The 56,561-nt window shown below is 67.1% G+C and carries 56 protein-coding genes and 1 tRNA gene (2 of these 57 running past the window's edge); 35 read left to right on the forward strand and 22 right to left on the reverse strand.

The genetic code is table 11. The features are described 5' to 3' along the window. Positions 1-303 carry the 3' portion of an acyltransferase family protein gene (locus AU192_RS21255; RefSeq protein WP_416171896.1) on the forward strand. 1,698 nt of this gene lie to the left of the window's left edge, so only the last 303 of its 2,001 coding nucleotides appear in the window; its start codon lies off the left edge, out of view; the stop codon is at positions 301-303. Between the two features lie 60 nt (positions 304-363). On the opposite strand, the gene AU192_RS21260 is transcribed toward AU192_RS21255, so the two are convergent. Beyond that, positions 364-639 (reverse strand): chorismate mutase, encoded by a 276-nt coding sequence (locus AU192_RS21260; RefSeq protein WP_269845533.1) that lies wholly within the window; start codon positions 637-639, stop codon positions 364-366. A gap of 222 nt (positions 640-861) precedes the next feature. Between AU192_RS21260 and pcrA the strand changes: the two genes are divergently transcribed. Then, positions 862-3,180 (forward strand): DNA helicase PcrA, encoded by a 2,319-nt coding sequence (pcrA, locus tag AU192_RS21265; protein ID WP_064399613.1) that lies wholly within the window; start codon positions 862-864, stop codon positions 3,178-3,180. Here the strand turns inward: pcrA and AU192_RS21270 are convergent. Continuing rightward, entirely contained in the window at positions 3,177-3,830 is a 654-nt protein-coding gene (locus tag AU192_RS21270; protein WP_416171895.1) for a hypothetical protein, read from the reverse strand. The genes pcrA and AU192_RS21270 overlap by 4 nt on opposite strands. Positions 3,831-3,839: 9 nt before the next feature. Then, positions 3,840-4,904, reverse strand: a complete 1,065-nt coding sequence (locus AU192_RS21275) for a M23 family metallopeptidase (protein ID WP_064399495.1) — start codon at positions 4,902-4,904, stop codon at positions 3,840-3,842. Between the two features lie 282 nt (positions 4,905-5,186). On the opposite strand from AU192_RS21275, the gene sucC reads away from it, so the two are divergent. From sucC to modA, 4 genes are all read left to right on the forward strand, one after another. Next, on the forward strand, positions 5,187-6,350 hold the full coding sequence (gene sucC / locus AU192_RS21280; protein WP_064399496.1) for an ADP-forming succinate--CoA ligase subunit beta: 1,164 nt from the start codon (positions 5,187-5,189) through the stop codon (positions 6,348-6,350). A gap of 12 nt (positions 6,351-6,362) precedes the next feature. After that, the gene (gene sucD, locus AU192_RS21285) at positions 6,363-7,265 is read left to right on the forward strand and encodes a succinate--CoA ligase subunit alpha (RefSeq protein WP_064399497.1); all 903 of its coding nucleotides are present in this window, start codon (positions 6,363-6,365) and stop codon (positions 7,263-7,265) included. Between the two features lie 186 nt (positions 7,266-7,451). Then, positions 7,452-8,990 (forward strand): acetyl-CoA acetyltransferase, encoded by a 1,539-nt coding sequence (locus AU192_RS21290; RefSeq protein WP_064399498.1) that lies wholly within the window; start codon positions 7,452-7,454, stop codon positions 8,988-8,990. Between the two features lie 19 nt (positions 8,991-9,009). Then, on the forward strand, positions 9,010-9,753 hold the full coding sequence (modA, locus tag AU192_RS21295; RefSeq protein ID WP_064399499.1) for a molybdate ABC transporter substrate-binding protein: 744 nt from the start codon (positions 9,010-9,012) through the stop codon (positions 9,751-9,753). On the opposite strand, the gene AU192_RS21300 is transcribed toward modA, so the two are convergent. Further along, on the reverse strand, positions 9,754-10,602 hold the full coding sequence (locus tag AU192_RS21300; protein ID WP_064399500.1) for an LLM class F420-dependent oxidoreductase: 849 nt from the start codon (positions 10,600-10,602) through the stop codon (positions 9,754-9,756). It abuts the gene before it with no gap. A gap of 104 nt (positions 10,603-10,706) precedes the next feature. Here AU192_RS21300 and sfnG point away from each other — a divergent pair, with 104 nt between their 5' ends. The 8 genes from sfnG to AU192_RS21340 all read left to right on the forward strand — a co-directional run bounded on the left by sfnG (position 10,707) and on the right by AU192_RS21340 (position 20,621). After that, entirely contained in the window at positions 10,707-11,837 is a 1,131-nt protein-coding gene (sfnG, locus tag AU192_RS21305; protein ID WP_064399501.1) for a dimethylsulfone monooxygenase SfnG, read from the forward strand. Between the two features lie 51 nt (positions 11,838-11,888). Next, on the forward strand, positions 11,889-12,788 hold the full coding sequence (locus tag AU192_RS21310) for a DUF5336 domain-containing protein (RefSeq protein WP_064399502.1): 900 nt from the start codon (positions 11,889-11,891) through the stop codon (positions 12,786-12,788). Positions 12,789-12,859: 71 nt separating this feature from the next. Beyond that, positions 12,860-14,302, forward strand: a complete 1,443-nt coding sequence (locus tag AU192_RS21315) for a cell division protein PerM (RefSeq protein ID WP_064399503.1) — start codon at positions 12,860-12,862, stop codon at positions 14,300-14,302. Positions 14,303-14,312: 10 nt separating this feature from the next. Continuing rightward, positions 14,313-14,942 (forward strand): phosphoribosylglycinamide formyltransferase, encoded by a 630-nt coding sequence (gene purN, locus AU192_RS21320; RefSeq protein ID WP_064399504.1) that lies wholly within the window; start codon positions 14,313-14,315, stop codon positions 14,940-14,942. Next, entirely contained in the window at positions 14,939-16,504 is a 1,566-nt protein-coding gene (gene purH, locus AU192_RS21325) for a bifunctional phosphoribosylaminoimidazolecarboxamide formyltransferase/IMP cyclohydrolase (protein ID WP_064399505.1), read from the forward strand. The genes purN and purH overlap by 4 nt, the downstream gene beginning before the upstream one ends. A gap of 51 nt (positions 16,505-16,555) precedes the next feature. Beyond that, positions 16,556-17,215 (forward strand): hypothetical protein, encoded by a 660-nt coding sequence (locus tag AU192_RS21330; protein ID WP_064399615.1) that lies wholly within the window; start codon positions 16,556-16,558, stop codon positions 17,213-17,215. Between the two features lie 48 nt (positions 17,216-17,263). Beyond that, positions 17,264-18,646 (forward strand): sigma 54-interacting transcriptional regulator, encoded by a 1,383-nt coding sequence (locus AU192_RS21335; protein WP_064399616.1) that lies wholly within the window; start codon positions 17,264-17,266, stop codon positions 18,644-18,646. Continuing rightward, positions 18,639-20,621, forward strand: coding sequence for a VWA domain-containing protein (locus tag AU192_RS21340; RefSeq protein ID WP_064399506.1), 1,983 nt, complete (start codon positions 18,639-18,641; stop codon positions 20,619-20,621). The genes AU192_RS21335 and AU192_RS21340 overlap by 8 nt, the downstream gene beginning before the upstream one ends. 11 nt (positions 20,622-20,632) lie before the next feature. Here the strand turns inward: AU192_RS21340 and AU192_RS21345 are convergent, their stop codons facing one another. Beyond that, positions 20,633-21,214 carry a DUF1707 SHOCT-like domain-containing protein gene (locus AU192_RS21345; protein WP_064399507.1) on the reverse strand — a complete coding sequence of 194 codons (582 nt, stop codon included), beginning with the start codon at positions 21,212-21,214 and terminating at the stop codon, positions 20,633-20,635. Between the two features lie 94 nt (positions 21,215-21,308). Beyond that, positions 21,309-22,070 (reverse strand): SDR family oxidoreductase, encoded by a 762-nt coding sequence (locus AU192_RS21350; protein ID WP_064399508.1) that lies wholly within the window; start codon positions 22,068-22,070, stop codon positions 21,309-21,311. Between the two features lie 117 nt (positions 22,071-22,187). On the opposite strand from AU192_RS21350, the gene AU192_RS21355 reads away from it, so the two are divergent. Beyond that, positions 22,188-22,763, forward strand: coding sequence for a hypothetical protein (locus AU192_RS21355; protein WP_133148051.1), 576 nt, complete (start codon positions 22,188-22,190; stop codon positions 22,761-22,763). After that, positions 22,760-23,725, forward strand: a complete 966-nt coding sequence (locus AU192_RS21360) for an HTTM domain-containing protein (RefSeq protein ID WP_064399510.1) — start codon at positions 22,760-22,762, stop codon at positions 23,723-23,725. The genes AU192_RS21355 and AU192_RS21360 overlap by 4 nt, the downstream gene beginning before the upstream one ends. On the opposite strand, the gene AU192_RS21365 is transcribed toward AU192_RS21360, so the two are convergent. The 6 genes from AU192_RS21365 to AU192_RS21390 form a co-directional block, all read right to left on the reverse strand. Next, complete coding sequence (locus tag AU192_RS21365) at positions 23,722-24,501, reverse strand: enoyl-CoA hydratase family protein (RefSeq protein ID WP_064399511.1); 780 nt, start codon at positions 24,499-24,501, stop codon at positions 23,722-23,724. The genes AU192_RS21360 and AU192_RS21365 overlap by 4 nt on opposite strands. Positions 24,502-24,514: 13 nt before the next feature. Further along, positions 24,515-25,699, reverse strand: coding sequence for an acyl-CoA dehydrogenase family protein (locus AU192_RS21370; RefSeq protein WP_278183975.1), 1,185 nt, complete (start codon positions 25,697-25,699; stop codon positions 24,515-24,517). Beyond that, positions 25,681-27,618: an acetyl/propionyl/methylcrotonyl-CoA carboxylase subunit alpha gene (locus AU192_RS21375; protein ID WP_064399513.1), complete on the reverse strand. Its 1,938-nt coding sequence runs from the start codon at positions 27,616-27,618 to the stop codon at positions 25,681-25,683. The genes AU192_RS21370 and AU192_RS21375 overlap by 19 nt, the downstream gene beginning before the upstream one ends. Before the next feature lie 91 nt (positions 27,619-27,709). Beyond that, on the reverse strand, positions 27,710-29,305 hold the full coding sequence (locus tag AU192_RS21380) for an acyl-CoA carboxylase subunit beta (protein WP_064399514.1): 1,596 nt from the start codon (positions 29,303-29,305) through the stop codon (positions 27,710-27,712). Continuing rightward, positions 29,302-30,459 (reverse strand): acyl-CoA dehydrogenase family protein, encoded by a 1,158-nt coding sequence (locus AU192_RS21385; RefSeq protein WP_064399515.1) that lies wholly within the window; start codon positions 30,457-30,459, stop codon positions 29,302-29,304. Before AU192_RS21385 ends, AU192_RS21380 begins: the two co-directional genes overlap by 4 nt. Beyond that, complete coding sequence (locus AU192_RS21390) at positions 30,456-32,198, reverse strand: acyclic terpene utilization AtuA family protein (RefSeq protein WP_082695099.1); 1,743 nt, start codon at positions 32,196-32,198, stop codon at positions 30,456-30,458. Before AU192_RS21390 ends, AU192_RS21385 begins: the two co-directional genes overlap by 4 nt. A 196-nt stretch (positions 32,199-32,394) precedes the next feature. On the opposite strand from AU192_RS21390, the gene rpmF reads away from it, so the two are divergent. From rpmF to mspA (AU192_RS21425), 8 genes are all read left to right on the forward strand, one after another. After that, positions 32,395-32,568 carry a 50S ribosomal protein L32 gene (rpmF, locus tag AU192_RS21395; protein WP_059098102.1) on the forward strand — a complete coding sequence of 58 codons (174 nt, stop codon included), beginning with the start codon at positions 32,395-32,397 and terminating at the stop codon, positions 32,566-32,568. A gap of 71 nt (positions 32,569-32,639) precedes the next feature. Then, positions 32,640-33,326, forward strand: coding sequence for a response regulator transcription factor (locus AU192_RS21400; RefSeq protein ID WP_064399516.1), 687 nt, complete (start codon positions 32,640-32,642; stop codon positions 33,324-33,326). Continuing rightward, positions 33,326-34,795 (forward strand): HAMP domain-containing sensor histidine kinase, encoded by a 1,470-nt coding sequence (locus AU192_RS21405; protein ID WP_064399517.1) that lies wholly within the window; start codon positions 33,326-33,328, stop codon positions 34,793-34,795. The genes AU192_RS21400 and AU192_RS21405 overlap by 1 nt, the downstream gene beginning before the upstream one ends. 185 nt (positions 34,796-34,980) lie before the next feature. Then, entirely contained in the window at positions 34,981-36,351 is a 1,371-nt protein-coding gene (locus tag AU192_RS21410) for a trypsin-like peptidase domain-containing protein (protein WP_064399518.1), read from the forward strand. 23 nt (positions 36,352-36,374) lie between these two features. Further along, positions 36,375-36,920: a MogA/MoaB family molybdenum cofactor biosynthesis protein gene (locus AU192_RS21415; protein WP_094286979.1), complete on the forward strand. Its 546-nt coding sequence runs from the start codon at positions 36,375-36,377 to the stop codon at positions 36,918-36,920. Between the two features lie 52 nt (positions 36,921-36,972). After that, a complete protein-coding gene (locus AU192_RS25755; protein WP_165593332.1) occupies positions 36,973-37,131 on the forward strand; it encodes a hypothetical protein in 159 nt (52 codons plus the stop codon). A gap of 370 nt (positions 37,132-37,501) precedes the next feature. Next, the gene (gene mspA, locus AU192_RS21420; protein ID WP_064399519.1) at positions 37,502-38,146 is read left to right on the forward strand and encodes a porin MspA; all 645 of its coding nucleotides are present in this window, start codon (positions 37,502-37,504) and stop codon (positions 38,144-38,146) included. 533 nt (positions 38,147-38,679) lie between these two features. Then, positions 38,680-39,324 (forward strand): porin MspA, encoded by a 645-nt coding sequence (gene mspA, locus AU192_RS21425; RefSeq protein WP_064399520.1) that lies wholly within the window; start codon positions 38,680-38,682, stop codon positions 39,322-39,324. 61 nt (positions 39,325-39,385) lie between these two features. Here the strand turns inward: mspA (AU192_RS21425) and mscL are convergent, their stop codons facing one another. The 4 genes from mscL to AU192_RS21445 all read right to left on the reverse strand — a co-directional run bounded on the left by mscL (position 39,386) and on the right by AU192_RS21445 (position 41,703). Further along, positions 39,386-39,844 (reverse strand): large-conductance mechanosensitive channel protein MscL, encoded by a 459-nt coding sequence (mscL, locus tag AU192_RS21430; protein WP_064399521.1) that lies wholly within the window; start codon positions 39,842-39,844, stop codon positions 39,386-39,388. Positions 39,845-39,955: 111 nt separating this feature from the next. Further along, positions 39,956-40,606 (reverse strand): SAF domain-containing protein, encoded by a 651-nt coding sequence (locus AU192_RS21435; protein ID WP_064399522.1) that lies wholly within the window; start codon positions 40,604-40,606, stop codon positions 39,956-39,958. Between the two features lie 69 nt (positions 40,607-40,675). Then, positions 40,676-41,029 (reverse strand): FmdB family zinc ribbon protein, encoded by a 354-nt coding sequence (locus AU192_RS25255; RefSeq protein WP_082695101.1) that lies wholly within the window; start codon positions 41,027-41,029, stop codon positions 40,676-40,678. Between the two features lie 59 nt (positions 41,030-41,088). After that, positions 41,089-41,703 (reverse strand): 5-formyltetrahydrofolate cyclo-ligase, encoded by a 615-nt coding sequence (locus AU192_RS21445; RefSeq protein WP_064399524.1) that lies wholly within the window; start codon positions 41,701-41,703, stop codon positions 41,089-41,091. Between the two features lie 76 nt (positions 41,704-41,779). Here AU192_RS21445 and AU192_RS21450 point away from each other — a divergent pair, with 76 nt between their 5' ends. The 5 genes from AU192_RS21450 (at position 41,780) to AU192_RS21470 (ending at position 46,027) form a co-directional block, all read left to right on the forward strand. Then, positions 41,780-42,691 (forward strand): UTP--glucose-1-phosphate uridylyltransferase, encoded by a 912-nt coding sequence (locus tag AU192_RS21450; protein ID WP_064399525.1) that lies wholly within the window; start codon positions 41,780-41,782, stop codon positions 42,689-42,691. A 28-nt stretch (positions 42,692-42,719) separates the two neighbouring features. After that, positions 42,720-43,985, forward strand: coding sequence for a molybdotransferase-like divisome protein Glp (gene glp, locus AU192_RS21455; RefSeq protein ID WP_064399526.1), 1,266 nt, complete (start codon positions 42,720-42,722; stop codon positions 43,983-43,985). A gap of 17 nt (positions 43,986-44,002) precedes the next feature. Further along, entirely contained in the window at positions 44,003-44,656 is a 654-nt protein-coding gene (locus AU192_RS21460) for a GNAT family N-acetyltransferase (protein ID WP_064399527.1), read from the forward strand. 221 nt (positions 44,657-44,877) lie between these two features. After that, positions 44,878-45,882, forward strand: coding sequence for a divisome protein SepX/GlpR (gene sepX / locus AU192_RS21465; RefSeq protein WP_064399528.1), 1,005 nt, complete (start codon positions 44,878-44,880; stop codon positions 45,880-45,882). Positions 45,883-45,954: 72 nt separating this feature from the next. Next, a tRNA-Ala gene (locus AU192_RS21470) sits at positions 45,955-46,027 on the forward strand. A 251-nt stretch (positions 46,028-46,278) separates the two neighbouring features. Here the strand turns inward: AU192_RS21470 and AU192_RS21475 are convergent. Together AU192_RS21475 and AU192_RS21480 are read right to left on the reverse strand one after the other, a co-directional pair. Continuing rightward, positions 46,279-47,079: an SDR family oxidoreductase gene (locus AU192_RS21475; RefSeq protein WP_064399529.1), complete on the reverse strand. Its 801-nt coding sequence runs from the start codon at positions 47,077-47,079 to the stop codon at positions 46,279-46,281. Between the two features lie 54 nt (positions 47,080-47,133). Then, the gene (locus AU192_RS21480) at positions 47,134-47,754 is read right to left on the reverse strand and encodes a superoxide dismutase (protein WP_064399530.1); all 621 of its coding nucleotides are present in this window, start codon (positions 47,752-47,754) and stop codon (positions 47,134-47,136) included. Between the two features lie 352 nt (positions 47,755-48,106). On the opposite strand from AU192_RS21480, the gene AU192_RS21485 reads away from it, so the two are divergent. After that, positions 48,107-49,105 carry a GNAT family N-acetyltransferase gene (locus AU192_RS21485; RefSeq protein ID WP_064399531.1) on the forward strand — a complete coding sequence of 333 codons (999 nt, stop codon included), beginning with the start codon at positions 48,107-48,109 and terminating at the stop codon, positions 49,103-49,105. Then, entirely contained in the window at positions 49,105-49,923 is an 819-nt protein-coding gene (locus tag AU192_RS21490) for a shikimate 5-dehydrogenase (protein ID WP_174523662.1), read from the forward strand. Before AU192_RS21485 ends, AU192_RS21490 begins: the two co-directional genes overlap by 1 nt. A gap of 1 nt (position 49,924) precedes the next feature. On the opposite strand, the gene lpqN is transcribed toward AU192_RS21490, so the two are convergent. Then, positions 49,925-50,629, reverse strand: a complete 705-nt coding sequence (gene lpqN, locus AU192_RS21495; RefSeq protein WP_064399533.1) for an envelope biogenesis lipoprotein LpqN — start codon at positions 50,627-50,629, stop codon at positions 49,925-49,927. Between the two features lie 188 nt (positions 50,630-50,817). Between lpqN and AU192_RS21500 the strand changes: the two genes are divergently transcribed. After that, positions 50,818-52,587, forward strand: a complete 1,770-nt coding sequence (locus AU192_RS21500) for a PE-PPE domain-containing protein (protein ID WP_235629702.1) — start codon at positions 50,818-50,820, stop codon at positions 52,585-52,587. Between the two features lie 4 nt (positions 52,588-52,591). Here the strand turns inward: AU192_RS21500 and AU192_RS21505 are convergent, their stop codons facing one another. Beyond that, a complete protein-coding gene (locus AU192_RS21505; protein WP_064399535.1) occupies positions 52,592-52,903 on the reverse strand; it encodes a hypothetical protein in 312 nt (103 codons plus the stop codon). A 24-nt stretch (positions 52,904-52,927) separates the two neighbouring features. Here AU192_RS21505 and AU192_RS21510 point away from each other — a divergent pair, with 24 nt between their 5' ends. Beyond that, positions 52,928-53,620, forward strand: coding sequence for a DUF5642 family protein (locus tag AU192_RS21510; RefSeq protein WP_120275755.1), 693 nt, complete (start codon positions 52,928-52,930; stop codon positions 53,618-53,620). Positions 53,621-53,649: 29 nt separating this feature from the next. Next, the gene (locus tag AU192_RS21515) at positions 53,650-54,312 is read left to right on the forward strand and encodes a DUF5642 family protein (protein ID WP_064399536.1); all 663 of its coding nucleotides are present in this window, start codon (positions 53,650-53,652) and stop codon (positions 54,310-54,312) included. On the opposite strand, the gene AU192_RS21520 is transcribed toward AU192_RS21515, so the two are convergent. Further along, a complete protein-coding gene (locus AU192_RS21520; RefSeq protein ID WP_064399537.1) occupies positions 54,309-54,905 on the reverse strand; it encodes an alpha-ketoglutarate-dependent dioxygenase AlkB in 597 nt (198 codons plus the stop codon). The genes AU192_RS21515 and AU192_RS21520 overlap by 4 nt on opposite strands. Before the next feature lie 33 nt (positions 54,906-54,938). Then, on the reverse strand, positions 54,939-55,373 hold the full coding sequence (gene soxR / locus AU192_RS21525; RefSeq protein WP_064399538.1) for a redox-sensitive transcriptional activator SoxR: 435 nt from the start codon (positions 55,371-55,373) through the stop codon (positions 54,939-54,941). 37 nt (positions 55,374-55,410) lie between these two features. Between soxR and arcA the strand changes: the two genes are divergently transcribed. Beyond that, positions 55,411-56,561: the 5' portion of an arginine deiminase gene (gene arcA, locus AU192_RS21530; protein ID WP_120275758.1), read on the forward strand. Its footprint extends 61 nt past the window's final position; the window shows 1,151 of its 1,212 coding nt (coding positions 1-1,151); the start codon lies at positions 55,411-55,413; its stop codon lies off the right edge, out of view.

Consider the following 56,561-nt stretch of genomic DNA (forward strand, 5'->3'; position numbering starts at 1 on the left):
CTGTCCTCGACCGGCGCGCGCGTCGTCGTCACGACCGAGCCCTACAACCGCCGTGCCGAGAAACGCGACGGCAGCCTGTACCCGGAGGACGATCCCGACCGGGTCGACGACTGGAACGCGTTGCTGCGCAGCGCCGTCAAGTACCGCTCGAACGTCACCGTGCTCGACCTGAACCGCAAGCTCGGCCCGAACGGCGGCTACACCAACTGGATCGACGGGATCCGCATCCGCAGCGACGGTGTGCATCCCACGCCGGAGGCGGTCGAGTGGTTGACGCCGTGGCTGACCGACGCGCTGCGTTAGGGACTTGGGTGCGCTACCGATCGCTGAGCGACTTGTGGTGCACCGAGATCACTCGGGAGGTCAGTGGCCGAGGCGGCCGCGGCCCAGCCGCAGCAACAGCATCGCGAGGTCTTTGCCGTCGGGGCCGAGTTCGCTGTAGCGCTCGATGACCTTCATCTCGCGGCTGTGCACCAGGCGCGTGCCGCCGGAGGCCATCCTGGCCTGACCGATCAACTTCGACACCTCGGTGCGGCGCTTCACGGCAGCGAGAATCTCGGCGTCCAGCCGGTCGATCTCCCGGCGCAGGTCATCGATATCGGGCACAGTCTCGGTTTCGGTCGTCATGCGTTTCACCACCTCGCGGAGCTCTCGGCAACAGCTAGACCACGGGTGCCGCGGATCGGTACCCGTAGATGAATCGCTGTTTGCTGAGCACGGGACAAAGTGTGCCACCAAACGCTGGGCCAGCGCAAAGCCGTGGGCGGTTCGACCGCTGAGTTGATGCGCGGTTCGACCGCTGAGTTGATGCGCGGTTCGACCGCGGTCGTGTCCCTGTACGGCGGTAAGTTCGATACCGACATGAGCGCACCGAACCTGATCGCACCGAACGGTGCCACCGAATCCGACCAACTGCTCGAGGGGCTCAACCCGCAGCAGCGCCAGGCCGTCCTGCACGAGGGCTCGCCGCTGCTCATCGTCGCTGGTGCCGGCTCGGGCAAGACCGCCGTGCTCACCCGCAGGATCGCCTACCTGCTGGCCGCCCGCGACGTCGGCGTCGGGCAGGTGCTGGCCATCACCTTCACCAACAAGGCCGCCGCCGAGATGCGCGAGCGGGTGGTGGGCCTGGTCGGGCCCCGCGCCCGCGCCATGTGGGTGTCGACGTTTCACTCCACCTGCGTGCGCATCCTGCGCAACCAGGCCTCCCTGATCAAGGGCCTCAATTCGAACTTCTCGATCTACGACGCCGACGACTCGCGTCGCCTGCTGCTGATGATCGGCAAGGATATGGGCCTGGACACCAAGCGGTATTCGCCGCGGCTGCTGTCCAATGCCATCTCCAACCACAAGAACGAGTTGGTCGGCCCGGAGCAGGCGGCGGCCGAGGCCTCGGAGGCGGGCGAGGAGTTGCCCGGCATCATCGCCGAGGTATACGCCGAGTATCAGCGCCGCCTGCGCGCGGCCAACGCGCTCGACTTTGACGACCTGATCGGTGAGACGGTCGCTGTGCTGCAGGCGTTTCCGCAGATCGCGCAGTACTACCGGCGCCGGTTCCGGCACATCCTGGTCGACGAGTACCAGGACACCAACCACGCCCAGTACGTGCTGGTGCGGGAACTCGTGGGAACTGAAACGGTCGACGGGGTGCCGCCGGCCGAACTGTGCGTGGTGGGCGATGCCGACCAGTCGATTTACGCGTTCCGCGGTGCGACGATCCGCAACATCGAGGATTTCGAACGCGACTACCCGAACGCCACAACCATTCTGCTGGAACAGAATTACCGCTCCACGCAGAACATCCTCAACGCCGCGAACGCGGTGATCTCCCGCAACGCCGGCCGCCGCGAGAAGCGGCTGTGGACCGACGAGGGGGAGGGCGAGCTGATCGTCGGCTATGTCGCCGACAACGAGCACGACGAGGCGCGATTCGTTGCCCAGGAGATCGACGCGCTCGTCGACGACGGTGGTAGTTACTCAGATGTCGCGGTGTTCTACCGCACCAACAACTCCTCGCGCGCGCTCGAAGAGGTGTTCATCCGTGCGGGAATCCCCTACAAAGTCGTTGGGGGAGTGCGGTTCTACGAACGCAGGGAGATCCGCGACATCGTCGCGTACCTGCGGGTGCTGGACAACCCCGGCGACTCGGTGAGCATGCGTCGGATCCTGAACACTCCGCGCCGCGGCATCGGCGACCGCGCCGAAGCCTGCGTCGCTGTGTATGCCGAGAACACCGGCCTGAGCTTCAACGACGCCCTGCAGGCGGCCGCCGAGGGCAAGGTGCCGATGCTCAACTCCCGTGCGGAGAAGTGCATCTCGGCGTTCGTGGAGATGCTCGACGATCTGCGCGGCCGCCTCGACGGTGAACTCGGCGAGTTGGTCGAGGCGGTGCTCGACCGCACCGGGTATCGAGCCGAACTCGAGTCGTCGAGCGATCCGCAGGATCTCGCGCGGCTGGACAACCTCAACGAGTTGGTCAGCGTTGCACACGAATTCAGCACCGACCTGGCCAACGCGCAGGCGCTTGCCGATGACGAGCAGCTGGACGAGGACATCCCCGACACCGGGGTGCTGGCCCAGTTCCTGGAACGGGTCTCACTGGTCGCCGACGCCGACGAGCTTCCCGAGCACGGTGCGGGTGTCGTGACGATGATGACGCTGCACACCGCCAAGGGCCTCGAGTTTCCTGTCGTCTTCGTGACCGGGTGGGAGGACGGCATGTTCCCGCACATGCGGGCGCTGGGCGATCCCGCCGAGCTGTCCGAGGAGCGCCGGTTGGCCTACGTCGGCATCACCCGCGCGCGCCAGCGGCTCTACCTGAGCCGAGCCAAGGTCCGCTCGTCATGGGGCCAACCGATGCTCAACCCGGAATCGCGCTTCCTCAAGGAGATTCCGCAACACCTGATCGACTGGCGGCGCACCGACCCGACACCGTCGTTCAGCGCACCCGTGAGCGGGGCGGGCCGGTTCGGGACACCGCGGCCGTCGCCGACGCGGTCCGGTGCGGGCAAGCGCCCGCTGCTGGTGCTCGAGCCCGGCGACCGGGTCACGCACGATAAGTACGGGTTGGGCCGGGTGGAAGAGGTGAGCGGCGTCGGCGAGTCGGCGATGTCGCTCATCGACTTCGGAAGCTCAGGTCGGGTCAAACTGATGCACAACCACGCGCCGATCACCAAGCTCTAACCAGAACGCTCCCAGCGTCCGGTGGCGGGCAGGGCGGCGAGCACGATGGTCGCGATCGGCAACACCGGGATCGCATACACCACGGCTGGTAGCTTGGCCCCGGCCACGAACAGGCTGGAGAAGATCAGCAGCGCCACCATCGACCCCACCATGACCAGCAGGCGGCTCACCCAGCGGCGCAACAGCAGTCCGATCAGCCCGGCGATGAGGGCCGCCGCCGAGATCGCGGTCAGGAAGCCGACCGCGACGCAGAACAATTGGTCGGTGCGCCACCAGCCGGTGATCAGATCGGTGGCGATGACTGCGGTGGCCCATCCGGTCAGGATGCTGCCGACCGCGGTGGCGATAGCGGTCTTCGGGTTGGCCGGCGGCGATCCCGTCGGGGAGACAGCGACCGGGCGGGCGCGCGGTATGTAGGCCGTCTCGGGCGCGGCGCGGTCGGACAGCTGCGTGGCGCCGCCGTCCGCCATCTGCGTCGGCGGGCCGGCGATTGGAATCGAGCCAGTCGGATGACGCCGGATGATGCTCGTCTGCGGGTCCTGGCCGGTCGGAATCTCACCGGAAGGGTGTCGACGAATGATGCCTGTTTCCGCGCTCGACGGGGAGTGGGGTGATTGGCGTGTCAGATCGGAATCGTCGTCGCTGGCCACTCGGCCAGACTAGTTGCCGAACGACAGGCCGCGTTTGGCCAACCAGCCCACGGGGTCCACGCGGTCGGTGCCGTTCAGGTGCACCTCGAAGTGCAGGTGCGGGCCTGTCGAGTTGCCGGTGTTGCCCATCTTGGCGATCTGATCGCCCGCCCACACCCGCTGGCCGACATCCACCGACCACGAGCTGAGGTGGCCGTAGAGCGTCACGGTGCCGTCGGCGTGGCGGACCTTGACCATGTTGCCGTAACCGGCATACGGCCCGGCCGAGATGACCACGCCGTCGGAGGCGGCGAGCACCGGCGTGCCGATCGAGTTCGCGATGTCGATGCCGCCGTGCAGGGCACCCCAGCGGTAACCGAAGCCCGACGTCCACACGCCGGTGGTGGGCGTCACGAACATCGGCCGCTGCAGCCGGGCTTCGCGCTCGGCGCGCTCCTGGGCGAATGCGGCCGCCTTCTGGATCTCCTCGGTGTGCATTGCCGAGCTGGCGGCCGGTGTCACGGCGACCACCTGCATACCGCCTGACGTCTCGCTCACCGGGTTGGCCATTGCGGACTGGCCGACGGCCAGGACGGCCTCCGAGGACTTCTCGTGGGCCGCATTGGCCATCGAGTACGCGCCCGCGGCGGTGGCGCCGACGGCCATCGCGGCGACCATCAGCCGACCCTTGACGGGAACTTCCTGCTTGCGGTGCGCAGGCGTGCGGTTGCCGATGCGGATGACGTCGGTCGCGTCCATGCCGTCGCTGGTGTCGGTGTGGCTGTCGCGGTAGGCGTGCGAGCGGCGCGCGTGCCTTGCACCAGACCGGGCTCCGGACTGGAACTCCGATGGCACGGCGAGACGCAGCGGGACGAGGTCGTCGGTGTCGGTCAGGTCATCGAGCTCGGGGGCGTGGATGACCTGGGCTTCGCGGTCGAACGCGCTGTTCTCGCTGTAGTCGATGTCAGCGAGATCGCCGAACTCGTTGAACGGGATGATGTCGGTGACTTCGGCGGGGGATTCGCTTGCACGGCGGCTGATTTGCCGGTTCGTCGACGATCTGCGATGAGATCCGGACGAACGGTGCGAAGCCAACCTGGGGTGTCCTTGCCTGTCGAGAAGCCTGCGGGATTGCCTGTCGTGACCAAAGCGTTATCGAGACCAGAGGCACGTTAACCAACTCGCGACGACGGCTGCAAGCCGAGAGCCTATTCCGCGGGAGATTGTGATTTGTATCACTGAGCCGAGCTGGTGAGATCTACCACATGAGCGGTGGGCGGTGCCAACACGTTCTGGGCGTGTGGATAAAGTTCCACCGAGCCTTCGGCCCAACAACTCCGCAATCGACGCGCTAGAGACAGGGACGTTCCACAGCCAATGGACCTCTTCGAATACCAGGCGAAAGAGCTCTTCGCCAAGCACAACGTGCCCACCACACCCGGTCGGGTGACCGACACCGCCGAGGACGCCAAGGCGATCGCCGAGGAGATCGGCAAGCCGGTGATGGTCAAGGCGCAGGTCAAGACCGGCGGCCGCGGTAAGGCGGGCGGCGTGAAGTACGCGGCCACCGCCGACGACGCGTTCACCCACGCCCAGAACATCCTCGGCTTGGACATCAAGGGCCACATCGTCAAGAAACTGCTGGTCTCCGAGGCCAGCGACATCGCGGAGGAGTACTACATCTCCTTCCTGCTCGACCGCGCCAACCGCACGTACCTGGCGATGTGCTCGGTCGAGGGCGGCATGGAGATCGAAGAGGTCGCCGCCACCAAGCCGGACCGGCTGGCCAGGATTCCCGTCGACGCGACCAAAGGCGTCGACGAGGCGTTCGCCCGTGAAATCGCCAAGAAGGGCCATCTGCCCGAGGAGGTGCTCGACGCCGCCGCGGTGACGATCGCCAAGCTGTGGGAGGTGTTCGTCGGCGAAGACGCGACGCTGGTGGAGGTGAACCCGCTGGTGCGCACTCCTGACGACCAGATCCTGGCGCTGGACGGCAAGGTCACGCTCGACGGCAACGCCGACTTCCGGCATCCCGAGCACTCCGAGTTCGAGGACCGCGACGCCACCGATCCACTGGAGCTCAAGGCCAAGGAGCACGACCTCAACTACGTCAAGCTCGACGGGTCGGTGGGCATCATCGGCAACGGCGCGGGCCTGGTGATGTCGACGCTGGACGTCACCGCCTACGCGGGTGAGAAGCACAACGGCGTGAAGCCGGCGAACTTCCTCGACATCGGCGGCGGCGCCTCGGCCGAGGTGATGGCCGCGGGTCTGGACGTCATCCTCAACGACGAGCAGGTCAAGAGCGTGTTCGTCAACGTGTTCGGCGGCATCACCTCGTGCGACGCCGTCGCCAACGGCATCGTCAACGCGCTGAAGATCCTCGGCGACGAGGCCAACAAGCCGCTCGTGGTCCGTCTCGACGGCAACAACGTCGAAGAGGGTCGCCGCATCCTGGCCGAGGCCAATCACCCGCTGGTGATTCAGGCCGACACCATGGACTCCGGAGCCGACAAAGCCGCCGAGCTGGCGAACAAGTAAGGGACGCACCTCATGTCGATCTTTTTGAACAAGGACTCCAAGGTCATCGTCCAGGGCATCACCGGCGGCGAAGGCACCAAGCACACCGCGCTGATGCTCAAGGCCGGCACGCAGCTGGTCGGCGGTGTCAACGCCCGCAAGGCCGGCACGACGGTCTCGCACAAGGACAAGGACGGCAAGGACGTCGAGTTGCCGGTGTTCGGCTCCGTCGCCGAGGCGATGAAGGAGACCGGCGCCGACGTGTCGGTGGTGTTCGTGCCGCCGAAGTTCGCCAAGGACGCGATCATCGAAGCTATCGACGCGGAAATCCCGCTGCTGGTCGTCATCACCGAGGGAATTCCGGTGCAGGACACCGCGTATGCGTGGGCCTACAACGTTGCAAAAGGGCAGAAGACCCGCATCATCGGCCCCAACTGCCCGGGCATCATCACGCCCAGCGAGGCGCTGGCCGGGATCACGCCTGCCAACATCACCGGTCCGGGCCCGGTCGGCCTGGTGTCGAAGTCCGGCACGCTGACCTATCAGATGATGTTCGAACTGCGCGATTTCGGGTTCTCGACCGCCATCGGCATCGGCGGCGACCCCGTCATCGGTACCACGCACATCGACGCGATCGAGGCATTCGAGAAGGACCCCGACACCAAGGTCATCGTGATGATCGGTGAGATCGGCGGTGACGCCGAAGAGCGCGCGGCCGATTACATCAAGGAGAACGTCAGCAAGCCCGTCGTCGGCTACGTGGCAGGGTTTACCGCACCGGAGGGCAAGACCATGGGCCACGCCGGCGCCATCGTGTCGGGCTCCTCGGGCACCGCCGCCGCGAAGAAGGAAGCGCTGGAGGCCGCGGGCGTCAAGGTCGGCAAGACACCGTCGGAGACCGCCAACCTGGCCCGGGAGATCCTGCAGAGCCTGTAGCGCGCGCTCCACTCTCTTTGGCGCGAGCGACCGTGTCTGTGCACAACACGCCGCTGTCTGGTGTGCAAAAGCGGTCGCTCGCGGCTTGTGGCAGGCCCTGCGCGGGTGTGAAGTGCGCCGCAGGATTAGGAACACGTTCTACTGCTCGATTAGCCTGACGAACTAACAGTTGTCAGGAGGTCTGTAATGGTCGATTCCCGGACCCCGGTCATCGTCGGCGTCGGGCAGTTCACCGAGCGCATCGACGATCCCGGCTATCGGGGCATGTCGGCGGTCGACCTCGCGACCGAGGCGGTGCGTGCCGCGCTCGCCGACACCGGAGTCGACGCCGCGGCGGCCGCGCAGGCCATCGAGACGGTGTACGCGCTGCGCCAGTTCGAGATCTCCGGGCCGATGCCCGCGACGCTGGGCAAGTCGAACAACTATCCGCGGTCGGTGATGGGGCGCGTCGGCGGCGATCCGGCCCGTGTCGTGCTCGAACCGGTCGGCGGGCAGGGGCCGCAGAAGCTCGTCACCGAGGCGGGCAGCGCCATCGCGGCGGGTGAGTTCGACGTGGCGATGGTGATCGGCTCCGAACCGGGTTCGACGGCCCGCTACTGGCGCCGCGCCGCCGAACAAGGACAGACCAAACCCGACTTCACCGAACACGTCGAGGGTCAGCTCGAGGACCGCGGGCACCAGATCCACAAGTACTTCACCGAGTACACCGCATCGCACGGATTAACCGGTGCCGCAGTGCAATACGGGCTGCTGGACAACGCGCGTCGCAGCCGGTTGGGACTCGGCGTCGCCGAATACCGCAGGCAGATGGCCGAACTGTTCGCGCCGTTGTCGAAAGTCGCTGCAAAGAACCCGTTTTCGTCGTCGCCAGTCGAACGGTCGGTGCAGGAGATCGTCACCGTCACCGACGACAACCGGATGATCTGCGACCCCTACCCCCGCCTCCTGGTGGCCCGCGATCAGGTCAACCAGGGCGCCGCCGCGATCATGATGTCGGTGGCGGCCGCACGCCGACTCGGGGTGCCCGAGGAGAAATGGGTATACCTGCACGGGCATTCGGACCTGACCGAGCAGGACCTGTTGGACCGCGTCGACCTCGGCGCCAGCCCCGCGACCGTGCACGCCGTGCGAGAAGCCCTGCGGGTGGCCCAGATCGGTGTCGACGACATCGCCACCTTCGACCTGTACAGCTGCTTTCCCTTCCCGGTGTATGTCGCCTGCGAGGCGCTGGGCATCGACGGCGACGATCCGCGGGGCTTGACTGTGACCGGCGGCCTGCCGTACTTCGGCGGCCCGGGGAACAGCTACTCGCTGCACGCCATCGCCGAGACGGTCTCCCAAATGCGCGATCAGCCGGGACGTTTCGGCTTCGTGGGAGCAAACGGCGGCACCATGAGCAAGTACTCGGTCGGTATCTATTCGACGCTGCCTGTCGACTGGCGGACGAACGACAGCGAGAACCTCGACGCGGACGTCGCGGCACTGCCGAAGGTTCCGGTGACCGAGCGGCCCGACGGTCGCGCGACGATCGAGACCTACTCCGTTCGCTACGACTGGCCGGTCCGCACCGGGATCATCATCGGCAGACTCGATTCGGACAACTCGCGGTTCCTGGCGATCTCCGAGGAGGAGAATCTCGTTGCGTTGATGTCGGATGGAGATCCGCTCGGTGCGGCGATCACCGTGCGTCCGGCGGAGAAGATCAACCGCGCCAGCCTGGCCTGACCGCAAGGGAGGAGCAGTCGTGAAGCCTCTCTCGCTTCTGGCCGCGCTGCTCCTGACCCTGGCCATCGGATGCGGGCAAGGGTCCGAACGTGATTCGCTCATGGTGTTCGCCGCGGCGTCGCTGAAGAAGGCGTTCACCGAGATCGGTGCGCAGTTCGAAAAAGACCACCCCGGCACTCGGGTGGAGTTCTCCTTCGCCGGTTCCTCCGACCTCGCCACGCAGTTGACGCAGGGCGCGCGCGCCGACGTGTTCGCCTCCGCCGATACCGTGAACATGGACAAGGTCGCCGACGCCGGACTGCTCGCGGGTGACCCAGTGAAGTTCGCGTCCAACACCATGTTGATCGTGGTAGCGGCGGGGAATCCCAAGGGGGTCAAGACGATACGTGATCTCACCCGACCCGGGATCGGCGTCGTGGTCTGTGCCCCTCAGGTCCCGTGTGGGTCGGCGACACGGAAGATCGAAGTGGCTGCGGGACTGGACCTCTCGCCCGTCAGCGAGGAATCATCGGTCACCGACGTGCTGAACAAGGTGACGAGCGGTCAGGCCGACGCCGGAATCGTCTATGTCACCGATGCCCGAGATGCAGGAGCCCGCGTCACCGTGGTGCTCGTACAGGAGGCCGCCGATGTGGTCAACGTCTATCCGATTGCGACGCTGAAAGATTCGTCGCAACGCGACCTTGCCCGGGCCTTCGTCGACGCGGTGACGGGCGAGGCGGGACAGCGGGTATTGGGCGCGGCCGGCTTCGGTAAACCCTGATCAGACCAGGGCGGCCAGCTTGCCCGCCAGCCGTTCGACGTACGCGGCGACGTCGTCTTCGGACTTGTCGGGAAGGCCGAACAGCACTTCGGTGACACCGAGATCGGCCCAGCGGGCGAGCTTCTCGGGGTCGGGTTTGAAGTCGAGGGCGACGATCTGCGGTGCTCCGTCCCGGCCCGCGCCCGCCCAGGTGTCCTGCAGTAGCTTGACCGGCTCGTCGATGTCGAAGTCGCGCGGTGTGGTGATCCAGCCGTCGGCGGATCGGGCGATCCACTTGAAGTTCTTCTCGGTGCCCGCCGCGCCGACGAGGACGGGGATGTGCGGTTGGATCGGTTTGGGCCACGCCCAGCTGGGTCCGAAGTTGACGAACTCGCCCTCGTAGGATGCCTCCTCCTGGGTCCACAGCGCCCGCATCGCCTCGAGGTATTCGCGCAGCATGGTGCGCCGGCGACCGGGCGGCACATTGTGGTCGGCGAGTTCGTCGGTGTTCCAGCCGAACCCGACCCCGAGGCTCACGCGGCCACCGGACAGGTGGTCCAGCGTGGCGATCGACTTCGCGAGCGTGATCGGGTCGTGCTCCACCGGCAGCGCCACCGCGGTCGACAACCGGACGCGCGAGGTCACCGCCGCCGCGGTGCCGAGGCTGACCCAGGGATCGAGCGTGCGCATGTAGCGGTCGTCGGGCAGCGACTCGTCGCCGGTCGTCGGATGCGCGGCCTGCCGCTTGATCGGGATGTGGGTGTGTTCGGGCACGTAGAAGGTGGTGAAACCGTGGTCATCGGCCAGCTTGGCCGCCGCCGCGGGCGTGATACCGCGGTCGCTGGTGAACAGAACGAGCCCGTAATCCATGCCCAGAATTAGAACGTGTTTCAGTCTAGGGGGCAAGCGCGGGTTTGGCTCACAGCGAGCGATACCGGCGACGGGAGAGCCGGTGACTGTTGTCATGTCAGACCATGACGACCGAACGCATCGCCGAGCACGTCAAGTTCGCCTACTGGGTGCCCAACGTCAGCGGCGGACTGGTGACCAGCGACATCGAACAGCGCACCGACTGGAACTACGACTACAACGCCAAGCTCGCCAGGACCGCGGAGAACAACGGCTTCGAGTACGCCCTGTCCCAGGTCCGCTACGAGGCCAGCTACGGCGCGGAGTACCAGCACGAGTCGACCAGTTTCTCGTTGGCGCTGTTGCTGGCCACGCAGAAACTGAAGGTGATCGCGGCCGTACATCCGGGGCTGTGGCAGCCCGCGGTGCTGGCCAAGCTCGGCGCCACCGCCGATCACCTCAGCGGCGGCCGGTTCGCGGTCAACGTCGTGTCGGGATGGTTCAAAGACGAGTTCACCCACCTCGGTGAGCCGTGGCTCGAGCACGACGAGCGCTACCGGCGCAGCGCGGAGTTCCTCCAAGTGCTGCGCAAGATCTGGACCGAGGACGACGTTGACTTCCGCGGCGACTTCTACCGCATTCACGACTTCACGCTGAAACCCAAACCGCTCAACACCCCCGAGCGGCCCAATCCCGAACTGTTCCAAGGTGGTAACTCCACGGCCGCGCGGCGCAACGGCGGTCTCTATGCGGATTGGTACTTCTCCAACGGCAAGGACTACGACGGGGTGACCGAGCAGATCGTCGACGTTCGCGGGCACGCCCGCACGGTCGGCCGCGAGGTGCGGTTCGGGCTCAACGGCTTCATCATCGCCCGCGACACCGAGAAGGAGGCGAAGGAGACGCTCAAAGAGATCGTCGCCAAAGCGAACAGACCCGCGGTGGAGGGATTTCGCGCCGCGGTCCAACAGGCCGGCAACGCGACCGCGGACAAGCGCGGCATGTGGGCGGATTCGACGTTCGAGGACTTGGTGCAGTACAACGACGGCTTCCGCGCGCAGCTGATCGGCACACCCGAGCGGATCGCCGAACGCATTGCGGCGTACCGCAAACGCGGAGTCGACCTGATCCTCGGCGGCTTCCTGCACTTCCAGGAGGAGATCGAATACTTCGGCGCGAAGGTGTTGCCGCTGGTCCGCGAAATCGAACAGGCCGAGCAGGACACCGTGGGCGAACCGGTGCTGGTCTCTGCATGACGCGCTGTGCGCTAGCGTGGTTTCGAAGCCCGCCCGAGCACAGGAGAGGCCATGTCGTACCCCCAAGGACCACCCGGTAGCCCGGGATACCCGCAAGCACAGCAGCCGACCACCCAGTTCTCGGCGCCGACGCAGCAGTTCGGCAGGACGCCGGAGAGCTCATCCTCGGCTTCCGACGTCGCGAGCAAGCTGCCTCTCTACTTGGCCGCCGCCGTGGCGCTGTTGGGGCTGGCGGTGTACCTCGCGAGCTTTGCGCCCCTGTTCACGATTTCCGCGTCGGATTTCCCGGGCCTGGGCACCATCAGCGGAAGCTCGTTCGGTCTGGTGCTCGCCGTCGCGGCGTCCCTCGTCGCGGGCCTGCTCGCCGGAACGGCGCTCCTGCCGAGGCAGGGCGTCCACACGTCGGTGTACGCAGTGCTGGCGGTCGCGGCGTTCCTCCTGATCATCGCCGAGGTGATCAACCGGCCCAGCGGTGCCGCGATCGATTGGGGCCTGTACCTGATCATCGCGTTCTCGCTGTTCCAGGCGATCATCGCGGTGGCGGCGCTGCTGTTCGAGTCGGGCGTCATCACGCCGCCTGCGCCGCGTCCGAAGTACGACCAGTCCTACGGGCATCAGCAGTACGGCGCACCGGGCCCGTATTACGGTCACCAGGGCCAGCAGCATCACGGGGGACCGCAGCAGCGGCCGGGATACCCCTCGACCTACCCGGGCGGCTATCCGGGCGGCCCGTCGACCGGCGGCTACCCGGCAGCCCAGCAACAGAGCCATCTCCAGGGGCAGGGGCAGGGGCAGCAGGGCCAGCAGGGGCAGCAGGGTCCGGCGACACCGCCGACCGGTTTCCCCGCGTACGGTCAACCGCCGTCGTCGTCTTCGCAGACATCCTCACCGACGACGCAGACCCCGGAGCAACCGTCGTCTTCCTCGCAGTCGGGTCCGCCGCCTTCCTGAGGTGAGCCAGTAGTCTGAGCCGCGCGTGCGTCACCGCCGCACGGCAGCCTGACACAGGAGCGGCTCAACCAGTGGATCAACGGCCAGTCGGCGCACGCCAGGCGCGTGAGCTGCTCCGGGTCGCGTTCGGGCCGTCGTTGGTGGCGCTTGTCGTCATCGCGGCGATCGTGTTGCTGCAACTGCTGATCGCCAACAGCGACATGACGGGCGCCCTCGGCGCGATCGCGAGCATGTGGCTCGGCGTGCACCTGGTGCCGGTGTCCATCGGCGGCGCCGAGCTCGGGGTGTTGCCTCTGATGCCCGCGCTGGCGATGGTGTGGGGCACTGCGCGCACCACCGCGGCGGCGACCAGTCCCAACGCCTCGTGGTTCGTGACGCGCTGGGTGGTGGCCTCGGCGTTGGGCGGGCCGCTGCTGATCGCCGCGATCGCGCTGGCCGTCGTCCACGACGCCGCCTCGGTGCTCACCGAACTGCAGACCCCGCACGCGTTGCGCGCCTTCGGCGGCGTGCTGGCCGTACACGCGATCGGCGCGATGGTCGGCGTCGGGTCCCGGATCGGGGGGCGGCTGATGGCCCCGACCTCGGGCCGTGCCTCGCTGCCTGCCTGGCTGCCGGACGCGGTCCGCGCCGCGGTCGCGGGTGTGCTCGCGCTCGTCGGCCTGTCGGGTGTGGTGATGGCGGGTTCGCTGGTTGTGCACTGGTCGACGATGGACGAGCTCTACTCGATCACCGACTCGATGTTCGGCCAGTTCAGCCTGACTGTGCTGTCGGTGCTGTACATCCCGAACGTGCTGATCGGAACGGCGGCGGTGGCGGTCGGGTCGAGCGCACACGTCGGGCTGGCCACCTTCAGTTCCTTTACCGTCTTCGGCGGCGACATTCCCGCACTGCCGGTGCTCGCGGCGGTGCCCTCGCCGCCGCTGGGCCCGGTGTGGGTGGCGCTGCTCATCGTCGCGGCGGCCTCGGCGGTGGCGGTCGGGCAGCAGTGCGCGCGACGTCCGCTTCCGGTGGGCCCGGCGATGGGCAAAGTAATCGTCGCGTCGGCGTTGGCCGCACTCACCATGGCGCTGCTCGGCTACGCCGGCGGTGGGCGGCTGGGCAACTTCGGCGACGTCGGCGTCGATCAGACGACGTTCGGGCCCGCGGTGTTTCTGTGGTTCGCCGGAATCGGCGCGTTGACGGTGGTGATGGCCGGCGGCGTGGCCCGCAGACCGCGGGCGCCCAAGACGGTCGTCGCCCCTGACCCCGACGTCGACCCGGAATCCGACGTGGAGGCTGATGCAGCGCCGTTGCCCCAATCCGAGCCGGATTCCGACGACGCCGAACCCGAACACGGGCCCGAGGTCGTCGGCGATGAGCCCCTCGAAGCCGAATCCGAAGCCGAGGCGGGCGTCGAAGCCGCGGACCAGGCTGACACCCCCCCGGACCCACCGAACGACACCGCCAACGACATTGTCGACGACCCCGAAGAGCACTTCATGGCGGACGACGACGGTCCGCCCGGCACCCATTAGGCTGCCAGGCGTGCAGCAACCCCTCCGCGTACCACCGAAGGTTCCTGCGCGGGTTGTGGTGCTGGCGTCGGGTACCGGCTCGCTGCTGCAGTCGCTGTTGGACGCCACCGCGGGCGAATATCCCGCATCGATCGTCGCCGTCGGCGTGGACCGCGACTGCGCTGCCGTCGACATCGCTGCGGCCGCCTCGGTTCCGTCCTTCACCGTGCGACTGCGCGACTACCCGGACCGGGCGGCGTGGGACGCCGCACTCACCGAAGCGACCGCCGCATACGAGCCCGATCTGATCGTCTCCGCTGGATTCATGAAAATCCTTGGGCCGCATTTCCTCTCGCGGTTCATGGGCCACATCATCAACACACATCCGGCGCTGCTGCCCGCCTTTCCCGGCGCGCATGCGGTAGCCGATGCGCTCGCCTACGGCGTCAAGGTGACCGGCTGCAGCGTGCATCTGGTTGACGCGGGAACCGACACGGGGCCGGTGCTGGCGCAGGAGGCGGTGCCCATCCTCGATGACGACGACGAGGCGACACTGCACGAACGGATCAAGGTCGTCGAACGGCGACTTCTGGCCGAGATACTGGCCGCGGTGGCTGTCCGCGGTGTGACCTGGACGGGACGAAAGGCGACATTGGGATGACCGAGGGCAAGCGGCCGATCAGGCGGGCGCTGATCAGCGTCTACGACAAGACCGGCCTCGCCGAGCTGGCCCGCGGGCTGCACGAGGCCGGGGTCAGCATCGTCTCCACCGGGTCGACCGCGAAAACCATTGCCGCCGCGGGTGTTCCGGTGACACCCGTGGAGGAGGTCACCGGCTTCCCCGAGGTGCTCGACGGTCGGGTCAAGACACTGCACCCGCGGGTGCACGCCGGACTGCTCGCCGATCAGCGCAAGCCCGAACACGTCTCGGCGCTGGCCGATCTCGGCGTCGAGGCCTTCGAACTCGTCGTGGTCAACCTTTACCCCTTCGCCGAGACCGTCGCTTCCGGCGCGAGCATCGACGAATGCGTCGAGCAGATCGACATCGGCGGCCCGTCGATGGTTCGGGCCGCCGCGAAGAACCACCCCAGCGTCGCGGTGGTCGTCGACCCGCTGGGTTACGACGGTGTGCTCGCCGCGGTGCGGTCCGGCGGGTTCACGCTGGCCGAACGAAAAATCCTGGCGTCTCTGGCGTTTCGGCACACGGCCGAGTATGACGTCGCCGTCGCCTCCTGGATGGGTGCCGTGCTCGCGCCGGAGGAGCCGGCTCAGAAGCTGCCCGCGTGGGTGGGCGGCACGTGGCGGCGCAGTGCCGTGCTGCGCTACGGCGAGAACCCCCATCAGCAGGCCGCGCTCTACCGCGACGACGCCGGGTGGCCGGGCCTGGCGCAGGCCGAGCAGTTGCACGGCAAGGAGATGTCCTACAACAACTACACCGACGCCGACGCTGCCTGGCGGGCCGCCTTCGACCACCCCGAGATCTGCGTGGCGATCATCAAGCACGCCAACCCGTGCGGTATCGCGATCTCGTCGCAGTCGGTGGCCGACGCGCACCGCAAAGCCCACGAATGCGATCCGCTGTCGGCGTTCGGCGGTGTGATCGCGGCCAACACCGCGGTCTCGGTCGAGATGGCCGAAACCGTCGCCGACATCTTCACCGAGGTGATCATCGCGCCCGCCTACGAAGCCGGCGCGGTGGACGTGCTCACCCGTAAGAAGAACATCCGGGTGTTGGTGGCCTCCGAACCGCGGCCGGGCGGCACCGAGTTCCGCCAGATCAGCGGCGGCCTGCTGGTACAGCAGCGCGACGAGTTCACCGCTGACGGCGACGACCCGCTCAATTGGACGCTGGCCACCGGCGAGCCCGCTGATCCGGCGACGCTGGCGGACCTCAAGTTCGCGTGGCGGGTGTGTCGGGCGGTCAAGTCGAACGCGATCGTCGTCGCTGCGGACGGGGCCACGGTCGGTGTCGGCATGGGCCAGGTGAACCGCGTCGATGCGGCCCGGCTCGCGGTGCAGCGGGCCGGCGACCGGGTGCGCGGCGCGGTCGCCGCCTCCGACGCGTTCTTCCCGTTCCCCGACGGGCTGGAGGTGCTGACCGAAGGCGGCGTCAAGGCGATCGTCCACCCGGGCGGTTCCGTGCGCGACGAGCAGGTCACCGAAGCCGCTGCCAGAGCGGGCATCTCGCTCTACCTGACTGGTGCACGGCACTTCGCGCACTGATGTCTGGTTGATCTCCGCCGAAGACGGCGGGAGGTGGTTATGTTGCACAGCATGGTCACTGCGTCGCGCGCCGCCACCGCCCTGCTGCTGGCGACCTTCCTGCTGGTCTCCTGCACGCGGACCGTCGACGACGCACGCGCTGTCGCGGGTGAGGACCTGTCGGCGGCGGCCGAGTCCGGCGGACTCGACTCGTCGCAGTGCGAGGCCGTCGACGATCCTTTGACGACGATCCCGGCGAAGAACGACAACGAGCCGGTGATGAGGATCCCGACGCCGCCGGGGTGGGAGCGGACCACGATGATGGATTCGGAACTGATCCGCTTCGCCATGCGCAACGACGACCTGACTGCGCAGGGGTTCACGCCGAACGTCGTGGTGACGCTCGAGAGCGCGCCCGGTGTGCAAGATCCGGGCCTGATTTTCACCAACATGCGCGATGCGCTCGAGTCGGGCATCGGCGCCACGGACGTTATTGAGACCGAGGGCACGGTGTGCGGAGTGCCCGCCAGGATGTTTGACTACCAGATGCCGGTGATGGGCAACGTCGCGCCGCATCCGGCCGTCGCGCTCGGCGCGGTGATGCGCACCGAAGGACAGACTTTCGCGGTCAGCGTGACCGTCCAGACGCTGGTTCCCGAGGACCCGACGTATAAGCGGGACAGCCAGACGATCCTCGACGGGTTCCAACTTCTGCCGCCGTCGGCGGGCTGAGTCGACGCGGGGAGCGCACGCGCGCGAGACAAGTCGTAGCTTGGAGTGGTGACTCAACCCCAAGATCTACCCCGCACCGTCGGCGAGCTGAGGGCCTCCGGCCACCGCGAGCGGGGCGTCAAGCAAGAAATCCGGGACAACCTGCTGGCCGCTCTGGCGGAGGGACGCGACGCGTGGCCGGGCATCCTCGGCTTCGAGGACACCGTCATTCCGCAGTTGGAGCGGGCGCTGATCGCAGGCCACGACGTGGTGCTGCTCGGCGAACGCGGTCAGGGCAAGACCCGGCTGCTGCGCGCGCTGACAGGTCTGCTCGACGAGTGGACCCCGGTGATCGCCGGGTCGGAGCTGGGCGAGCACCCGTACGACCCGATCACCCCCGAGTCCATCCGGCGCGCGGCGGACTCGGGCGACGACCTGCCGATCGCGTGGTGGCACCGCAGCGAGCGCTACACCGAGAAGCTGGCCACCCCCGACACCAGCGTGGCCGACCTGGTCGGTGACATCGACCCGATCAAGGTGGCCGAGGGCCGCAGCCTCGGCGACCCGGAGACCATCGCCTACGGCCTGATCCCGAGGGCACACCGGGGCATCGTCGCGATCAACGAACTGCCCGACCTCGCCGAGCGCATCCAGGTGTCGATGCTCAACGTGATGGAGGAGCGCGACATCCAGGTTCGCGGGTACACGTTGCGGTTGCCGCTCGACGTCCTCGTGGTCGCCAGCGCCAACCCGGAGGACTACACCAACCGCGGTCGGATCATCACCCCGCTCAAGGACCGGTTCGGCGCCGAGATCCGCACGCACTACCCGCTGGAACTCGACGCCGAGGTTGGCGTCATCACCCAGGAGGCACACCTGGCCGCCGAGGTGCCCGAGTACCTGATCCAGGTGTTGGCACGGTTCGCCCGTTATCTGCGCGAGTCGCGGTCGATCGACCAGCGCTCAGGGGTTTCGGCGCGCTTCGCGATCGCCGCGGCCGAGACCGTCGCCGCGGCCGCGCGTCACCGGTCGGCGGTGCTCGGGGAGCAGGAGCCGGTGGCCCGCGTGGTCGACCTGGGCTCGGTCGTCGACGTGCTGCGCGGCAAGCTCGAGTTCGAGTCCGGTGAGGAGGGGCGCGAGCAGGCGGTGCTCGAGCACCTGCTGCGGCGGGCCACCGCGGACACCGCACAACGGCTGCTCGGCGGCATCGATGTCGGACCACTGGTGGTCGCGATCGAGAACGGCTCGGCTGTCACCACCGGTGATCGGGTCTCGGCGCGTGAGGTGCTGGCCGCTGTGCCGGAAGTACCCGCGATCGCCGAGATCCAACAGCGGCTCGACGCGAAGTCCGACGGGCAGCGAGCGGCAGCGGTGGAGCTGGCACTCGAGGCGCTGTATCTGGCCAAGCGGATAGACAAGGTGTCGGACGAGGGCGAAACGACCTATGGCTAGACACGTCTCGCGGTATTCGCGATACACCGGCGGGCCCGACCCGCTGGCGCCCCCGATCGATTTGCGCGAGGCGCTCGAGCAGATCGGCCAGGACGTGATGGAGGGCAGTTCGCCGCGCCGCGCGCTGTCGGAGATGTTGCGCCGCGGCACCAAGAACATGCGCGGCGCCGACAAACTCGCCGCCGAGGCCAACCGTCGGCGCCGGGAGTTATTGCAGCGCAACAACCTCGACGGCACACTGGCCGAGGTCAAGAAGCTCCTCGACGAGGCGGTGCTCGCCGAACGCAAGGAGTTGGCGCGTGCTCTGGACGACGACGCGCGGTTCAACGAGATGCGCATCGAGTCGCTGCCGCCGTCGCCCGCCAAGGCCGTCCAGGAGCTGTCGGACTACGAATGGCGAAGCCCCGAGGGCCGCGAAAAGTACGAGCAGATCAAGGATCTGCTCGGCCGCGAGATGCTCGATCAGCGGTTCGCGGGTATGAAGCAGGCGCTGGAGAACGCCACCGACGAGGACCGCCAGCGGGTCAACGAGATGCTCGACGACCTCAACGAGCTGTTGGACAAGCACGCCAGGGGCGAGGACTCCCAGCAAGACTTCGACGACTTCATGAACAAGCACGGCGAGTTCTTCCCCGAGAACCCGCGCAACGTCGACGAACTGTTGGATTCGTTGGCCCAGCGGGCCGCGGCCGCCCAGCGCTTCCGCAACAGCCTGAGCGCCGAGCAGCGCGCCGAGCTGGATGCGTTGGCGCAACAGGCATTCGGTTCCCCCTCGCTGATGAACGCGCTGAACCGCCTCGACTCCCATCTGCAGGCGGCCCGGCCCGGGGAGGACTGGGGCGGTTCGTCGAACTTCTCCGGGGACAACCCGCTCGGCATGGGTGAGGGCGCTCAGGCGATGGCCGACATCGCCGAACTCGAGCAGTTGGCCGAGGCGCTGTCGCAGAGTTATGCCGGCGCCACGATGGAGGACGTCGATCTGGACATGTTGGCCCGCCAGCTGGGTGAGGACGCCGCCGTCGACGCGCGCACGCTGGCCGAGCTGGAACGGGCGCTGATGGACCAGGGGTTCCTCGACCGCGGGTCCGATGGCCAGTGGCGGCTGTCGCCCAAGGCGATGCGCCAGCTCGGGCAGACGGCGCTTCGCGACGTGGCCCAACAGCTTTCGGGTAGGCACGGTGAGCGTGACACCCGCAGGGCGGGCGCGGCCGGCGAGCTGACCGGCGCGACCCGGCCGTGGGCGTTCGGCGACACCGAGCCGTGGAACGTGACGCGCACACTCACCAACGCGGTGCTGCGCCAAGCCGGGAATCCGGAATCGAGCCCGGGCTCACCCATTCAGATCACGGTCGAGGACGTCGAGATCTCCGAGACCGAGACGCGCACCCAGGCGGCGGTGGCGCTGCTGGTCGACACGTCGTTCTCCATGGTGATGGAGAACCGGTGGCTGCCGATGAAGCGCACCGCGCTGGCGCTGAACCATCTCGTCAGCACGCGGTTCCGGTCGGACGCGTTACAGATCATCGCGTTCGGACGCTATGCCCGAACCGTGACGGCCGCCGAGCTCACCGGCCTGGAGGGCGTGTACGAGCAGGGCACCAACCTGCACCATGCGCTCTCGTTGGCCGCGCGCCATCTGCGCCGTCACTCCAACGCCCAGCCGGTGGTGCTCGTGGTCACCGACGGTGAGCCAACCGCACACCTGGAGCGCGGCGTGAACGACGACCGCTCTTCTGCTGTGTTCTTTGACTACCCGCCGCATCCGCGGACGATCGCCCACACGGTCAAGGGCTTCGACGAGGTGGCCGCGCTCGGCGCGCAGGTGACGATTTTCCGGCTGGGAAACGATCCGGGGCTGGCGCGGTTCATCGACCAGGTGGCGCGGCGGGTGGAGGGCCGCGTGGTGGTGCCCGACCTCGACGGGTTGGGCGCCGCGGTTGTCGGTGACTACTTGAGGTCTCGCCGACGACGCTGACGCCGGTGGGATCAGGCGGCCTTGCGCTTCTTGCGCTTGACGCCGACTCGGCCCCACAGGGAGAAGCCGCGGATGCACACGCACGGCGCGCCAGGCGAGCCCTCACCCTCCACGGACCGGTCGAAGGTGCCCATCACCCCGACGCCACGCAGGTCGACGTTGACCTCCGGCGGCACCAGGATCGTCTGGCCCCCGAAGATCGAGTACGAGTGGATTTCCACCTCCGGTGAGGTGAAGTCGGCGTACCGCAAATCCACCACTCCGCCGCCGAAGAGGGCGAACGTGGTCATCCGCCTCGGCACGTTCCAGCGACCGCGGCGCTCGAAGCCGCTCATGATCGCCAGCAGCATCGTCGACGGCGCAGGCCGGCACGGGCCGCCGCTGCGCCCCCGCGTGATCGCGCCGGGCAGGTCAGCCGACAAACGGTCCAGCTCGTCGTACGTCTGCGCGGCATACGCCCTGGTCAGGCGGTCCTCGTACTCGTTGAGTTGAAGTCGGCCCTGGGCGGCGGCATCAGTGAGCAGCTGTGCCACCTGAATTCGATCGGTGTCAGCAGCACGCATCGGACCGCTCCGCGACGCTGGATTGCTCATCGGATACGAGCGTACGACGAACCGTGGCACATGCAAGCAAGTAGGCCAAACTGTGCCCTGACTCGCGAGGGCGAAGAATCTAGATGGGCGAACTTTATTTCCCGGCTGCCAGAAATTCGGCGAACCCGAGCACCCCCATCCGGTTGTGCGGAGCCAGGTTGGCGCCCGATCGCAACTCCTTCCCGATTCGACCAGGCACGGGTACCGCAAGGGGCCGGCGCCGGCTCGCCGTGGCCTCGAGATACATGCGCGCCAACTCCGTGTGGGTGTGCACCTCGGGCCCACCGACGTCCGGCGCCCGGCCCGCCGGTTCGGCGCCGACCAGTTCCACCAGCCGCGCCGCGACGTCGGCGGTGTCGATCGGCTGAAACCGCACCCCGCGAAACGCCCACATCACGGGGGAGTACCGCTGCAGGGCGAAGATGGTCCGGATCAGGTCGTGGAACTGTGTCGCCCGCAGCACCGTGTGGCCGACGCCGGACGCTTCGAGGACCTGTTCGGCGCGCAGCTTCGTGCGGTAGTACGGCAGCGGAATGCGGTCGATGCCCACGATCGACACGTGCACGATGTGCGCGACGCCGGCCCGGCGGGCCGAGGCGACGAGGTTGCGCATCGCCGTGACGTCCTTGTCGCCGATCGGTTGCGTCGCGCAGTTGACCACGACCTCGATACCGTCGACCGCCGCGTCCAGGCCCGCACCCGTCAGCAGGTCGGCCTGGGCCCAGTGCACGCCGGTGTATCCGACATGGCTCTTGCGGCTCAGCGCCCGAACATCGTGGCCGGCGTCGATCGCCTCCGGTACCACGCGGTGGCCCAGCGTGCCCGTTGCCCCGGTGACGAGAACCGTACGTGACATCAGCCTCACACTATGCCCGTGGTCAAGCCCTTCGGAGGCGCCGAGTTCTGCGCAGACGCGGCGACACGGCGAGAATCACACGGTGAATTAGGGTGTTCCCGACGAGAGGCGAGAACCGTGACGCCAGACCAGCAGGAGCAGCAGGAGCGCAGCTCTCGCCTTGGCGGCTTGAACACTCTGCAACAGCGGTTCGAGAGCTCGCCCGTGGGCAGGGTGGTCATCAGTATCGGCATCGTGGTCTTCGTGGTCGTCGGAATCGTATGCAACCTGCCCGACTCGCCGATCAAGCGTGAACTGCTTCCCGTCGTCGAGCCGATCGCGGTGCCCGCCGCGCTCGACCAGAGTTGGGCGATGTATGCCAACCCGAGCAGGCGCCAAGACTCCGTCGAGGTGCAGGTGCGCTTCGCTGGCGGTCAGACCCGGGTGTGGACCTTCGAGCCCGGCGCCGGCGGCGTCGGGTGGTGGGACCGTTGGCTGCTGCTCAGGTATGCCGCCCTTCTGGACTCCGACTTCCGGCGGCAGCTGGCCCACTGGGTGGTCCGAGAGGTGAGTCAGCCGAACGACAAGGCCGTCGGCGTCACGATGCTGCTGCACACCGAGACGTTGACCGCGCCGGGTGAGGAGTCGGCCGAGACCCGGCGCCCCGTAGCCTCCAAACTCCTCTACCAAGAGGATCTGGTGGACGCGCGATGACCGCGGGGGATCGAGTCCGGTCGACGTGGGGTTCCGCCGCCCACCGCTGGAACGCCTTCTTCTTCACCGCTCGGCCCGCCTACCCGCTGGGTCTCGTGCGGATCGGGTTCGGCCTCGTCATCGTCGCCTGGTGCCTGACGCTGCTCCCAGATCTTCTCGGCGTCTTCGGTAGTCAAGGGGTGGAGCCCGAGCATCCCCGGGTGAACTTCCAGTGGAGCATTTTCCAGATATGGCCGGGCGACAACGCGCTTCTCGCCGGGTGGGCGGTGCTGCTGGTGGCCGCCGTCGCGATGACTCTCGGTTGGCACAGTCGGCTGGCGGCGGTCCTCGTTTTCGTTCTGCTGCAGTCTTTTCTGCGACGCGGTGAGCATTTCTTCAACGCCGGGGATTCCATCCTCACCGTCACCGCCCTGGTTCTGGCGCTTTCGTCGTGCGGTGCGGCGCTGTCGCTGGACCAGCGACGGCTCGCCGGTACGTTCTGGACTGCGCAGGCCAGGGCGGTATGGCCGGTCCGGTTGCTGCAGATCCAGTTGTCGATCATCTACCTGGCGACCGTCCAGGCGAAGCTGGCGAACAAGAGCTGGGTGGACGGCTCAGCGGTCTTCTACGCATGGGGGACCGACGGCCGATGGGCGCTGTTGCCTGCTCCGGAGTGGTTGGCGGGCAACGCGATCCTGGTGAACCTCATCGCGTGGGGCACCCTGTTGATCGAACTGGCGCTGGCGATCCTCGTCTGGAGTAGACGCTGGCGGTACTGGGTGCTGGCGGCGGGCGTGGTGATGCACCTGACGATCATGGTCAACCTGAACGTCGCGTTCTTCAGCGTCGCGATGTTCGTGCTGTATCTGGCGTTCGTTCCCGGCGAGGCGATCGGGCGCCTGCCGACGCGGTGGAAAGCCAAGCGCGACAACCGCTTGCCAGATCCGCCACCACCGTCGTCCGAACAGTCGGCGGTGCCCTAGGACTCGGCGGAGCCGGCCCACCTCGGCTGGCGCTTCTCGAGGAAAGCGAGCATGCCTTCGCGGGCCTCCTCGGAGACGAACAACTGCGCGCTCTGCGCGGTGAGCTCTTCGGCGCGACGGTCGAAGGATTCCAGGATGGGCGCTGTGACCAACGCCTTCGAGGTCGCCAACCCCTGCGGCGACGCCTTGCTGATCGCGGCGGTCAACTCGGCGACGGTGGCATCGACATCGTCGGACGCGATCGTGATCAGCCCCATGTCGGCCGCCTCCGCGGCTCCGAACTTCTCGCCGGTGACGAAGTAGCGGCTCGCCGCGCGACTGGTCATCCTGGGGAGCAGGGTCAACGAGATGATCGACGGCGCCACACCGATGCGGGCCTCGGTCAGCGCGAAGGTGCTCTTGCTGCCGGCCACCACGACGTCGCATGCGCCGACCAGCCCGAGCCCGCCGGCGCGGACGTGCCCGTCGATCACGCCCACCACCGGGACCGGCAGCTCGAGGATGCGGCGCAGCAGCCGGGTCATCTCGCGGGCACGGTCGACGGCCAGGTCGCCCGGGTCGCGCCCCGCGGCTTCACTGAGATCGGCTCCCGCACAGAATGTTCCGCCGGTATGACCCAGCACGACGACCCGCACGCCGGGATCCGCGACGGCGTCGGTGAAGCCCTGGTGCAGCTGTTCGACCAGCGTGGTCGACAAGGCGTTGCGGTTGTCCGGTGAGTCGAGGGTGAGTCGGGCGACGGGCCCGTCGACCGCGTAGCCGACCAGTGCGCTCATCAGTACGGCCCTATCAGTAGGAACGGGGCAGCCCGAGAGAGGTCTGCGCGATGAAGTTCAGGATCATCTCCCGGCTGACCGGCGCGATACGGGCGAGCTTCGACGCCGTCACCGCGGCGGCGATGCCGTACTCCTTGGTCAGGCCGTTGCCGCCCATCGACTGCACCGCCTGATCGACCGCGCGAACCGAGGCCTCACCTGCGGCGTACTTGGCCATGTTCGCCGCCTCGGCGGCACCGACGTCGTCTCCCGCGTCGTACAGCGATGCCGCCTTCTGCATCATGAGCTTCGCCAGTTCGATCTCGATATGGTTCTGCGCCAACGGGTGTGACAGCCCCTGGTGGGCGCCAATCGGTGTCTTCCAGACCTGACGGGTCTTGACGTAGTCGACGGCTTTGTCGATCGCGAACCGGCCCATGCCGACCGCGCTCGCGGCGCCCATGATGCGCTCGGGGTTCAAGCCGGCGAACAGCTGCGCGATCGCGGCGTCCTCGGAGCCGACCAATGCGTCGGCGGGCAGCCGGACCTCGTCGAGGAAGAGCTGGAATTGGTTCTCCGGGCTGACCAGTTCCATCTCGATCTTGTTCGCGCTCAACCCTTTTGTGTCGGTCGGCACGATGAACAGCGCCGGGCGAAGAGATTCGGATTTGTGGGCTCCCTCTTTATAGGCACGGCCGACGACGAGCACCGCCTGCGCCTGATCGACGCCGGAGATGTACACCTTCTGGCCGGACAGGATCCAGTCGGCGCCGTCGCGGCGCGCGGTGGTGGTGATGCGGTGGCTGTTGGAACCGGCGTCGGGTTCGGTGATCGCGAACGCCATCGTGATGGACCCGTCGGCGATGCCGGGCAGCCAGCGCTTCTTCTGGTCGTCGGTGCCGAACTTGGCGATGATGGTGCCGTTGATCGCGGGCGAAACGACCATCAGCAGCAGCGGGCAGCCCGCCGCCGACATCTCCTCCATCACGATCGACAGCTCATACATGCCTGCGCCGCCGCCACCGTACTCTTCGGGCAAATTCACCCCTATGAACCCGAGTTTGCCTGCCTCCGACCACAACTCGTCGGTGTGTTCGTCGGCGCGGGCCTTCTCCAGGTAGTAATCCTGGCCGAAGTTCGCGGCCATCGCGGCGACCGACTTGCGTAACGCGTGCTGCTCTTCGGTCTCGAGAAAACTGCTCACTGTTCTCCTTCGGATCGGGCGACGACTCGGGCGATGACGAAGCCGACATCGACTTGTTGACCGGGTTCGACGTTGAGTTCGGCGAGCACACCGTCGCTGGGTGCGGTGACGGTGTGCTCCATCTTCATGGCTTCCAACCACACCAGCGGTTGGCCTGCGGTGACGGTGTCGCCGGCCGCGGCGCCGACGCGCAGCACAGAGCCGGGCATCGGCGCCAACAACGAGCCGTGAGCGACGGCGTCGTCGGGGTCCCCGAACCGGGGTTTGGCGGTGAGATGCACCGGGCCCGAGGGTGAGTCGACGAACACGTCCTGGCCGTAGCGTGCCACCTCGAACGGCCGGTCCACGCCTGCCACGGTCAATACGATCCGCGTCGGTGATGCCGAGAGGAGCGACACGTCGTCGTGGTCGGGCAACTCGAGACCCGAGCGGGTGAACCGGTACCGGACGTCGTGCTCGATGCCGCCGATGTCCGCGTATCGCTTGATCTGATGCCCCGACGCCAGATTGCGCCAACCGCTGGGGGCTGCCGCGAATGCCGTCGCAGCGCTGCGGTTCTCGGCCGCATCGGCAAGGGCGGCGGCCAGTGCCGACAACGCGACCGTGCGGTCGTCGGTGAGCGGTGCCGACAATGCTCCCAGCCCGTGGGTGTCGAAGAACGCGGTGTCGGTGGCGCCGTCGAGGAACGCCGGATGACGAAGCACGTTGACCAGCAGATCGCGGTTGGTGCGCACGCCGTGAATGCGACTGCGCGACAGTGCATCGGCGAGGATGGCGGCCGCCTGGCGACGGTGGGGCGAATAGGAGATCACCTTGGCCAGCATCGGGTCGTAGAAGATCGACACCACCGATCCGTCGACCACCCCGGAATCCACCCGGACGTTGGCCGGGACCTCGAACCGGTGCACGGTGCCTGCCTGCGGCTGCCAGCCCTTCGCCGGATCTTCGGCGTAGAGGCGCGCCTCGATGGCATGGCCCCGTGAGGGCGGCGGTTCGGCGTCGAGCCTGCCCCCGTCGGCGACAAGCAGTTGCAGTTCAACCAGATCCAAGCCGGTGGTCGCTTCGGTCACTGGGTGTTCGACCTGGAGCCGGGTGTTCATCTCGAGGAAGTAGAAGTCGCCGGACGCGTCGGCCATGAACTCCACGGTGCCGGCTCCGGTGTAGCCGATCGCGGTCGCGGCAAGCCGCGCGGCATCGAACAGCTTGGCGCGCATACCCGGTGTGCGCTCGACGAGCGGCGAGGGCGCCTCTTCGATGATCTTCTGGTGGCGCCGCTGGATCGAGCACTCGCGTTCACCGACCGCCCAGACGGTGCCGTGTTCGTCGGCGAGCACCTGAACCTCAACATGGTGCCCGCTGGCCAGGTAGCGCTCGCAGAACACCGTCGGGTCGCCGAATGCGGATGCCGCCTCCCTGCGGGCGGCTTCGACTTGGCCCGGCAACTCCGACAACTCACGCACCACGCGCATGCCGCGGCCCCCGCCGCCCGCCGAGGCCTTGATCAACACGGGCAGTTGATCGGAGGTCACGCCGTCGGGGTCCAGCTCGTCGAGTACGGGGACACCCGCGGCGGCCATCATCTTCTTCGCCTCGATCTTGCTGCCCATCGAGGCGACCGCCGCGGGAGGCGGCCCAATCCAGGTCAGGCCCGCCTCACCTACCGCGCGCGCGAAATCGCCGTTCTCCGACAAGAACCCGTATCCCGGATGAACGGCGTCGGCGCCTGCGGCCGCAGCCGCGGCGATCAGCTGATCGACGTCGAGGTATCCGGTGCGGCCGCTCAGGCGTACCCGCGCGTCGGCTTCGCCGACATGCGGGGAGCGCTCGTCGGGGTCGGTGTAGACGGCGACCGTACCGATGCCGAGTCTCCTGCATGTCGCGAACACCCGACGGGCGATCTCACCGCGGTTGGCGACCAGAACTCGAGTGATCATGTGCTTCTCCCGCGCCGAGTCTGAAGATGTGATCGAGACGTCCGCGAGATATCGCGCATGAGTTCTGTTTCGGGAGACGAGGACATCGCGCTCACATCCGGAAGACGCCGAAGTTCGACGTCCCCTCGATCGGGCCATTGGCAATGGCGGACAGACACATTCCGAGGACGGTGCGGGTGTCGCGGGGATCGATCACGCCATCGTCGTAGAGCCGGCCCGACAGGAACATCGGAAGCGATTCGGCGTCGATCTGCGCTTCCACCGCGGCTCGCAGCGCAGCATCGGCGTCCTCGTCCACGGCCTGGCCGCGGGCCTCGGCGGCGGCGCGGCTGACGATCGACAGCACTCCCGCCAGCTGTGTTCCGCCCATCACCGCGGATTTGGCGCTGGGCCAGGCGAACAGGAACCGCGGGTCGTAAGCGCGGCCGCACATTCCGTAGTGACCAGCGCCGTACGAGGCTCCGATCAGCAGCGAGATGTGTGGCACGGTCGAGTTCGAGACGGCGTTGATCATCATCGAGCCGTGTTTGATCATGCCGCCCTCCTCGTACTTGCGGCCGACCATATATCCGGTCGTGTTGTGCAGGAACAACAGTGGGGTGTTCGACCGGTTCGCCAGCTGGATGAACTGGGTGGCCTTCTGCGACTCCTCGCTGAACAGGACGCCGCGTGCGTTGGCCAGGATGCCGATCTGGTAACCGTAGAGCCTTGCCCACCCCGTCACCAGTGACGAGCCGTACATCGGCTTGAACTCGTCGAATTCCGACCCGTCGACGACGCGGGCGATCACATCGCGCGGATCGAACGGGATGCGCAGATCCGCGGGCACGATGCCGACCAGTTCTTCGGCGTCGTAGAGGGGTTCGACGACCTGTGCGGGCTTCGGGCCTCGCTTGTGCCAGTCCAGCCGGGCGACGACGCGGCGCCCGATGCGGATGGCGTCGGCCTCGTCGAGCGCGAAGTAATCGGCCAGACCCGAGGTGCGGGCGTGCATTTCGGCTCCGCCGAGAGACTCGTCGTCGGCTTCTTCGCCGGTGGCCATCTTCACCAGCGGCGGCCCGGCCAAAAATACCTTGGACCGCTCCTTGATCATCACGACGTGGTCGGACATGCCGGGGATGTAGGCCCCACCTGCGGTCGAGTTGCCGAACACCAGGGCGACCGTTGGAATGCCGGCCGCGGACAACCTGGTCAGGTCGCGGAACATCTGCCCGCCGGGGATGAAGATCTCCTTCTGTGTCGGCAGGTCCGCCCCGCCGGACTCCACCAGAGAGATCAGCGGCAGCCGGTTCTGCAATGCAATCTGGTTGGCGCGCAGGATCTTCTTCAGCGTCCACGGGTTGCTGGTGCCGCCCTTGACGGTGGGATCGTTGGCGACGAGCAAGCATTCGACGCCCTCGACCGCACCGATGCCGGTGACCACGCTGGCGCCGACGGTGAAGTCGCTGCCCCACGCGGCGAGCGGGCTCAGCTCCAGAAACGGTGAGTCGGGGTCGATCAGCAGCTCGATGCGCTCGCGGGCGGTCAGCTTGCCGCGGTCGTGGTGCCGCTGCACGTACTTCTCGCCGCCGCCGGCCAGCGCTTTGGCGTGTTCGGTGTCGAGTTCGGCGAGCTTGGCGGTCATCGCGGCCGCCGCCTCGCCGAACGTGGGCGATGCGGTGTCGAGCGTGGATCGAAGAGCGGTCACGACTGGTATCCCAACGTCTTGGCGGCCAGTGAGGTGAGTATTTCGGTTGTGCCGCCGCCGATCCCGAGGATCCGCATGTCGCGGTACTGACGTTCGACCTCGGACTCGGCCATGTAGCCCATGCCGCCGAACAGTTGGACGGCCTGGTTGGCCACCCATTCGCCGGCCTCGACGGCGGTGTTCTTGGCGAAGCACACTTCGGCGATGAGGTTGGTCTCACCATGAATCTGCCGTTCGACGACGTGGCGGGTGTACACCCGTGCCACATCGATCCGCCGCGCCATCTCGGCCAGCGTGTTCTGGACCTGCTGTCGTGAGATCAGCGGGCGGCCGAAGGTTTCCCGGTTGCGGCACCACTCGACGGTGAGGTCGAGGCAGCGCTGCGCGCCGGCGTAGGCCTGCGCGGCGAGTCCGACCCGTTCGGAGACGAACGCCGCCGCGATCTGCAGGAAGCCCGAGTTCTCCACGCTGACGAGGTTGGCGGCGGGGACCCGAACGTCGGTGTAGGACAGTTCGGCGGTATCCGAGGAGCGCCAGCCCATCTTGTCCAGCTTGCGGGTGACTTCAAAGCCGGGAGTCCCCTTGTCCACGACAATCAACGAGATCCCAGCCGCGCCCGGCCCGCCGGTGCGCACCGCGGTCACGACGTAGTCGGCGCGCACACCCGACGTGATGTACGTCTTGGCGCCGTTGACGATGTAGTCCCCATCTCCCGAGCCGTCTCGCACCGCCTTCGTCGTGAGGTGTCCGACATCCGAGCCGCCGCCCGGTTCGGTGATCGCGAGGCTGCCGATCTTCTCGCCGCGCAGAGTGGGCCGCACGTACGTCTCGATCAACCGCTCGTCGCCCGAAGCGATCATGTGCGGCACTGCAATTCCCGAGGTGAACAGCGAGGCGAACACTCCGCCGGGTGAGCCGGCGTAGTGCATCTCCTCGCAGATCACCACCGCGTCGGCCCCGTCGCCGCCGCCCCCGCCGACCGCTTCGGGGAACCCCGCGCCCAACAGCCCGGCCTGGCCGGCCTTGAGGTGCAGGTCGCGGGGCAGCTCGCCGTCGCGTTCCCACTCGTCGACGTGGGGGAGCACCTCACGCTCGACGAACGTCCGCACGGTCTTGCGCAGTTGTTCGCGTTCGGGAGTGTGCCAAATGCTCACGCCAACAGCTCCTCTGGGATGTCTTCACCCAATTCGACAGGAATGTCGACGACCCTGCTGCGCAGCCATTCGCCGAGCCCCTTCGCCTGCGGATCGAACCGGGCCTGGTAGGCGACACCCTCGCCGAGGATGTCTTCGATGACGAAGTTGACCGCGCGGAGGTTGGGCAGCACGTAGCGCGAGACCGGCAGATCCGCTGTCTCGGGCAGGAGTTCGCGTAACTTGTCGATGGTCAGCATGTGTGAGAGCCACCGCCACTGCCGGTCGGTCCTCACCCATACGCCGATGTTCGCGCTGCCGCCCTTGTCCCCGCTGCGGGCGCCTGCGATGAGGCCGAGAGGTGCGCGTCTCGTCTCGCCGAACGGAATCGGCTCGGGGAGGGCGGCCGGCGGCACAGGCGCCAGATCCAGAGTTTCCCCCGCGGGCGGTATGTCGACATGGGAACCGTCGGCGTGCACGGCGACGTGGGGCACCTCGGCGGCGGCGACGTAGGCCGGCCTGAACACGCCGTAGACCTGCCCTTGAGAGGGCGGGCTGGTGGCATGGAAGCCCGGATAGCTTGCCAACGCGAGTTCGACTGCCGCGGAGGAGAATTGGCGGCCCACGTTCTCGGGATCGGGGTCACGGACCACGCAGCGCAACAGGGCGCTCGCGGCCTCTTCGGTGTCGGCGTCGGGATGGTCGGTGCGCGCCAGGGTCCACTCGAGCTGGGCCGGTTTCACCGTCAGGGCCGCCTCGAGCTGGCGCCGCACCAATTCCGCCTTGGCCTCGATGTCGAGACCCGTCAGCACGAGCGTCATCTCGTTGCGGAATCCGCCGATGCTGTTGAGCGAGACCTTCAGCGCGGGCGGCGGCGGCTCACCGCGCACACCGGAGATCTGAACCCGGTCCGGTCCGTCGCCGGACAACTCGATGCTGTCGACGCGCAGCGTCGCGTCGGGGTTGGCGTAACGCGCCCCGCCGATCTCGTACAGCAGTTGCGCTGTGACCGTGTCGACGGTGACCGCGCCGTCAGTGCCCGGGTGTTTGGTGATGACCGAGGAACCGTCCGAGTGGATCTCGGCGAGCGGAAACCCCGGCCGGGTCAAAGCGCCGAGATCGGGAAAGTCGCGGGCGAAGAACGCGTAATTGCCGCCGGTGGCCTGGGCGCCGCATTCGATGACATGGCCGGCCGCGACCGCGCCGGCGAGCCGGTCGTAGTCGGTGCGATCCCAGCCGTGGTGTGCGGCGGCCGGCCCGACGGTCACGGATGCGTCGGTCACGCGCCCGGTCACGACCACGTCGGCGCCGGAGTCGAGGCACTCGGCGATGCCCCAGGCGCCCAGGTACGCATTGGCTGCCAGAACCGAGCCGAAGCCGAACTCGTCCGCGCGCCCGAGCAGGTCGTCGCCCTCGACGTGCGCCACGTTGACCGTCAACCCCAACCGTTCCGCGAGCGCCCGCACCGCGGCGGCGAGCCCGGCCGGGTTGAGCCCGCCGGCGTTGGTGACGATGCGCACACCCCGGTCGAGTGCCAGGCCGAGGCACTCCTCGAGTTGGGTCAGGAACGTCTTGGCGTAGCCGCGTTCAGCCGACTTGGCGCGGTCGCGCGCCAGGATCAGCATCGTCAGCTCGGCGAGATAATCGCCGGTCAGGTAGTCGAGATCGCCGCCGATGAGCATTTCGCGCATGGCCGCGAGCCGGTCGCCGTAGAACCCCGAGCAGTTGCCGATCCGGACCGGACCACGTGCAGAGCTCACGCGGGCTCCCTTCGTCGCGGACGCTGCCAACCAACCGGTAGGTTAACGATGACCAGCGGTACCGCGTCAAGGTTCGGGGCATCGACTTCCGCTGTTTTGGAGGCTACGCAGGTCGTTGGCTATCCTGAAAGACACTTGCCGGCGCCTAACCGCGCGCGCGGCGCCAGACTTACCCCCTCAAGAGGAGATCTCGACCATGGCTGTGCCCAAGCGCAGGATGTCGCGCGCGAACACCCGTAGCCGGCGCGCGCAGTGGAAGGCCAAGCGCACGGAACTCGTGAGCGTCAACGTCGCCGGTCAGCAGCACAAGGTGCCGCGCCGGCTGCTCAAGGCCGCCCGCCTCGGCCTGATCGACCTCGACCGCCGCTAACCCGGCGCCGGGCGCACCGGGTCCGGCGCGCCTCTCAGGTCACTCTCAGACAGGGGGTTGACACTGTGGCTGTGCGCATACTTGTCGTCGACGACGATCGCGCGGTGCGCGAGTCGCTGCGCCGTTCGCTGTCGTTCAACGGATACTCGGTAGAACTGGCCGGGGACGGCGTCGAGGCGCTGGAACGAATCGCCAGCGATCGGCCCGATGCCCTGGTGCTCGATGTGATGATGCCGCGCCTGGACGGCCTCGAGGTGTGCCGTCAGCTCCGCAGCACCGGTGACGACCTGCCGATCCTGGTCTTGACGGCGCGCGACTCCGTCTCCGAACGGGTCGCGGGTCTCGACGCCGGAGCCGACGACTACCTGCCCAAGCCGTTCGCGCTCGAAGAGTTGTTGGCCCGGATGCGGGCGCTATTGCGTCGCACGGGCCCCGACGACGGCGTGGAGTCCGCCGCGATGACCTTCTCCGATCTCACGCTCGATCCTGTCACCCGCGAGGTGACCAGGGGTCAACGCCAAATCAGCCTGACCCGCACCGAATTCGCGCTTCTCGAGATGCTGATCGCCAATCCGCGCCGGGTGCTGACGCGCAGTCGCATCCTCGAAGAGGTGTGGGGCTTCGACTTCCCGACGTCCGGTAATGCCCTCGAGGTGTACGTCGGTTACCTGCGCCGCAAGACCGAAGCCGAAGGAGAGCCGCGACTGATCCACACCGTGCGCGGGGTGGGTTATGTGCTGCGCGAAACACCTCCCTGATGTCTGTTCCGAATCACGGGGCTGTGCCCCAATCCGAATCGCCTCGACCGCCCTCGAGAACCAGTTCGGTGTCGCTGCGGTGGCGTGTGATGCTGCTGGCGATGTCGATGGTGGCGATGGTCGTTGTCCTGACCACGGTTGCGGTCTGGGCGGTGGTGTCGCGCGCGTTGTACGACGACGTCGACAATCAACTGCGCAACCGGGCACGGTTGCTCATGGAAAGCGGCTCGCTGCAAGCCGATCCGAGCAAGGCCATCGAAGGCACCGCGTACTCGGACGTCAACGCGATGCTGGTGATCCCCGGCCGAGCGATTTTCACGGCCAACCAACAGGGGCAGACGCTGCCGCTGGGCGAGCCCGAAAAGGCCGTCCTGCGAGGGGATCTGATCATGTCGCTGCGCACCGTCGATCATCAGCGGGTGCTCGCGATGCACCTGTCCAACGACAGCTCGCTGTTGATCTCCAAGAGCATGGTCCCCACCGCCGCGCTGCTGCGACGGTTGAGCACGGTGCTGATCATCGTCGGCGGGATCGGGGTTGCGGTTGCCGCGATCGCGGGTGGTGCCGTCGCGCGTGCGGGCCTACGTCCTGTGGCGCGGTTGACCCAGGCCGCCGAGCGCGTCGCGCGCACGGATGACCTGCGGCCCATCCCGGTGTTCGGCAGCGACGAACTCGCCCGTCTCACCGAGGCGTTCAACATGATGTTGCGCGCGCTGGCGGAGTCGCGCGAACGCCAGGCCCGCCTCGTGACCGATGCCGGCCATGAGCTGCGCACGCCGCTGACGTCGTTGCGCACGAACGTCGAACTGTTGATGGCGTCGATGGCACCCGGTGCGCCGCGGTTGCCGGAGGACGAGATGGCCGAACTGCGGGCAGACGTGATCGCCCAGATCGAGGAATTGTCCACGCTGGTCGGTGATCTGGTGGACCTGACGCGCGACGACGCGGGTGTCACCGTGCACGAGATGGTCGACGTCGCCGAGATCGTGGACCGGTCGCTGGAACGAGTTCGACGCCGCCGCAACGACATCGAGTTCGAGGCGACGACCACACCGTGGTTGGTCTACGGTGACTCGGCCGGCTTGGCGCGCGCCGTGCTCAACCTGCTCGACAACGCCGCGAAATGGAGCCCTCCCGGCGGCCTGGTGACGGTTCGACTGATGCAGATCGACGCGATGAACGCCGAGTTGGTGGTCTCCGATTACGGCCCCGGCATTCCTCCTCAGGAGCGTCCGCTGGTGTTCGAGCGGTTCTACCGGTCCACAACGGCCCGGTCGATGTCGGGCTCGGGCCTCGGATTGGCGATCGTGAAGCAGGTCGTGCTCAAACACGGCGGTTCGCTGCGAATCGAAGACACCGTTGCAGGCGGGCGACCCCCGGGTACATCGATGCACGTCGTGCTGCCGGGGCGGCCCGCGCATGATCACGCCGCCGAGTGGGTCGTTCCCCGACACGCCCCTGCCGAGTAGCCCGGCACGGGCCGAAGTGTCAACGATGATTGACAGCGGCGGGAATGGGGGAACGAAGTTTGGGTATCAACCGAACGTTCTCTAAGTGGATTCTCAGCCCGACGGGGCACTGTTGACCTGAGTCGAACGTTGTCCATTTGGTCGGAACACGCAAAGAACGAGGGAAAAGGAAGAGCCCGAGCGACATGACGAATCACCCGAGGTATTCGCCGCCCCCGCCGCCCGGCCGTCGGCCGATGGGCGCTGAGCATGGGACGCCCGGCTACCCTGGCGGCGTTCAGCGCCCCGGCCCTTACCAGCAGCAGCCCTACGACTGGCGCTATGCGACGCAGCAGCAAGCGGCTCATCAGCATCCGACCCAGCAGCAGTTCCGCTCGCCTTACGATCCCTACCGCGGCGCGGCTCAGCCGCTGCCCGGTCAGCCGCCGCAAAAGCGTTCCCGCGCAGGGGCATTGACGGCTGGAACGCTTGCCGTGGCGGTCGTGTCGGCCGGCATCGGCGGGGGGGTGGCGCTGCTGGCGCAGCCCGACCGGCCCTCGGCATCGTCATCGATCGACGGCGCGGCGCCCAGTGTGCCCGCTGCCAGCCTGCCGGTGGGTTCGGTGGAGCAGGTCGCGGCGAAGGTGGTTCCGAGCGTCGTCAAGCTCGAGACGGACATGGGGCGGGCATCCGAAGAGGGGTCGGGCATCATCCTGTCCTCCGACGGATTGATCCTGACCAACAACCACGTGGTGTCGGCGGCCCAGGGCGGTCCCGGCGGTCCCAGTGGCCCCTCGGCGGGCCCGGGCGGGGCCCAGACCAAGGTGACCTTCTCGAACGGTCGCAGCGCCCCGTTCACCGTCATCGGCACCGACCCGAGTAGCGACATCGCCGTGGTGAAGGCTCAGGGCGTCTCCGACCTCACCCCCATCACCATCGGTTCGTCGGCCAACCTGCAGGTGGGTCAGGACGTGGTCGCCGTCGGTTCACCGCTCGGCCTCGAGGGCACCGTCACGACCGGGATCATCAGCGCGCTGAACCGTCCCGTCGCCGCCAGCGGCGACGCTCGTAATCAGAACACCGTCTTGGACGCGATCCAGACCGATGCCGCGATCAACCCCGGCAACTCCGGTGGCGCGCTGGTCAACATGAACGGTGAGCTGATCGGCGTCAACTCCGCCATCGCCACACTGGGCGCCGACGCAGGGCCTGCGGCGCAGAGCGGTTCGATCGGCCTCGGCTTCGCGATCCCGGTGGACCAGGCCAAGAGGATCGCCGACGAATTGATCAAGAACGGCACCGCCGCGCACGCGTCGCTGGGTGTGCAGGTCGGCAACGACGCGTCGATCGACGGCGCTCGGATCGTCGAGGTGACTGACGGTGGCGCTGCTGCCGCGGCAGGGCTACCCAGCGGGGTCGTTGTCACCAAGGTCGACGACCGGGTGATCGGCAGCGCCGATGCGCTGGTCGCCGCCATCCGCTCCAGGGCGCCTGGGGAAAAGGTCACGCTGTCGTATCTCGACCCGTCGGGCAAGCCGAAGTCGGTCCAGGTCACGCTGGGTAAGGCGCAGCAGTGATGGCGCCGACCGACGTGAGCACCCTGAGAGTGGCCGCGCCGCTGTCACGGGCCGCATATACGGTTGCAGTCATGGAGCAGCCAGGGGAGTTGGTGGGCCGAGCGCTGGTCGTCGTGGTCGACGACCGCACCGCACACGGCGACGAGGAGGACCACAGCGGTCCGCTGGTCACCGAACTGCTCACGGAGGCCGGGTTCGTCGTCGACGGGGTCGTCGTCGTGTCGTCCGACGAGGTCGAGATTCGCAACGCTCTCAACACCGCGGTCATCGGCGGGGTGGACCTCGTGGTGTCGGTCGGCGGAACGGGTGTCACCCCCCGCGACGTGACGCCCGAAGCCACCCGCGACATTCTCGACCGTGAACTGCTCGGGATCTCGGAGGCCTTGCGCGCCTCGGGGTTGTCCGCGGGGATGATCGATGCGGGTGTTTCCCGTGGCCTCGCCGGCATCTCGGGCAGCACCCTGGTGGTCAACCTTGCCGGTTCCCGTGCGGCGGTCCGCGATGGGATGGCGACCCTCAATCCGCTCGCGGTCCAGATCATCGGTCAGCTGTCGAGCCTCGACATCTGACCCGCCGCGCGTAAGTTCAGAGATGTGATCTTAATCACAATTGGGCGTTCTCGTGGGTGAGCGGCAGAGGCCTGACCGCGAATCACTCGACGACGTCTTCGGCGAGGTCATCCCGAGAATTTCGGGCGATGAGCGCGACGCCCCGACGACCGACGAGAACGCCGAGCGCGAGCGTTGGCTGCGCGAAAATCGTCCGCCGCATCACAATTGACTCATCGAGCCGACACCGCGCGACCAGCCTTGTTGCATTTTCAAGCGCAGCGGCGCTGGTCCTTTCCCGACTTCACCGATCGGTCCGCGTTATGCGCAGATGACAGGTCGACGGCGAGTACCCGGCTGACTCCTCGGCAAACCAGCAGGTCCGGTAACGTTCCGCATTCGTACAGCGATCTCCCGTTGCCGGGTTTGTGCCCGACCGTTATGTTCCTCGTGTCACAAACGATGAACAGCACGTAACAGCGACAAGTGAGATCTCTCGTCTGGTCGCAGAGGCTTCGTGCCGCTGGGACCAGAGGTGTGCCAGGCGCCAACTGCAGAGCACGGTGAGCCGAGGGCTGACCGCCGACATAGCTAGGGAGATTATGAAGGTTTTGGGTCGGGTGCTGATGGCGCTGGTTTTGGCGATAGCTGGAGCCCTCGCGTCGTTGTTCGTGAGTTCGGGCACCTCTCAGGCGGGGCTGGACAATGAGTTGAGTCTGGTCGACGGCAAGGACCGGACGCTGACGATCCAGCAGTGGGACACCTTCCTCAATGGTGTGTTCCCTCTTGACCGCAACCGGCTGACTCGTGAGTGGTTCCACAGTGGCCGCGCGAAGTACATCGTGGCCGGCCCGGGTGCCGATGAGTTCGAGGGCACGTTGGAGTTGGGCTATCAGATCGGCTTCCCGTGGTCGCTGGGTGTGGGCATCAACTTCAGCTACACGACCCCCAACGTGTTGCTCGACCAGGCGCCGCCGAACCTGGATCCGTCCGCGGGCTTCTTGACCACCCCGAACCTGTTCCCCGGGGCGTCGATCAGCGCCGATCTCGGTAACGGCCCGGGTATTCAGGAGGTCGCGACCTTCTCGGTGGATGTGGCCGGCGCCAACGGCGGTGTGGCGGTGTCCAATGCGCACGGCACGGTCACCGGCGCTGCCGGTGGTGTGTTGTTGCGTCCGTTCGCTCGACTGATCTCGTCGGCCGGCGACAGCGTCACCACTTACGGCGAGCCGTGGAACATGAACTGACAGACGCTCTCCCGAGCAACAGAACAGCCCCCGGGAATCTCCGGGGGCTGTCTTGTTTCTGGCTGTCGGCGGAACAGGACGTTGCCATTAGGTAAACAGCAAAAGCACTTTGCTAGTGATCTTGATCACTGCGCGTTACAGCACCGAAACTGTGATCATGGCTGGCATCGAGGTCAGGTGTGCCGCAGCACACGTCGCGGACGCCCACCCGCCCGAAACGATGAGCTTGAAGTCCCACAATACCCGCGAAAGGGCGGCGGAATCCGCTCGTGACAAGCCTTATTCGCGCGCTGAGCCGAAATGAACCGTGCGGGAATAGCCGGGGCTTCGCGGATGAGGCTCACGCTTTCGCGTTGCCGGTTTCCGTCAGCGCCGTTATGTTCCTCGTGTCAACGGATGAGCGAAACATTAGAGCAGCATGAGGTCTCTCATTTGCTCAAATGGCACTCATGCGTCGTGCGGCGCTAGCGCCAGCTACGGCTGACACCAGTTGCGGGTCCACAGGGGGGCCGCATCGACTAGCTAGGGAGAACATGAAGGTATTCGGTCGGGTGCTGATGGCGCTGGTTTTGGCGATCGCTGGAGCCGTCACGTCATTGTTCGTGAGCACGGGCACCTCTAACGCAGGCCTGGACAATGAGTTGAGTCTGGTCGACGGCAAGGACCGGACGCTGACCATTCAGCAGTGGGACACCTTCCTCAACGGTGTGTTCCCTCTTGACCGCAACCGGCTGACTCGTGAGTGGTTCCACAGTGGCCGCGCGAAGTACATCGTGGCCGGCCCGGGTGCCGATGAGTTCGAGGGCACGTTGGAGTTGGGCTATCAGATCGGCTTCCCGTGGTCGCTGGGTGTGGGCATCAACTTCAGCTACACGACCCCGAACGTTCTGCTCGACCAGGCGCCGCCGAACCTCGACCCGAGCGCGGGCTTCTTGACCACCCCGAACCTGTTCCCCGGGGCGTCGATCAGCGCCGATCTCGGTAACGGCCCGGGCATCCAGGAGGTCGCGACCTTCTCGGTGGATGTGGCCGGCGCCAACGGCGGTGTGGCGGTGTCCAATGCGCACGGCACGGTCACCGGCGCTGCCGGTGGTGTGTTGTTGCGCCCGTTCGCTCGACTGATCTCGTCGGCCGGCGACAGCGTCACCACTTACGGCGAGCCGTGGAACATGAACTGACAAACGCTCTCCCGAGCAACAGAACAGCCCCCGGAACCCTCCGGGGGCTGTTCCGTTGCGATCAGGTTTTGTCGGCGCTCGTGGTCTTCGCGGTGTCGGGGTCGGGACCGGCGCCGGGGGCAGCGCTGTGTGCGCCGGAGGATCCGTTGGTCTCGGCGAGGATGTTGCGGATCTCGGTGAGCAGGGTCAGCTCGGTGTCCTGGGCCTGCTCGACTTCGCCCTTCTTGCGCAGCCGGTTGTACGGCAGCACGACGAGGAAGTACACGACGGCCGCAACCAGGATGAAGTTGATTGCGGCGGACAGCAGAACATTCAGGTCGATCGTCTGGCCCCCGCCGATGCCGATGCGCAGAATGCCGTAGTCGGATTCACCACCCGCGCCGATGCGGCTGATCAGCGGCTCGATGATGCTGTCGGTGAACTTGGTGACCAGTCCCGTGAACGCCGTACCGATGACCACCGCGACCGAGAGGTCGACGATGTTGCCTCTGGCGAGGAAATCTTTGAAGCCCTTCAACATTTGTCTCAGATCCTCCCTGCCTGGTATGTGGTCGACAGCTACGCACGTTAGCCGCGTTGCCACCGGACAGGGCAGGAATACCCCGTGTAGGGGGTACTAGCGGCCCCGCTTTCAGTGCAGGGTGAGCGTCACCGTCTCCACCAGTGTCGCGGCGGCCACCTCGTTGGCGGCGTGGGCGGGCAGCGCCACCAGAACCACGCGATCGGCGCCTGCGCCTGTCGCCGTGGGCTTTTCGGACACCAACACGACGATCGCGTCGCTGGCCACCACCCGCGGACGGGTATCGGGTTCGCCGCCGGCGGCCAGCACGTCGACCACGTCGCCCGGGCGGATCAGATCGAGCACCGCGGTCTCGTCGAGCGACAGCGGCACGATGCGCGCGGTCGGGCCCGCCGCTCCTTCGGCGAGCCTGGGCGTCAGGAGGCGGACGTCGGTGAGCGCTTCGCCCCGGCGGACGGGGCCGGCCAGTGTGGCGCCGACGACGGCGGCGGCATCAGTCTGAACACCGTCGGGAACCGTTGCGGCATCGAGCTTTTCACGACGAACATCGTCGGCGGTCAGCTCGCTTCCCGGGCTCAGATCGCGCGCGGCAACGACGGCGTCGACGTGCTGGTCATCGGGATCGGGACGCACCGCGGCAATAGCGGCGAGCACCACAAGAGCGCCCGCAGCGATGCGGCGGGCCAGTACCGTGCGTGTCCAATCGGGCCGCAGAATCTCGGTGATCCGATTCAGCGGCGACGGATTGAGTGAGTCCCCCATGCGGCCAAGTTAGGCAGCGCATCGGGAGGGTGGGCGAGGTACTCGCCGTCCTGTGGATAACTTCGAGCGTCAGCTCGATGCGGCGGCCGCTGCCGGAGAGCTGGACGAACCCGAGAAACTGCTAGAGGTGCTCGAACTCCCCGAGTCCGACGATTTCTTCTCCGACGACGAAGTCTTCTCCGACGAGGAACTCGACTCCGAGGAGCCGGACCCGTTGCTCGAGCCGTTCGACGAGCTCTTGGCGGATTCACGGCTGTCGGTGCGGTAGAAGCCGCTGCCCTTGAACACCACGCCCACGTTCCCGAACAGCTTGCGCAGCCGGCCGTTGCACTTCTTGCACGTGGTCAGCGAGGCGTCGCTGAACGCCTGGACTGCGTCGAACTTGTCGCCGCACTCGGTGCACGCATAGGAATACGTAGGCACGGGACCCCTCCCTGGTGGTCAGATCTGTTAGCACTCTACCGGCTCAAGTGCTAGAACCGCTACGTGGCGTGCGTCATTCCCGGCCCAGTCGCTCGGCCGAGAGCCACCAGCCCGCGTCGCGGTGTCAGCGCGTGTGTCATCGACACGTCGTGCGGTTCGGCGGGCAGCCTCTCGACGAGTTCGTCGTCGCGCACGACCGCCACGAACCGCGCCGACCGCGACGCCAAGCGCAGCGACCGGTCGTAGAAGCCGGCACCGCGGCCCAGCCGCACACCGCCGCGATCGACCGCAAGTGCGGGAATCAACAATGTCGTGGCTAGCGCGATGGTCTCGGGCTCGAGCCGTGGCCCTTCGGGTTCCAGAAGACCGAACCGTCCCTCCGCCAATTCGCCGGGCGCGTACTCGCCCCACTGCAACGGCTGCGCGATACCCGCGACGTCGTACCTGGCGACCGGCAGCAGCACCCGCACACCGTGCCGGTGAAGGACGTCGATCATCTCGTGGGAGCCGGGCTCGGAGCCGACCGGAACGTAGGCGCAGACAGTCGTCTCGGCCGAGACGAGTGCTGGCACATGCTCGGTCAACGCGTGCGCATCGGCGTCGTGCTCGTGCGCGGGCAGGGCCCGGCGGGCCACCAGAATCGAGGCCCGCAGTTCCGCCTTGGTCGCGCTCACGTCATCTTCCCCAATCGGTCTCAACACGCCCGACCTCGCAACGTTCAACCTGCCCATGGACGTTAGTGTGTGAACGATGACACGGCCTCTGGTCTCGATCCCCCACACGGCGGTCGTTCCTGCGGCGGGCCTGGGCACTCGGTTCCTGCCGGCCACCAAAACGGTCCCCAAGGAGCTGCTACCGGTCGTCGACACACCGGGCATCGAGCTCGTCGCCGCGGAAGCGGCCGAGGCGGGCGCGGAACGGCTGATCATCATCACGTCCGAGGGCAAGGACGGGGTCGTCGCGCATTTCGTGGAGGACCTCGTGCTCGAGGGCACCTTGGAGGCCCGCGGCAAGAAGTCGATGCTGGAGAAGGTGAGGCGCGCACCTGCCCTCATCAAGGTCGAGTCGGTGGTTCAGGCCGAGCCGCTGGGCCTCGGCCACGCCGTCAGCTGCGTGGAACCGAAGCTGAGCCCCGAAGAGGACGCGATCGCGGTGTTGTTGCCCGACGACCTCGTGCTGCCGACCGGCGTGCTGGAGACCATGTCGAAGGTGCGGGCCAAACGCGGCGGTTCTGTGCTGTGTGCGATCGAAGTGCCACGCGACGAGATCAGTGCTTACGGCGTCTTCGACGTCGAACCCGTCTCCGACACGAACAACCCCAACGTGTTGCGCGTGAAGGGGATGTACGAGAAGCCGAAGGCCGAGGACGCCCCGTCGCCGTACGCCGCGGCCGGTCGATACGTCCTAGACCGGGCCATCTTCGATGCGCTGCGGCGCGTTCCGCGCGGCGCGGGCGGTGAGATCCAGCTGACCGACGCCGTCGCGTTGCTCATCAACGAGGGGCACCCGGTGCATGTCGTCGTGCACCGTGGCTCTCGACACGACCTCGGAAATCCCGGAGGCTACCTCAAGGCTGCGGTTGACTTTGCGTTGAAGCGCGATGACTACGGGCCGGAACTCCGGCGGTGGTTGGTGGAGCGATTGGGGCTGATCGACTGCTGATGAGCCCCGACGCATAGATAGGGGTGCAGTGCGTTCGGTCGAAGAACAGCAGGCACGCGTTGCGGCTGCGGCGGTGGCGCCGCGGCCGGTACGGGTGGCGATAGCCGAGGCGCAGGGGTTGATGTGCGCCGAGGAAGTAGTCACCGAGCGGCCGCTGCCCGGATTCGATCAGGCCGCGATCGACGGGTACGCGGTCCGCAGCGTCGACGTGCTCGGCGTCGGCGAGGCCGGTGACGCCGGAGACTCAGAAGAGCCGACCGACGGCGAAGTGAGCCTGCCGGTGATGGGACTGATCGAGGCCGGCGCCCGGACCCCGAGCAGACTGCAGCCGCGTCAGGCCGCGCGGGTCCAGACCGGCGCGCCGATGCCGACGCTCGCCGACGCGGTGCTGCCGCTGCGCTGGACCGACGGCGGCGATGCGCGGGTGAGGGTGCTGCGTGGCGTGCGCTCGGGCGCCTATGTCCGGCGAACGGGCGACGATGTCCAACCGGGCGACGTCGCGGTGCGGTCGGGCACGATCATCGGCGCGGCGCAGGTCGGCCTGCTGGCCGCGGTCGGCAGGGAGCGGGTCCTGGTGCATCCGCGGCCGCGGTTGTCCGTTATGTGCGTGGGCGGTGAACTTGTCGACATCTCCCGCACACCGGGCAACGGTCAGGTGTACGACGTGAACTCCTACGCGCTGGCCGCCGCGGGGCGTGACGCGGGCGCCGAGGTGAACCGGGTCGGCATCGTCGACACCGACCCCAAGCGGCTGCGCGAAGTCGTCGAGGGTCAGCTCAACCGCGCCGAGGTGGTCGTCATCGCCGGGGCGGTCGGCGGGGCGGCCGCCGAGGGGGTGCGTTCGGTGCTCGCCGAGCTCGGGGAGATGGAGGTGACCCGTATCGCCATGCACCCCGGCTCGGTGCAGGGGTTCGGCCAACTGGGCCGCGACGGCGTTCCGGTGTTCCTGTTGCCCGCCAACCCGGTCAGCGCGCTGGTGGTGTTCGAGGTCATGGTGCGTCCACTGATCCGGTTGTCGCTGGGCAAGCGGCATGCGCACCGCCGCATCGTGCAGGCCCGCGCGTTGTCGCCGATCGAGTCGGTCGCGGGACGGACGGGATATCTGCGCGGTCAACTCATGCGGGATCAGGACACCGGCGAGTACCTCGTCCAGGCGCTCGGCGGTGCGCCTGGCGCGTCGCACTTGCTGGCCACACTGGCCGAGGCGAACTGTCTCGTCATCGTGCCCACCGAAGCCGAATCGGTCCGTACCGGCGAGATCGTCGACGTCGCTTTCCTGGCACAACGCGGCTGATCCGCGCGGGTGTCGACGTGAACCTGTGGCGGTCGAGTTCGGTACACCCGGGTTGGCCCATGTCCGCGGGTCCGCTGCGTGTGGCCGCCGGCGTCGTGCGGTTGCGTCCGGTCCGGCTGCGAGACGGCGCCCAGTGGAGCCGCATCAGGCTGGCCGACCGCGCGCACTTGGAACCGTGGGAACCGGCTGCCGGTGTGGACTGGGAGACGCGACACGCGATCACGTCGTGGCCCTCGGTGTGTTCGGGGCTGCGGTCCGAGGCTCGCAAGGGCCGGATGGTGCCCTTCGTGATCGAACTGGACGACCAGTTCTGCGGGCAGCTCACGATCGGCAACGTCACGTACGGGGCACTGCGATCGGCCTGGATCGGGTACTGGGTGGCCAAGGCGGTGAACGGCGGCGGCGTCGCGACAGCGGCCTTGGCGTTAGGGGTCGACCATTGTTTCGGTCCAGTGGGACTGCACCGGGTCGAGGCGACGGTGCGCCCGGAAAACGCTGCTAGCCGTGCGGTTTTGGCGAAGGTCGGCTTTCGGGAGGAAGGGCTGCTGCGCAGGTATCTCGATGTCGACGGCGCCTGGCGCGATCACCTGCTGGTGGCCATCACGATCGAAGAGGTCGCCGGATCCGCGGCCGCGACGCTGGTGCGGGAGGGCCGCGCCGAGTGGGCTTAGTCGTGTGATTTCGCGAGACGTACAACAGGGTCGCGAACGACGGCGAAACACCGCCCTGGTGTACGTCTCGCGAAAACCGGACGCTCTCCGCTGTTACCAATGTGACATTTGTGACTGTTGGTGCTTGTCTTGTGCGAATTACAGGTGTGTAATTGCTTCGGCGCGCCGCCCACGGATGCGCAGGTCACAGACCTAGCCTTTAGGGGAAAGGAGCAGGCGACATGCCAAGCATCCCCCAATCCCTTCTGTGGATATCTCTCGTCGTTCTCTGGCTCTTCGTGCTCGTGCCGATGCTGATCAGCAAGCGCGACACCGTGCGCCGGACCAGTGATGTCGCGCTGTCCACACGCGTGCTCAACAGCGGCCGCAATGCGCGGCTTCTGAAACGACGCGGTCCGGCCGCCGGCCATGCCAGCGATCCGGACTGGCGCCCCACCGAAGAAGACCTCGACGAGGAGATCGAACCCGAAGCCGAACCCGTCAGCAGCCGCGCGGTGGTGCGAGCCGCCGCGGTCGCCGTCGAGGAGAAGACGGAACCCGACTACCTCGACGTCGATGTCATCGGCGAAGACTCCGGTGCCCTGCCCGTCGGGGTGTCCAACCGTCCGGAAGCCGAAAAAGAAGAGCTGACACTGCAATTCGACGAGCCGGCGGAAGAGGCGGTCGACGACGCGGCCGTCGATGAGCAGGAAGCCGAGGACGTCGACGCCGACGACGAGTACGAGACCGTCGACGACTCGTCCGGCTTGGAAGCGCCGTCCGAAGCAGACCTGCGGATGGCCGACTCGCTGTCCGAGGCGCGCCGGCGCAGGCACGAATCCAAGACCGCAGCGGCGGTCAGCGAGCGCAAGTACCGGTTCCGCAAGCGGATGTTGACGGCGCTCGGCGTGCTGTTGGTAACGACGGCGGCAGCGGCGTTCACGCTGAGCCCGACGTTGTGGTGGCTGTGCGGCGCGGTCAGCGGATTCACCGTGCTGTACCTGGGCTACCTGCGGCGGCAGACCCGGATCGAGGAGCGGCTGCGTCGCAGGCGTGCGCAGCGCATCGCTCGCTCGCGGCTGGGCGTCGAGAACACCGATGACCGCGAGTTCGACGTGGTGCCTGCGCGCTTGCGGCGGCCGGGTTCGGTGGTGCTGGAGATCGACGACGAGGATCCGATCTTCGAGCATCTGGACTACGCGCCGTTTGCGCGGCACTTCGACCTGCCGCGGGCGGCGGGGCAGTAAGGCCGCCGCAGGAAATCGGGGCCGTCGATTTTCGGCGGCCGTCCGGTGACTGGTAGCCTGCTACCGGTATCAGGGGCTATGGCGCAGTTGGTAGCGCGACTCGTTCGCATCGAGTAGGTCAGGGGTTCGATTCCCCTTAGCTCCACAGAGTTTGATCAGGTCAGAGTCGAGGTTTCCGCAGCCCGATGATTGCACCGAGACCACCGGAATCTCGCGGCCGGCGTGACGACCCACCTTCGCTTTATGGCTCGGTTTACCGACTTGCGAAGTGGGGCACAGTTCGCGGCAGTGGGTGGCGATCGGTGAGGGTTGCACCGGTGCCACCCGCGAGGCGGTCGGCGGGGTCAACCTCTTTGTTGAGCAGACAGCTCTGCCTCGCTGCCCGTCGCCCTCGAGTCACTTGCTCGCAGTCGTGGCCAGTCCGCCGTCGACGGGGATGATCGCCCCGGTCAGGAACGCTCCTGCGCGACTGGCGAGGTAGACCGCGATCCCGGCCATGTCGTCGTCGCGCCCGATCCGTCGCAGCGGCGCCGACGCTGCGATCTCATCTCCGAACGCATCCAAGGTCGCGGCCATCATCTTCGACGGGAACGCCCCTGGCGCAACGGCATTGACCGTGATGTGCTGTGGCCCCAGTTCGCGGGCGAGTACACGGGTGAGATGATGAACGGCCGCCTTGCTGGCGCTGTAGGAGTACGTCGGCAGCTCGGGCACCCGGATGCCGTCGACGCTGCCGAGGTTGATGATCCGGGCCGGATCGTCCGCGGTGCCTGCGGCACGAAGCGCGGGCAGGAACGCCTGAACGAGCCAGAACGGCGACTTGACGTTGACGTTGAGGATTTTGTCCCACCCGGAATCGGGGAAGCTCTCCAGTGGCTCGCCCCAGGTCGCACCCGCGTTGTTGACGAGGATGTGCACCGGCTCGCCGCCACCGGTCACCTCGTCGGCAAGCCGAAGGCACTCGTCGTGTCGTGAGAGGTCCGCAGGTATCGCGCGCACCTGGCCGAAACGGGACAATTCTTCCTGTGCCCTTTCGCAGGCGTCGGCCTTTCGCGAGCTGATCACCACGCTGGCACCGGCCTGCAGCAGACCGCGGCTCATCATCACGCCAATGCCGCTCGTGCCGCCGGTGACGACGGCGCGCTTGCCGGTGAGATCGAAAAGCTCTGTATGCGTGCTGAACTGACCGTCACTCATCGACAAGCGCCTCCATCATCGCCGTGGCGGCGCGCGAGGCCGCCCCGCTAGAGACTAGAAGATGAGCCCGGATGCCTTGCTGGTGGCCGCGTCGAACCGGTTCTGGACGTCCTCCCAGTTCACTACATTCCAGAACGCCTTGACGTAGTCGGCTTTCACGTTCTTGTACTGCAAGTAGTACGCGTGCTCCCACATGTCGACCTGCAGCAGGGGGATGATGCCCAGGGGGACGTTGGCCTGCTGGTCGTACAGCTGGAAGGTGAGCAAGCGCTGACCCAGGGTGTCGTAGCCGAGCACACCCCACCCGGAGCCCTGCAAGCCGTTGGCGGCGGCGGCGAACTGCGCCTGGAACTTGTCGAACGACCCGAACTGGTCGTCGATCGCGGCAGCCAGCTCGCCGGTCGGCTTGTCACCGCCGTTCGGCGAGAGGTTCTTCCACCAGATCGTGTGGTTGACGTGCCCACCGAGGTGGAACGCGAGGTTCTTCTCGTTGAGGAAGATCGCGGCGTGGTCGCCGTTGGCGCGGGCCTCTTCGAGTTTGGCGATCGCGTCGTTGACGCCCTTCACATAGGTGGCGTGGTGCTTGCTGTGATGAATCTCGTTGATCTGGCCCGAGATGTGCGGTTCCAACGCACCGTAGTCGTAGTCAAGATCAGGCAGTGTGTACTCGGCCATGAACTTCCTTTCTGAAGGGGGTCGACGCTGTGTACCCGCGCTGGCCCGGATTTCACGTGGCTTCGGCGTCGCGCAGAAGGGCCTCCGCGCCAGCCTAGGCGCGGCCTCAATACCTGTCTAGGTGTTCAGATGTTGTGCTAACTTGGGGTTGCGGGCGGCCGCCGAATGCATCGATGCAGCACATCATGTAGCGACTTGTCTTCCGACGGGTGGCGGAGCGCCGCGGCCGACCCGCGCCAACCCCGACGATTTGCTGGCCGATCGATTCATTGATTGCCGTGCGACCGACGCGGCTGACGGTGACCCGCTCGGTTTCTTGCTCGTGGCGACGAGCAGCCCGTAGCCTCGTGACGTGGCCGGGCTGACCGGCGTTCGCGCCGACGAACTCACTGCGCTGGAAATCTTTCGTGGCTATCGGGCCGAGGATCTCGTGCCGCTCGCGGCCCAGCTGACGCCTCTGAACGCCGCCTCCGGCCAGGTACTCATGCACCAGGGCGAACTCGCGTTGTCCTTCTTGTTGATCGGCTCCGGCGCTGCCGAGGTCACGCACGTCGGAGACGACGGACACGACACCGTCGCGCGACTGACGCCGGGCATGATCGTCGGCGAGATCGCATTGCTGCGAGACACCACCCGCACCGCGACGGTGATCGCCACCGAACCGGTGCGCGGTTGGGTCGGGGCGCGCGACGCGTTCGCGATCCTGCTCGAGATCCCCGGCATGCTCGACCGGCTGCTGAGCACCGCCCGACAGCGCCTCGCCGCATACGTCAGCCCCGTTTCGGTCCGCATGCGTGACGAAACGGAGTTGTTCTTGCGGCCGGTGCTGCCGGGCGACAACGAACGGACATCAAGGGGTCCCGTCGAATTCTCCAGCGAGACGCTGTACCGGCGTTTCCAATCGATGCTCGTTCCGAGCAGGTCGTTGATGCGCTACCTGTTCGAGGTCGACTACGAACACCACTTCGTGTGGGTGATGACCGACGGTCCCGACGGATCGGTGGTCGCAGATGCGCGGCTCGTTCGCGACGAAGCGGATCCGGCCGTCGCCGAGGTCGCGTTCACCGTCGCCGATGCATACCAGAACAAAGGTATCGGATCGTTTCTCATGGGGGCGCTCGCGATCGCGGCGAAAGGCCTTGGCGTACAACGTTTCACCGCGCGTGTGCTCGCCGAGAACTACCCCATGCGTACCATCCTCACCCGCCACGGCGCACACTGGCAGCGAGATGACCTCGGGGTGGTCACCACGACCATCGACGTGCCGCGCCCGGCCAATCCGCCGTTCTCGACGGAACTGACCAGGCAGATCCGCGATATGGTCACTCAGGTCGTGCGGGCGGTCGGCTGATGCGCGTTCCGCTGTCCAAGGACACCAGGCTGTGCATCTCGTTGGCGGGTCGGCCGAGCAACATCGGCACCCGGTTCCACAACTACCTCTACGACCTGCTCGGCCTGGACTTCATCTACAAGGCTTTCACCACAACGGATATCGCCGCTGCGATCGGGGGAGTGCGGGCGTTGGGCATCCGCGGTTGTTCGGTGTCGATGCCGTTCAAGCAGGATGTGCTGGGGCTGGTCGACGACATCGAGCAGTCGGCTCGCTCCATTGGCGCCGTCAACACGATCGTCAACGACGACGGTCGGCTCACCGCCTCGAACACCGATTACCTTGCGGTGCAGGGGCTTATCGCCGAACACGGTTTGCAACCGGCACAGTCCGTGCTCATCTACGGCAGCGGGGGGATGGCCAGTGCGGTCGGGACCGCGTTCCGCGACGCCGGATTCGACCACGGCACCATCGTGGCCAGGAATCCTGAAACCGGTCGTTCAATGGCCGACCGGCTCGGCTACGACTACCTCGCCGAGGTCGGCGCGCACACCGCGGACGTACTGGTCAACGTCACTCCTGTGGGGATGGCCGGTGGGCGTGAGGCCAACGGGACGGCGTTCGGCGGAGAAACCATCGCCAACGCGCACACCGTCTTCGATGTGGTCGCGATGCCGTCGGAGACACCGCTCATCACAGCCGCGCGCGAGGCGGGCATCGGCGTGATCACCGGCGCTGAGGTGATCGCGCTGCAGGCCGCCGAGCAGTTCGAGCGTTATACCGGGGTTCGGCCGACGCCCGATCAGGTGATGGCCGCGTCGGCGGTGTCGCGCGCCTGAGTCAGGGCGTGATCTTGGTCTGTTCGTCGATGACCGACGTCGCGTCCATCAGGGCCATCATCTGGTCCTCGCGACCGTCGGCGTTGAGCTGCAGGACGTACAGCCCGTCTTGGCCGGGGATCACGACGGTCTTCTGGGCGATCGCCCGCAGGACACCGTCTTTGGCATATGTGCCGCCGATCTGCACCGCATCGAAATCGGAGAGCGTGGACGGCGAGCCTTCCTGTGCGCCTTCGTATCCGGGTAGGTTCATGATCTCGCCGGGCGCGAACTCGAGGATCTTCGCCGGGTCGACGTTGCCGGTCAGCTTCGACACCAGTGCGATGATGGTCGGGGGGTCTTGTGCCATGGCCGGGTCATCGGAAACTATTGCGGCATAAGCCCATTGAGGTTTGCGTGGCCCGGCGTCGCTCCAGCCGGGCGGAATCGGCAGATCGATGGTCGGCGAAGCGGGGTCGCCGCGCTTGACGGGGGTCTCCGTGATGTCGTTCTCGCGGATGTAGTCGACGATCGTGTAATTGGCGCCTTGGGCTTGAGGAGACGTGGTGGGTGCGGGTGAGGCACTGGTTTCCGATGTGGTCGCTTCCTCCGAGGTCGTCGTCTCGGACGTCGCCTCGCCCTCGGTGTCAGAGCTGCAGCCGGCAAGGCCAAGGCCGAGTGCCACGGCCGCGACCGCGATGACGCCGGCTCTCATAGACGTGCCCATTTGCTCCTCCATCGGTTGGGTCTGCGCCGTAGCCTACGGCCGCCCTTCGGCATTTGCAGTGGAAAACGCGCGTAACAGCGGTTACACCAATGTTGCCGTTCGGAACAATATTTTGCTACGGCGCTTCCGCGTGGTTAGCTGTGACGAGGTGTCTGCGTAGCAGCGGCGAGGGGTGAAAGGGAGACGCGATGCGGGGGCAGGGTGCTCGACTGAAGACGACACTGCGTTCGCTGGGGGCGATGGTTCTGGCGGTATTCGCAGCGATCGCCGTGGCGGTGGCGTGGACGACCGCAACGGCGGTTCAGCTGGCGGCGAGCGCTTTGATCATGGGCGGGACTGAACACCCGTTGACCTCGCCCCCGGATGACCCCGCCTACATCAGCCAGTACTTGAGCAACGCTGTCCTGGGATTCATCAACCCGGCCTCGGGCACGGAAACGATCAGTCCCGACATCCCGCCTATCGACGAGGTCGACGGTGATGTTTACGCGGTCGTCTACCCCGCGGCGTTCTTCCCGGTGTTCGGCAGCCAGACCTTCGACGCTTCGGTCGCCGAAGGCGTGGAGAGCCTGGAGGGGTGTGTTCGCGGGAACTCGGCCTGCGTTTACAACGAAGAGGCGAGTTACGACGTCGACTCCGAAGAACCGGTGGCCGCGGGCCCGTCCGCGTATGAGGATTATGTCAATTTCGGCTATTCGCAGAGTGCGGTGGTGGCTTCGCTGGTCAAAAGGGAACTGATTGCTGATCCGAGAGATCCGGAGAATCCCGGGGGCGCGGCGCCCGAGACCTCGTTCTTCTTGCTGGCCAATCCGATGCGCCCCAACGGCGGCATCCTTGCGCGCGGCCCGGAAGGCCTCACGATCCCGATCATCGGCATCACCTTCTACGGCTCAACACCTACGGACAGTTGCGATCAGGGTCCCTGTATGCCGACGGTCGACGCCGCGGCACAGTACGACCTTCTCGGAGGCGACGCACCCGCCAGCCTCACCAACGTGTTGGCCATCGCCAACTCACTGGCCAGTTATTACTATCTGCACGGCGATCTGCAGAACGAGAACTTCGACGATGCCGTTTATCAAGGCTCTTACGGCGACACCGACTACTACCTGTATCCGGCCGAACGGCTGCCGATCCTGATGCCATTCGAAGCATTTGTGCCGTCGCCGATCCTGACGGCGCTGGATGCACCGCTTCGGGTGCTGATCGAGGGAGCCTATGCCCGCGACGTGAACCCGGGTGTCGCGACGAAGGTGGGTCTGCTGCCGTTCCGGAACCCGATCGCCACGGCGATCAATCTGGTGAAATCCATCCCGACGGGCCTCGACGACGCGATCGAGGAGGTCTCCGGGGACCGCCCGCTGGGCACCGAGGAGACAACCAGCCCCTTCGGTGTCGGCGGACCCGAATTGCCCACGCACCCAGCAGAAGACAGCACCGCGACGACGGTCGAAGACAACACCGTGACGAGGATGTCGTGGGCGCACGCGGGAGACGCCAACGGAAGCGAGCAGACCGTCGTCGCCGACGGCCTAACGCCAGTCGACGAGTTTCAGCCGCCCGTAGACGCACTCGGACAGAACCTGCCGGGTCAGCCACCCACCGGTGAGAACCAGGCACAAGTCGGCGCGGAAGGCGAGACGAAGGTCGACGAGGAAAAGGGCCTCGAAGAGCTCGACAGTACGAGCGCCGAGACGACCGGAAACGGTGCCGTCACCGGCAAGACGCCCAGGGTGGGGTTCAAGCCTGCGCTTCCCAAGCTGCCGAAGCTGCCCAAGTTGCCGAAGCTGCGCGGACCGATCTCGTTCGACAAACCGGTGCGGCTGGGCCCCTCGCCCGCGAGTCGGCCGGATCGCAACGAGGCCAGCAGCACTGAGACGGTTTCAGAGCCCAAGGACAGCACACCTGCCGGCGGTGAGACGGGCGGCGAGTCCGACGCAAAGGACGCCGCTGCCTGACGTATCAGCGGGAGCAGTTGAGCGAGACGGTGATCGATCTGCTCACCACGACCGTGATGAACTCGCGGTCTTCACCTTTGCCGACCGCGAACGTCTGGGTGACTTCCTGTGGGTTGCGCACGCTGGTGACGATGCACTCGTTGATCGGGCCACTGCCGACCCGGTCGATGACGACGTCGTAGCCCTGGTCCTCCAACTCGGCGATCGTGCGCGGCGCGTCACCCGGTTGCACCGGTTGTGCGGCCGCAAGACCCGCGGGCACCACAATGGCACCTGCCGCCGCTGCTGTTGCTGCCACACTCCGAAGAGCACCCATGACAGCCTCCAATCATGAGGGTCGATGTCCCCACTTGTTGATCGCCGAAGGGCCGCGGATCGTTGCATCGTCGCGGCCGCGGCGGTGCTGATGATCTGCGTGGGCGCGTGCGGAACCGATCCCGGTTCGTCTCCTGCCGACCAGTCGTCGTCCGAGGAGCCCGCACAAGTCAACCCGGCGAGAATCGATCGCGCGCGCACTGCGCTGCCGGCCGGATACGAGGTGACCGACCTCGTCGGCGCCGTCGGCCCGATCACCGCGTGGGGATACGGTGCGCAGTGGACCACCGACCCCGAGCGATGTGCCGCATTGGCCGACCCCGCCGCGGGGGCAAACCGCACCGACGGCTGGTCCGCGTCGGGGCCTGGCGGCATCGTGTACGCCGTCGTCGCCGCCGCACCGGGAGAGCTCGACCCGGCGGTGATCGACGAGTGCGCGCGCTGGTCCATTGCGGGCGGACGCACGACGGGCACCGTCACCCTCGAACCCGCCCCGGCCATCGACGGGGCGTCGACCGTCGCGATGGCGACGTCGAGCAGCACCGTCGTGGAAGGCGGCACCGAAACGCTGTCGCGCGCCGAAACCGTCACGGCGTACCTCGGTGACCATGTCGCCTTCGTCGCCGTCGTCACCGACCCCGGTTCGCCCAATCCACAACTCGGTTCGGATTTCGCCGCCCATCTGATGACCGAAACGGTGTCCGCGTTACGGGGCTGAGCCGTCGTTGCCCGGTACATTGTGCGGCGATGTCGAAGAGGGCCATGGTCGCGGTGGCGTGCGCCGCTGCGCTCACCGCGTGTGGGAACGCCCCACCGAGCGACGACCTGTCGCGCGCTGACATCGGGCGCGTCAAGGATGTGCGGACCAGCTTCGGACCCGACTTCAAGGTCACCGACGTCGAGCCGACCGGTATCGATCCGCGGTTGTTGGCACGCCAGGAACTGCCCGAGGGCGTGAAGTTCGAGCCAGCCGACTGTGCGTCGTTCGCCAATCAGCAGATGGTTCCGGCGGGTGCCAAGGGCAATATGGCGGCGACGACGGCTGAGGGCGACGGCAACCGGTTCATCACGATCGCCGTCGAGACGTCCGAAACCGCGTCGGTCAATGCGCCGGCCGAGAACTGTCGCAAGGTCGGGTTCGCGGGTGGCGCGATGCGCGGGCTGGTCGAGGTCGTCGAGGCGCCCCAGATCGAGGGTGCGCAGACGCTGGGAACCCACCGCGTGGTGCAGACGACGGTGGACGGCAAGCCGCGCACCGGCGAGCTCTACAACTACCTCGCCAGCTTCGGACCGTTCCTGGTGATCGTCACCGCGAACCCGTTGGTACTGCCCGACAAACCCGTCGCGAAGGTCGACACGCAGCGCGCTCGCGACCTGTTGGTCACGGCGGTGAAAGCGGTCAGGGCCTAGCGCACGTCGTGCGGACGGAACTGGATGCTGATCCGGACGCCCACGGGGCGCGTCGTCTTGGGGATGGCGTGCTCCCACGTGCGCTGACACGACCCGCCCATCACGAGCAGGTCGCCGTGCGCATGCTGCAGCCGTAGCGACTTGCCCCCGCCGCGTGGCCGCAGCGCGAACGTTCTGGTCGCGCCCAGCCCGATGATCGCGACCATGGTGTCTTCGGTGCTGCTGCGACCGACGGTGTCACCGTGCCAGGCCACGCTGTCGTTGCCGTCGCGGTACAGGCACAGCCCCGCGGTGGTGAACGGCTCGCCGAGTTCACCCGCGTAGGTGTCGTTGAGGCGACGACGAAGTTGTTTGAGCCGTGGATGCGGCGGCCGGTCATCGACCAGGTTGTGAAAGCTGACCAGGCGCGGGACGTCGACGACGCGGTCGTACATCGGCCGGCTCTCCGCACGCCACGGGATGACCTCGGAGAGCTCGGTGAACAGCGAGTCGGCATCGTCCAACCACCCGGATCGAAAGTCGATCCAGGCGCCGTTGCCGAGATGGCGGCGTTCGGCGTGCTCGAACAGCGAGCTCTGCAGCGCCAGCTCCATGGCCGCGATTCTATCGCACAAGCGTTCGATGCATCAGAGCCGCACCGCGCCAGGTCCCTGTTCGGCGAGGACGTCTCCGGGGTTGGTCAACGCGCAGGTCTTCAGGCTCAGGCAGCCACAGCCGATGCAGCCGGTCAGATTGTCGCGCAGGCGTTGCAGGTGCAGGATGCGGTCGTCGAGGTCTTGGCGCCAGCCCGCCGACAGCCTGGCCCAGTCCTTACTCGTGGGCACCCTGTCGTCGGGGAGGGTGGCCAGTGCTTCTCGTATGCGGGACAAGGGGATTCCGAGCCGCTGCGACATCCGGATGAACGCGACCCGGCGCAACGTCTCTCGGGCATAGCGGCGCTGGTTTCCCGAGGTGCGTCTGCTGTGGATGAGGCCTTCGCGCTCGTAGAAGTGCAGTGCCGAAACCGCGACACCGCTGCGAGCGGACATCTCGCCGGGAGTCAGCTCGTGAATCAACTCCATAACATCAACCATAGTTGAGGTGGGGTTGCGGGTTACGGTGCTAGATGTGACGTTGGGCTGCGACTCCGAGGTGGGTCGGCTGACTGCGGCCATCCTGCACCGGCCCGGCGCCGAGTTGCAGCGGTTGACGCCGCGCAACAACGATGCGCTGTTGTTCGACGGGTTGCCGTGGGTGGCCAGGGCTCAGGCCGAACACGACGCGTTCGCCGCGTTGTTGGCCGAGCGGGGCGTCGAGGTGATGCTGCTGGCCGATCTGCTGACCGAGGCGTTGTCGCACAGTGGCGCGGCGCGGATGCACGGGATCGCTGCGGCGGTCGATCCACGACGGCTGGGTTTGCCGCTGGCGCAGGAACTTTCGGCGTACCTTCGCGCGCTGGAGCCCGCACCGCTGGCCCATGTGCTGATGGCGGGTATGACGTTCAACGAGTTGCCGCTCTCGGGTGCGGAGCTGTCGCTGGTTCGGCGGATGCATCACGGGGGTGACTTCGTCATCGATCCGCTGCCGAATCTGTTGTTCACTCGCGACTCGTCGTTCTGGATCGGCCCGAGAGTGGCGATCACGTCGCTGGCGCTGCCGGCGCGGGTGCGCGAGACCTCGCTGACCGACGTGATTTACGCGCATCACCCGCGATTCCTCGGTGTTCGGCGGGCCTATGAGTCGCGGTCGGCGCCGGTCGAGGGCGGAGACGTGCTGCTGCTCGCGCCTGGTGTGGTGGCGGTCGGGGTGGGGGAGCGGACCACGCCGGCGGGTGCGGAAGCGTTGGCGCGCAGCCTGTTCGACGACGACCTGGCCCACACCGTGCTCGCGGTGCCGATCGCGCAGTCGCGAGCGCAGATGCATCTCGACACGGTGTGCACGATGGTCGACGTCGACGCGGTGGTGATGTACCCACCGGTCGTGGACTCGTTGTCGGCGTTCACGATTCATCGTGACGGGAACGGCGGAGTGCGCATCGACGACGAGGTGCCGTTCATCGACGCCGCCGCGACGGCGATGGGTATCGACCGGTTACGCGTCATCGCCACGGGGTTGGACCCGGTGACGGCCGAGCGTGAGCAGTGGGACGACGGCAACAACACGCTCGCGCTCGCGCCGGGTGTGGTGGCCGCCTACGAGCGCAACGTCGAAACCAATGCTCGGTTGGCGGATGCCGGTATCGAGGTGCTGCCGATCCAGGCCTCCGAACT

Source organism: Mycobacterium lehmannii (genome assembly GCF_001499925.1).
Lineage (GTDB): Bacteria > Actinomycetota > Actinomycetes > Mycobacteriales > Mycobacteriaceae > Mycobacterium > Mycobacterium lehmannii.

What these genes read in the sequence shown, in the direction of transcription:
- pcrA (WP_064399613.1), top strand. Translation starts at nt 862, where the DNA reads ATGAGCGCACCGAACCTGATCGCACCGAACGGTGCCACCGAATCCGAC.
- sucC (WP_064399496.1), top strand. Translation starts at nt 5,187, where the DNA reads ATGGACCTCTTCGAATACCAGGCGAAAGAGCTCTTCGCCAAGCACAAC.
- sucD (WP_064399497.1), top strand. Translation starts at nt 6,363, where the DNA reads ATGTCGATCTTTTTGAACAAGGACTCCAAGGTCATCGTCCAGGGCATC.
- AU192_RS21290 (WP_064399498.1), top strand. Translation starts at nt 7,452, where the DNA reads ATGGTCGATTCCCGGACCCCGGTCATCGTCGGCGTCGGGCAGTTCACC.
- AU192_RS21300 (WP_064399500.1), bottom strand. Translation starts at nt 10,602, where the DNA reads ATGGATTACGGGCTCGTTCTGTTCACCAGCGACCGCGGTATCACGCCC.
- sfnG (WP_064399501.1), top strand. Translation starts at nt 10,707, where the DNA reads ATGACGACCGAACGCATCGCCGAGCACGTCAAGTTCGCCTACTGGGTG.
- AU192_RS21310 (WP_064399502.1), top strand. Translation starts at nt 11,889, where the DNA reads ATGTCGTACCCCCAAGGACCACCCGGTAGCCCGGGATACCCGCAAGCA.
- purH (WP_064399505.1), top strand. Translation starts at nt 14,939, where the DNA reads ATGACCGAGGGCAAGCGGCCGATCAGGCGGGCGCTGATCAGCGTCTAC.
- AU192_RS21330 (WP_064399615.1), top strand. Translation starts at nt 16,556, where the DNA reads ATGGTCACTGCGTCGCGCGCCGCCACCGCCCTGCTGCTGGCGACCTTC.
- AU192_RS21340 (WP_064399506.1), top strand. Translation starts at nt 18,639, where the DNA reads ATGGCTAGACACGTCTCGCGGTATTCGCGATACACCGGCGGGCCCGAC.
- AU192_RS21345 (WP_064399507.1), bottom strand. Translation starts at nt 21,214, where the DNA reads ATGAGCAATCCAGCGTCGCGGAGCGGTCCGATGCGTGCTGCTGACACC.
- AU192_RS21350 (WP_064399508.1), bottom strand. Translation starts at nt 22,070, where the DNA reads ATGTCACGTACGGTTCTCGTCACCGGGGCAACGGGCACGCTGGGCCAC.
- AU192_RS21360 (WP_064399510.1), top strand. Translation starts at nt 22,760, where the DNA reads ATGACCGCGGGGGATCGAGTCCGGTCGACGTGGGGTTCCGCCGCCCAC.
- AU192_RS21365 (WP_064399511.1), bottom strand. Translation starts at nt 24,501, where the DNA reads ATGAGCGCACTGGTCGGCTACGCGGTCGACGGGCCCGTCGCCCGACTC.
- AU192_RS21375 (WP_064399513.1), bottom strand. Translation starts at nt 27,618, where the DNA reads ATGATCACTCGAGTTCTGGTCGCCAACCGCGGTGAGATCGCCCGTCGG.
- rpmF (WP_059098102.1), top strand. Translation starts at nt 32,395, where the DNA reads ATGGCTGTGCCCAAGCGCAGGATGTCGCGCGCGAACACCCGTAGCCGG.
- AU192_RS21405 (WP_064399517.1), top strand. Translation starts at nt 33,326, where the DNA reads ATGTCTGTTCCGAATCACGGGGCTGTGCCCCAATCCGAATCGCCTCGA.
- AU192_RS21410 (WP_064399518.1), top strand. Translation starts at nt 34,981, where the DNA reads ATGACGAATCACCCGAGGTATTCGCCGCCCCCGCCGCCCGGCCGTCGG.
- mspA (WP_064399519.1), top strand. Translation starts at nt 37,502, where the DNA reads ATGAAGGTTTTGGGTCGGGTGCTGATGGCGCTGGTTTTGGCGATAGCT.
- mspA (WP_064399520.1), top strand. Translation starts at nt 38,680, where the DNA reads ATGAAGGTATTCGGTCGGGTGCTGATGGCGCTGGTTTTGGCGATCGCT.
- mscL (WP_064399521.1), bottom strand. Translation starts at nt 39,844, where the DNA reads ATGTTGAAGGGCTTCAAAGATTTCCTCGCCAGAGGCAACATCGTCGAC.
- AU192_RS21435 (WP_064399522.1), bottom strand. Translation starts at nt 40,606, where the DNA reads ATGGGGGACTCACTCAATCCGTCGCCGCTGAATCGGATCACCGAGATT.
- AU192_RS21450 (WP_064399525.1), top strand. Translation starts at nt 41,780, where the DNA reads ATGACACGGCCTCTGGTCTCGATCCCCCACACGGCGGTCGTTCCTGCG.
- sepX (WP_064399528.1), top strand. Translation starts at nt 44,878, where the DNA reads ATGCCAAGCATCCCCCAATCCCTTCTGTGGATATCTCTCGTCGTTCTC.
- AU192_RS21475 (WP_064399529.1), bottom strand. Translation starts at nt 47,079, where the DNA reads ATGAGTGACGGTCAGTTCAGCACGCATACAGAGCTTTTCGATCTCACC.
- AU192_RS21480 (WP_064399530.1), bottom strand. Translation starts at nt 47,754, where the DNA reads ATGGCCGAGTACACACTGCCTGATCTTGACTACGACTACGGTGCGTTG.
- AU192_RS21490 (WP_174523662.1), top strand. Translation starts at nt 49,105, where the DNA reads ATGCGCGTTCCGCTGTCCAAGGACACCAGGCTGTGCATCTCGTTGGCG.
- lpqN (WP_064399533.1), bottom strand. Translation starts at nt 50,629, where the DNA reads ATGGGCACGTCTATGAGAGCCGGCGTCATCGCGGTCGCGGCCGTGGCA.
- AU192_RS21500 (WP_235629702.1), top strand. Translation starts at nt 50,818, where the DNA reads ATGCGGGGGCAGGGTGCTCGACTGAAGACGACACTGCGTTCGCTGGGG.
- AU192_RS21505 (WP_064399535.1), bottom strand. Translation starts at nt 52,903, where the DNA reads ATGGGTGCTCTTCGGAGTGTGGCAGCAACAGCAGCGGCGGCAGGTGCC.
- AU192_RS21510 (WP_120275755.1), top strand. Translation starts at nt 52,928, where the DNA reads ATGTCCCCACTTGTTGATCGCCGAAGGGCCGCGGATCGTTGCATCGTC.
- AU192_RS21515 (WP_064399536.1), top strand. Translation starts at nt 53,650, where the DNA reads ATGTCGAAGAGGGCCATGGTCGCGGTGGCGTGCGCCGCTGCGCTCACC.
- AU192_RS21520 (WP_064399537.1), bottom strand. Translation starts at nt 54,905, where the DNA reads ATGGAGCTGGCGCTGCAGAGCTCGCTGTTCGAGCACGCCGAACGCCGC.
- soxR (WP_064399538.1), bottom strand. Translation starts at nt 55,373, where the DNA reads ATGGAGTTGATTCACGAGCTGACTCCCGGCGAGATGTCCGCTCGCAGC.